Origin of the sequence: Streptomyces sp. NPDC006655 (assembly GCF_040703965.1) — a bacterium.
Taxonomy (GTDB): Bacteria; Actinomycetota; Actinomycetes; order Streptomycetales; family Streptomycetaceae; genus Streptomyces.
In genome coordinates, this window is sequence record NZ_JBEYJU010000042.1 from 17614 (window position 1) to 72496 (window position 54883).

Here is a 54883-nt window from a genome sequence, read left to right on the forward strand (position 1 = left end):
CCTTCAGGGCCACGGCGACTCCTCGGGGACGTCCACGACAGCGCCCCTTCAGGGCCACGGCGACTCCTCGGGGACGTCCACGACAGCGCCCCTTCAGGGCCACGGCGACTCCTCGGGGACGTCCACGACAGCGCCCCTTCGGGGCTACGGCGACTCCTCGGGGACGTCCACGACAGCGCCCCTTCAGGGCCACGGCGACTCCTCGGCAACGTCCACGACAGCGCCCCTTCAGGGGCGCGGGGAACTGCGCGACCAGCCACAGCCCACCCGCACGGACTCCACGACCCCAGACGCCCCCACCATCCCCACACCTCAAGCCGCCGACGAGACGACGCAACCCCCTCAGACCCCGCCCGCCGAAGGCGACGACGCCCACGACCGCGCCCGCCGCCTGCTCATCCCGGTGGCGGAACCCACCCCCACCCCGGCCCCCGCCACGGTCACCCCCGTCCTCCCCGGCCGCCCCACCCCCCAACGCCCCACCTCCGTACGCGCCCCCGGCGAAGACCTCGGCGCCCACGGCGGCACCCCCTGCCCCTGGTGCGCCACCCCCAACCGTCCCGACCGCCACTTCTGCACCCGCTGCGCCATGCCCATGGCCGGCCACCCCGACACCTCCTCGTCGGCCCCCCGCCCCTGGTGGCGCCGCATCCTCGACTTCCGCAACCGCGAGACCCCGTGGGCGGGCGACCGCCCCCGCCTGCGCCGCACCTTCGACCGCGTCCTCACCTGGATCGGCGTGGCCCTCCTCCTCAGTGTCGTCGCGGTCCTCGCGGTCAACACGCCGAAGGCGATCAGCGCCACCCGCGACCACTTCGCCAAGCGCGTCCAGGTCCCCCCGGACCGCGTCAGCGCGTCCCGTTCGTACGCGGGCCACAAGCCGGACCTGGCCTTCGACAAGCTGAACAACACCTGGTGGGGTCCGGGTGTGACGCAGTCCGGCCAGGGCGAGTGGATCGAGGCCCGCTTCGACGAGCCGACCCGGCTGCTGAACGTCATCTTCACCTCGGGCGAGTCGACCCACTTCGACCAGCTCAAGAAGTCGGCGCTGCCGCACCGGCTGAAGGCGACGATCAAGACGGCCGACGGAAAGACCGAGGACCGCGAGCTGGTCCTCGACCAGACGGCCGGCGGTCAGACCCGCGGCTTCCGCGCGGCGGACGTCGTCTCGGTCCGCTTCACGATCGAGTCGTCGTACCAGGCGTCGGCCGAGACCCAGGTCGCCATCGCCGAGATCGAGTTCTTCGGCCCGTCCAGCGCCGGCTCCTCCTGACGCGCCCGGCTCCTCACCCCGGCTGCTCACCCGGCTGCTCATCCCTGACTGCTCATCAGGGACCGGTACACCGCCGTGGACCTGGGGTTGCTGCGGCAGCCCCAGACTCCGTGCGGACAGTAGTCGGTGAGGGTCTGGTACACCGGCCGGGCGCTCGCGAACCAGTCCAACATGCCCCGCAGGTACGCGGGGTCGTCCCCGTTCTCGTACAGCCCCCACTCCGGGTACGAGACGGGCTTGCCGTGGGCCCGCGCGAAGTCGACCTGGGCCCGCAGCCCGTAGGGCTCCGTCACCTGCTCCGGGAAGGAGAGCCCGCGCGGGGCGTCGTAGGCGTCCATCCCGACGATGTCGACGTACCGGTCACCGGGGTAGCACCGGGTCCAGGGGACCGCGTCCCGGCCCCGGTCGGGCGTGAAGTCGAAGCGGAACCGCTGGCCCGGCACCGACCGCATCGCCGTGACGATCCGCACCCAGTACGCCTTCCAGGCGTCCGGGTCGGGGCCGCAGCGGTGGGTGTACGTCACCCCGTTCATCTCCCAGCCGAGGACGACGACGGTGTCCGGCGCGCCGACCGCCACCAGCCGCCGGGCCAGCGCCCGGAAGTGGCCGTCGTACGACCCGCCCGCCCCGACCAGCAGTTGGCGGCGGACCTCGGCGTCCGGCAGGTGCTCCTCCGTCCGCTCCAGCATGGGCACGTTGAGGACGAGCAGCCGGTCCGGTTCGGCCCGCCGCCAGCGCGCCCACAGCCGGACGAAGCCGGGGGCGCCCTCGATGTTCCGCCACACGTCACCGGGCAGGTAGGTGTGCCCGACGCGCGGTTCGTCGTGGCCCAGCCACGTGCCGAGCGCGCGCACCCGCCGTACGCCGTCGGCGCCGTAGCCGAGGTACGCCCCGAAGGGGCCGGGGGCGGGGGCGCGCGGGGTCTCCGGGCGGGAGACGGGGAGCAGCAGGAGGGCGACCAGCGCGGTGACCAGGACGAACCTCAGACGAACCATGGGGTGCAGTCTGTCCGTTGCGGCACGGCGGTGCGGGCGCTGCGGACATCTTCGAACTTTGTGCGAGACACCGGCCCGGTCTGAACGGACGCCCACCGTCCGCCCGTACCTCCGGGCACGTCAGCGTTCGACCGCAGATCGGAGTCCCCCGTGAACGCATCCGCAGCCATCGGCGTGACCGGCCTGGGCGTGATGGGCCGCAACCTGGCCCGGAACTTCGCCCGGCACGGCTACCCGGTCGCCGTCCACAACCGCACGCCGGCCCGGACCCGTGCGCTGCTCGACGAGTACGGCCACGAGGGCACGTTCGTCGGCGCCGGGAGCGCCGCGGAGTTCGTCGCCGCCCTCGAACGCCCCCGCCGCCTCATGATCATGGTGCAGGCGGGCGCGGCCACCGACGCCGTCATCGACGAGTTCGTCCCGCTCCTCGAACCCGGTGACATCGTCATCGACGGCGGCAACGCCCACTTCGCCGACACCCGCCGCCGCGAGGCCGCCCTGCGCGAGAAGGGGCTGCACTTCGTGGGCGTCGGGGTGTCCGGCGGCGAGGAGGGCGCGCTGCACGGGCCCGCGGTCATGCCGGGCGGGTCCGTCGAGTCGTACGCCGTCCTCGGGCCGATGTTCGAGGACATCAGCGCCAAGGTCGGCGGGGAGGCGTGCTGCACGCACGTCGGCGCCGACGGTGCCGGGCACTTCGTGAAGATGGTCCACAACGGCATCGAGTACGCCGACATGCAGCTCATCGCCGAGGCCTACGACCTGCTGCGGCAGGTCGGCGGATACGCGCCGGCCGAGATCGCGGACATCTTCCGCCAGTGGAACGGCGGCCGGCTCGGCTCCTACCTCATCGAGATCACGGCCGACGTCCTCGCCCACGTCGACGCCGCGACCGGGGCCCCCTTCGTCGACGTGGTCGCCGACGCGGCCGGGCAGAAGGGGACCGGGCGCTGGACCGTGCAGACCGCGCTGGACCTGGCCTCGCCGGTCACCGCCATCGCCCAGGCGACGTTCGCCCGCGCGGCCTCGGGGCGCCGTGAACTGCGGTCCGCCTACGCCGGGTTGCCGGGCGGCACCACGCCACCGCTCAGCGCGACCGAGGCCGACCGCTTCGCGTCCCGTGTCGAGCACGCCCTGTACGCGTCGAAGGTCATCGCCTACGACCAGGGCTGGACGATGATCCAGGACGCCGCCGCCGAGTACGGCTGGAAGATCGACCTCGGTGCGGTGGCGCGGATCTGGCGGGGCGGCTGCATCATCCGGGCGTCCTTCCTGGACCGGATCCGCGCGGCGTACCGGGCCGACCCCGACCTGGTCAGCCTGCTCGCGGAGGGGGAGTTCGCGAAGGAGATCGCGGACGCGCAGGTGCCGTGGCGCGAGACCGTCGCGTCCGCGACCCGCCGGGGCGTCCCGGTCCCGGCGTTCTCGGCGGCCCTCGCCCACTACGACACCCTCCGCGCGGACCGTCTCCCGGCGGCCCTCCTCCAGGGCCAGCGCGACTACTTCGGCGCACACGCCTACCGGCGGACGGACCGGGAGGGCACCTTCCACACCCTGTGGGCGACCGAGGGCCGCCCCGAAACGGAGGCCTGAGCAAAAAAGCGCCCCGTAAGGGGCGCGGGGAACTGCGCGACAAGCCACGACGGCGCCGCGGACGGCTGAGCACCGATGTCCCGCGACGGTCCGATGTGGCTGATCGCGCAGTTCCTCCCCCAGCCTCCGGCCGGGGGTGCCCCCAGAGCCCCTTACGGGGCGCTGTAGTTCGACCTCGTTCGGATGACCCGGGTCAGACGCGGACGCCGAACATGAACGGGCCGCCGATGGTGCTCATCGACTCGTAGCGGACGACCGTGCCGGTGCGCGGGGCGTGCAGGATCTGCCCGTTGCCCGCGTACAGGCCCACGTGGTGCAGGTCGTTGAAGAAGAAGACGAGGTCGCCGACCTGGAGCTGCGAGGCCGAGTAGATCTTGGTGCCGATGGTCGCCTGCGACTCGGAGGTGCGCGGGATGGAGACGCCGGCCTGCGCGTAGGCCCAGGACGTCAGGCCCGAGCAGTCGTAGGAGGACGGGCCGGTGGCGCCGTACACGTACGGCGTGCCGATCTTGGTCTTGGCGGCGGCGAAGGCGGCGGCGGCCCTGCCGGTGGCGGAGGTGTCGTCACCGAGGTCCACGCGCTCGCTGGAGGAGCGGCTGGCACGGTCCTGCTCGGCGGCGAGGGCGGTCTTCTCGGCGGCGGTGAGGCTGTTGAGCAGCTTCTGTGCCGCGGCGAGCTTGGCCTGAACTTCCTTCTTCTTCTGGCCGAGTTCGGTGCGGGTGGCGGCCAGGTCCTTCAGCTTGCCGGACGCCTCGGCGCGTTCCTGGGCCAGTTCGCGCTGCTTCGCCTGGATCTTCTTCAGCGTCTCGACCTGCTGGCTGCTCAACTGGTCCAGCGTGGACGCCTTGTCGAGGTAGCTGTCCGGGTCGGAGGAGAGGAAGAGCTGGAGGGACGGGTCGAGGCCGCCGCTGCGGTACTGGGCGGTGGCCATCGAGCCGATGCCGTCGCGCAGCGCGTTCAGCTCGTCCTGACCGCGTGCGACCGAGTCCTGCAGCGCGGATATCTGCTTCTGGAGCTTCTCCTGCTTCTCCTTGGCCCCGTTGAACTTCTCGGTGGCCTGCTCGGCCTCCTCGTAGAGCTTGTCCACACGGGACTTGACCTCGTTCTTGCTCGGCTTCTCGCTGGGTGCCGCGTTGGCCGCCTGGGCGGAGAGGGCCACGGCGGCAGCGGCGGCGGAGGTGAGCACGGTGACCCGAGCGCGGCTCGGCTGCTTGGGACGACGGTGGGACGCCACGGAGGCGAACTCCTTCCGAGCAGAGGTTCGGGGCAACAGACACTAATGACTCTCTTATGTTCAGTTCAAATCTTCGCTTGAAAATTCTTGGCCGAAACCGATCGGGGCGTCACCGCGGCGCCGGGGCACGCCGGTTGATCGCCCGGACGAACGGACGGCCCGGGTGTCCACAGGGTGTGGACACCCGGGCCACCTGGGCCGTGCCGGGCTACGGGTTCACGACGCTGCCGCCGAAGGTGACGTTCAGCTGGCCGCCGGAGGCGAAGGACCAGCCGAGGGCGCCCGCGTAGGAGGAGCAGCGGGAGCCGTTCGTTCCCGTCCAGAACTGGTTGGAGCTGTCGACGTCGCCGACGGTCTTGTCGTTCGAGCCGCTGACGGAGAACCGGCACGAGGTGTTGGTGCGGAACACCGAGGTGCCCTTGTCGAAGGAGAAGTTGCGCTCGGCGTTGTCGATGCCCACGTTGTTCGAGACGGCCATCGTGCCGGGGTTGCTGTTGTAGGTGAACCCGTGGTGCCCGTTGCCGTAGGCGATGTCGTGCCGCACCACGTGGTTGACGGCGATGGCGTCGCCGCCGAGCTTGTAGCCGTTGCGGTCGCCGTTCGCGTTCTGTGTGCCGTCGGTCAGGGTGCCGTTGCCGTAGGAGAGCGAGTACTCGATGGTGACCGGGCCGATCGCGCCGGTGTCGGTCTTGGTGTACAGGTCCCAGCCGTCGTCGATGTTGTTGTGCGAGACGTCGTACCGGAAGACGTTCCCGGTGCCGGTGGTCAGCTTCGACGCGAACCCGTCGGCGTTCTCGCCGCCGCTGTCCTCGTTGTCGTGCGACTCGGAACTGACGATCAGGTTGTTCGCGGGCCACGCGCTGCTGGGCGTGGTGGAGGAGATCCGGCCGAGCTGGAGGCCGGTGTCGCGGTTGTACGCGGTGACCGTCCGCTCGACGACGTTGCCGCTGCCGCCGACGTAGATCCCGTTGTCACCGGCGTGCTCGACCGTCAGGCCGTACAGATGCCAGTAGTTGGCGAAGAGCTGAACGCCCCGGTTGGACGAACTCTCGCTCTGCGCCGAGAAGTCGAACACCGGGGTCTCGCCGGGGTAGGCGGAGAGCGTGGTGCGGGCGCCGGCGGTCCCGTCAGAGCCGGCCGGGATGGTCACCGTGGCGGAGTAGTGGTACGTCCCGCCGCGCACGTAGATCGTGCCGCCGGCGGCGATCCGGCTGATCGCCGAGGTGAGCGTGGTCGGCGCGGACTGGGTACCGGCCGCGCTGTCGGTGCCGCTCGGCGATACGTACAGCACCGTGGACGCGGCCTGCGCGGGCGTGCCGGACAACGCCACGAGCGTGCCGGCGACCAGGCCGACGGCCGTGATGAGTGGTCTCACGTGCATCGCTGTCTCCGTTCGGTTGCGTTCCGAAGGGTGCGGTAAGCGCTTTCCACTGGAAGCTAGAAGCGTGTCGCGAGCGCGTCAAGATTCATGGATGTAAAGAAAATTCAGAGATGTGATCGACGACTGGTCGCGAGAGCCGTCGGCCGAGGCGGCCGTTGAGGTGGCACGGCGCTGCGCCCTTCGAGCAGCACACGGCGACCGGCGCACCGAGCCGGTCGGTCAACTCCCGCGCGGGCGCCCCGGGCTCACGCGGAACCAGGCGTTCCCCGGAAGCCGTCCCCCGGACGCCGTCCATGCAGGGCGCGGCTGTCCGCCGACTCCCCTGCTGGGCCCGGCATCAGGTCCCCTGTCATGTCATGCGCCAAGGGGCGAGTCCCTGGCCGGTTCCGGCGGGTATGCCGGGGATGTCCCGCCGGAACCGGTGCCGAGTGGGGGCTTCAGTCGATGCGGGCGCCGGTGCCGCTGACCCGGACGCGGGGGTCGCCCGCGCGCAGGGTGACCGTGAGTTCGCCGGGGCGCCCCAGGTCCTCGCCCTGGTGCAGGGTGAGGACCGCGTCCTCGGGAACCAGGCCGAACTCACGGGCGTACGCACCGAACGCGGCGGCCGCGGCGCCGGTCGCCGGGTCCTCGACGACCCCGCCGACCGGGAAGGGGTCCCGGACGTGGAAGACGGTGGCCGACGCCCGCCACACCAGCTGGACCGTGGTCAGGTCCAGGCGGTGCATCAGGGCTTCGAGGCGTGCGAAGTCGTAGGCGAGGTCGGCGAGGCGGGCCCGGGTCGCGGCCGCGAACACGAGATGGCGGGCGCCCGCGAACGCGACGCGCGGCGGGAAGGCGGGGTCGAGATCGGCGGCCGGCCAGCCGAGCGCGGCCAGCGCCTCCGTGAGGTCGGCGGCGGGGATCGCCTCGGTGTGCGGCTCGACGCTGGTGAGCGTGGCCCGGATCGCGCCGTCCTCCTCGGTCACCGTCACCGGGACCGTGCCGGCGCGGGTGGCGAACACCAGCTCGCCGGGGCCCGTCCGCTCGGCGAGTGCCACGGCGGTCGCGATGGTGGCGTGCCCGCAGAACGGCACCTCGGCCTTGGGGCTGAAGTAACGGATGCGGTAGGCCCGTTCCGCCCCGTCGGCCGGCCGGTCCGGGGGCGCGGTCAGGAACGCGGACTCCGAGTACCCGAGGTCGGCGGCGATGGCCAGCATGTCGCCGTCGTCCAGGCCGGTCGCGTCCAGGACGACCCCGGCGGGGTTGCCGCCGTCGGGGGTGCTGGAGAAGGCGGTGTAGCGCAGTACCTCGGGGCGTGGCGCGTTCGTCGTCATGACCGGGGCAACGTGGGGTCGCGTGACGGCTATTCCTGGGTGGGGGCGGCCGCCCCCACCCTCCCCTCCCCGAACCGTGCGATGGCCGCGAGGATCGTGTTCCGCATCGTGGGGCTGCCGGTGTGGCCCGAGTCGTCGATCACCTTGAGTTCCGCGTCGGGCCAGACCTTGGTCAGTTCCCACGCCGTCTTCAGCGGGCTGCCGATGTCCAGGCGGCCGTGGATCAGGACCCCGGGGATACCGGCCAACCGGTGGGCGTTCCGCAGCAGTTGGCCGTCCTCGAGCCAGGCGTCGTGGGAGAAGTAGTGCGCGCAGATGCGGACGAAGGCCACCAGGGCGTCGTCCGGCCGGTTGCTGTACGCACCGGGATTGCCCAGAGTCTCGTGGGCGACGACCGCGTCCTCCCAGGTGGCCCACGCGCGGACGGCCGCGGCCCGGACCGCGTCGTCAGGGCTGTTGAGCAGCCGGTCGTAGGCGGCGACGAGATCACCGTCGCGGTCGGCGGCCGGCAGGGCGTCGCGGAAGGCCTCCCAGGGGCCGGGGAGCAGACGGCCGACACCGCGGTAGAGCCAGTCCGTCTCCTCCGGCCGGGTCATGGTGACACCCGCGATGACGATCTCGGAGACCCGCTCGGGGTGGCGTTCGGCGTAGGCGAGGATCAGGGTGGAGCCCCAGGAGCCGCCGTAGAGGAGCCAGCGGTCGACGCCCAGGTGCTCGCGCAGCCGTTCCATGTCGGCGATCAAGTGGTCGGTGGTGTTGGCGGCGAGGCTGACCGCCGGGTCGGAGGCGTGCGGCAGGCTCTCGCCGCAGCCGCGCTGGTCGAAGAGGACGATCCGGTACACCTCGGGGTCGAACATCCGGCGACTGTGACGGCGCCCGCCGCCACCCGGTCCGCCGTGCACACACAGGGCGGCCTTGCCGTCGGGGTTGCCGCTGGTCTCCCAGTAGATCCGCTGCCCGTCACCGACCTCGAGGAGCCCACGGGCGTACGGTTCGACGGGCGGGTACTGCTCGGGCATGGTGCTCTCCCCTGCTGTCCGAGTGAGTGAACAGCCATGTCTACCAGCAGGGTTGAGTGAGGGGGCCAGGGGAGCCCAGCCGCGGGCGATGCCGGTCGGTCCCCCGGCGGTGGTGGTGGGCGCCGCCGCCCGGGGACACCGGGCCGGGCCAGAGCCGTGGTGACCGCCGTGGTCGACTCGCTGCGCCGGGAACCGCCGGCGGCGCGGTGAGCCGTCACGCCTGCGCGGGGAGCGCCTGTTCCGCCCAGATCGTCTTGCCGGTCGGGGTCTGGCGGCTGCCCCAGCGTTCCGAGAGCTGCGCGACCAGGAGCAGGCCCCGGCCGCCCTCGTCGTAGACCCGGGCGCGGCGCAGATGGGGGGCTGTGTTGCTGCCGTCGGAGACCTCGCAGATCAGGGACGCGTCACGGATCAGGCGGAGGGCGATGGGTCCTTCGCCGTAGCGGACCGCGTTGGTGACCAGTTCGCTGACGATCAGTTCCGTGGCGAAGGCCGCGTCCGTCAGCCCCCAGGCCTCCAGCTGTTCGCCCGCCATCTTGCGGGCCCCGGCGACCGCCGCCGGATGCTGCGGGAGCTGCCAGGTGCGGACCTTCGCGGTGTCCAGGGCGGACGTGCGGGCCAGAAGGAGCACGATGTCGTCGGCGGGGCGGTCGGTCAGGACCGTGCGCAGTACCTGGTCGCACAGGTCCTCCAGGGGCACGGCCGGCCCGCCGAGGGCCCCGCGGAGCAGGTTCAGGCCCACCTCGATGTCGTGGTCGGCGGTCTCGACCAGACCGTCGGTGTAGAGGGCGAGCAGGCTGCCCTCCGGCAGGTCCACCTCGACGGACTCGAAGGGAAGACCGCCGAGGCCGAGCGGGGGTCCGGCCGGGAGGTCGAGGAAGCGCACCCGGCCGTCGGGGGTGACCAGGGCCGGCGGCGGATGCCCGGCCCTGGCCATGGTGCAGCGGTGGTTCACCGGGTCGTAGACGGCGTAGAGACAGGTCGCACCGACCTCCCCCAGAGCCGCCCCCGGCTCACCCGCCCCCACCCCGCCGGCCCCGCCGGCTCCTTTCTGACGGCCGGGGAACACCGGGGTCTCCTCGGGGTCGAGGCGGATGACCAGGTCGTCCAGCTGGGTCAGGAGTTCGTCGGGGGCCAGGTCCACGTCCGCGAGGGTCCGTACCGCCGTACGCAGGCGCCCCATCGTCGCGGACGCGCCGACGCCGTGGCCGACCACGTCGCCGACCACCAGCGCGACCCGGGCGCCGGACAACGGGATCACGTCGAACCAGTCGCCGCCGACGTCCGCGCCCGAGCCCGTGGGCAGATAGCGGTACGCCACCTCGGTGGCCGCCAGACTCGGCGGCGGACCCGGCAGCAGACTCCGCTGGAGCGCGAGGGCGGTACGGCGCTCGCGGGTGTAGCGGCGGGCGTTGTCCACGCTCACCGCGGCCCGCGCGACGATCTCCTCCGCGAGTCGCTGGTCGTCCTCGGTGAACGACTCGGGCGTGCGGTGCCGCAGGAAGTGGACCAGGCCCAGGGTGACGCCCCGGGCGCGCAGCGGCACCAACAGCACCGAGTGGATCATGTGCCGGGCGACGGCGTCGGCGCGGGCCTGGGAGGCGGCGATCCACTCCCGCATGCCGGGGTCGCCGGGGCTGTGGCGGGTGGCCCGGCCGCCGGTCAGGGCCCACATCGGGGGCGAGTCCACCAGGTAGTGCACCGGGTCGCCCCGGGCGGCCACCGACTCCGGGCAGCCCGGCAGGACCGACCGCTGCGCGGTACGGCGTACGGTCAGGGACCGGCCCGGCGGCAGCGGTTCCGGCTCGTCGCCCAGGGCGACGGACTCCAGCAGGTCGACGGTGACGTAGTCGGCGAACTGGCCGACGGCCACCTCGGCCAGTTCCTCGGCGGTCCGCACCACGTCCAGGGTGCTGCCGATGCGCATGCTCGCGTCGTTGAGGACGGCCAGGTGGCGGCGGGCCCAGTACTGCTCGGTGGTGTCGAAGACGACCGCGGACAGGCCCTGCACCGCGCCGGTCTCGTCCCTCAACGGGGAGAAGAACATCGACCAGGCGTGCTCGCGGGTCTCGCCGGGCGCCTGGCCGTGCTGCTCGTGGAAGACCGTCCGGCCGGTGCGCAGCACCTCCCGCTGCAACCGGTCGTACTCGTCGAAGGGCGGCCCGGGCTCGATCTCCCGCAGGGTCAGGCCGCGCATCTCCGCGACGGGCAGGCCCATGATGCGGGTCATGACCTCGTTGGCGGTGACGAGCCGGGCGTCCCGGTCGTAGATCGCCACCGGCATCGGCAGCTGGGCCAGCGTGAGGTCCCACAGGGCTGCCGCGCCCGCCTCGCCGCGTCCGCTCACGGTCGTCCGCGCCGCGCCGGTGACCAGCCAGAGCGGCCGGCCGGGCCCGGCGGTCAGCGGGATGCCCTGGAGGCGTACGACGACCCGGTCGCCGTTGCGGTGCCGCAGCGCCACCTCGGTGGACCAGCGGTGCCCGGCGGCGAGGTGGCGGCGCGCGGACGGGGGCAGGCGCCCGGCGAGCAGGGACCGGGCCGGTCGGCCGACGACCTCGGTGGCTTCGTACCCGAGCAGGTGCCGGGCGCCCGCACTCCACACGAGGACCGCCCCGCCGGCGTCGACCACGACCGCCAGGTCCTCCGGTACGCGTGCGTCCATGGTGCCTCCGGGGTGTCCGGGTGTCCGGGTACCCGCACCCGTTCCAAGGATCCCGCCGTGTCCTTTTCCGCTCAACCGACCGTGGGCGGCCCCCCTGCCCCTTTGGTGGTCAGGAGGTCGCGGCGGGGGTCTGCCTGATGCCGTCCACGACCGTGCGTTCGAGGATCGCGGTGGTGTAGACGACGGTGCCGGGCGTGATCAGGCCGTCGGCGCCGCTGTTCTGGCGCACCTGGACGGAGCGCTCGCCGAGGAAGACATGGCTCCTGCTGTCGAAGATCCACTCCTCGCGCTGTCCGCTGGTCTCGTCGAGCCGGGCCACCGCCACACCGTGCCGGCCCACCGCGTCCGTCGCGTCGTCGACCACGACGACACCGGGGATCTTCGCGGCGGCCTTGAAAAGCGCCGGGTACAGCCCCGCCGGCGGATAGCTCCCGCCGAGGAGGTCGCCGATGGTGGTGAACGCCTCCTGGTCGGGGGAGTTCCCCTGGCCCTTCGTCTCCTTGTAGATCTTGGCGAGCAGCTTGTCGGGGTCGGTGGTGAGCTTGGCGAGGTAGTCGTACGACGGGCTGTTCAGGGACGGCTTCGGGGTCTGGCCCCGGACGTCGGGGCGGTCCAGGGTCTCGCCCTCCGGGTTGTCGTCGACGGCCGGGTCGATCAGCCAGCCCTTGGAGCCGTCCGGGGACATCCAGGTCTGCCGGGTGTGCAGGGGATGGACGGCCAGGAAGGACTTGTCGCCGACGTGCCTGACGTAGGACTCGGCGGACCTGGACCTGAGGTAGACGTACTGGCCGGGCCGGACGTCCGGGTGGGAGGTCCGGGCGGCCGCCAGCGAGATCTGGTCGAGCAGCTGGGGCACGCCCTTGCTGCTGGCCGCCCCGATGGTGGTGGTGAGGGCCGGGCCGGCGTCCCGCACGCCGTTGCCCCCGTTGCCGGAGAGGGTCACTCCCGCGACGACCGCCGCCGTCAGTGCGGCCGCCGTCAGAGGCAGGGCGACGGCCGGGCGGGGGAACCGGCGGCGCCGGGGCGCCGGGGCCGGGGTCCGCTCCGGCTGCCGCGTGTCGTGGATCTGGGCCATCAGTCGCTCCTTGTGGAACCGGTGGCGGCCCGGCGGCAGGTCCCGCGCGGTGGCGGACAGCAGCTCGGCGCTGCGGTCCCCCTGCGCCGGGTGGTGACGGGAGGTGTTCGCGGTCATCGTCTTCCTTCCTGTGCGGGCCGGATCACGTGGGTGTGATCACCTCTTGTCTGTCGGGAGCGGCGGTCGCCTTCCCGGATTCCGCGGACTTTCCTCGGTGGTGGGCCGGCCGACGGGGGAGCGGCGGGCGCGGGGTCGGCGAGGTCGCGCAGCTTTCTTCGGGCGCGGGAGAGCCGGGAGGCCACGGTGCCGACGGGGATGCCGAGCGCCTCCGCCGCCGCCTCGTAGTCCAGGCCCTCGCCCAGGCAGAGCGTGACGACCTCGCGCTCCGGTCTCCGGAGGCGGCCGAGGGCGGTGAGGGCGGCGGCGAGGCGGTGCCGGTCGTCGACGCGGGCGGCCACCTCGTCCGCGTGGTCGGGCACCGACAGCTGCGCCGCCGCCGCGGCGTTCGCGGCGGCCCGGTACCGGCGGTTGCTGCGGTACTGGTTGCGGGCGGTGTTGGTGGCGATGCCCAGCAGCCAGGGACGTAGCGAACCGCCCTCGGGGTCGACGCGGTCGCGCAGCCGCCACGCCTCCAGGAAGGTCGCGGCCATCACGTCCTCGGCCACCGACCAGTCGGCGGTCAGCCGGAAGGCGTGGTTGTAGACGGCGCGCGCGTAGCTGTCGAACAGCTCCGCGAACGCGCTCGGCTCCCCGGCCCGTACCCGGGTACGCATATGTGTGCTCACGTCACTGAGCTGTCCGGCACGCCCCACCGCCTTCCCGTGATCCGGGCCACACCCGAACCTCTCCCCCCGCCGACACCTCGGCCGCCGCCCAGCCTCGACGCGCCGAGTCCGCGACACGACTCGCCAGACTTACGGCCCAGGCCTCCCGAGTCTGCGACACGGCTCGCCGGACCTACGGCCGGCCTTCCGGGGCAGCGACACGGCTCGCCGGACCTACGGGGCCTTCCGGGGCAGCGACACGGCTCGCCGGCCCTACGGCTCAGGCCTCCCGGGGCAGCAACAATTCACCCGACCCACGCCCCGTCCCGAGGCCGCCCTTGTGCAGCTGTCGGCGTGCCGTGCCCGCGTATCCCGTGGGCCGGCCCCGGCACCCGCTCTCACGGCCAGGTCTCCTCCGGGTCGGCAGGACGGCGGGGCCGGCCGGAGTGGTCCGCCGCCCCCGTGATGGCGCCGATGATCTCTTCCTGGGAGGTGGTCCCCACCTTGAAGAGGCCGTTGTTGTGGCCGAGACGCAGTACGGCGACCCGGTCCGCGACCGCCTTGATGTCCCCCATGTTGTGGCTGATGAGCAGCACCCCGGTACCCCGGTCGCGGAGGTCGTCGATCAGGTCGAGGAGCTGGTTGGCCTGTTCGAGGCCGAGGGAGGCGGTGGGTTCGTCGAGGAGCAGCAGACGGGGCTCGCTGAGGAAGGACCGGGTGATCGCGACGACCTGCCGCTGCCCGCCGGTGAGGGTGGCGAGCGGGGCCCGTACGTCGGGGATGTGCAGGGGCAGGATCCGCAGGACCTCGCGGGCGCGGCGCTCCATCTCGGCCTCGTCCAGGACGCCGCGGCGGTGGATCTCCCGGCCGAGGAAGAGGTTGCCGACGACGTCGAGGTTCCCGCACATCGAGAGGTCCTGGTAGACGGTCGCGATGCCGAGGGCGCGGGCGTCGTGCGGGCGCTTGATCTGGACGGGGCGGCCCTCCCACTCGATGGCGCCCTTGTCCGGGGTCACGACCCCGGAGATCACCTTGACCAGCGTGGACTTCCCGGCGGCGTTGCCTCCCATCAGCGCGACCACCTCTCCGGCCCTGATCTCCAGGTCGACGTCCACCAACGCCTCGACGGCAGCGAACCGCTTGCAGACGCCGTGCAGCGCCAGCAGGGGCTGAACCACGGGGCCACCACCTCCCTCACCCGTGCGACGGGCTCATCGGGTGAGTCCGGCCTTGCCGCAGGCGGACCGGAGTTTAGGCGTACATGTCTGATCGACGCGGTATATACCGTCCTTCACCAGCGTGTCCTTGATCGCGCCGCCTGTCGTGCCGGTGGCCACGGAGCCGACGGGCTCGCCGCGGCCCAGGGCGACGGCCATCCGGCCGGCGGCCGCGGCCTCGGCCCCCTGGGCGGGCCGGTCACAGGCGACGACCGGAATGCCGGCAGGTGCGCGGCCTCCACCGACGAACGCGGCACCTTGGGGTCGATGGCGGCCACGACCAGGACGTTCACGCCCGGGGTGATCAGGGCCTGGAGTTGTGGCTGCTGGACGTCGGCGTCAGGGGTGGCCGCCACGACCGGCGCCGGGCAGTGCGGGCCCAGCCGCTTCAGCTCCTGCTCGATGAGCGGCCGGTCGAACTGCCCGGACCGCGAGGCCCCGCCGCCCGGCAGCCGGACGCCGACGCTGAGCCGGTCGCCCCCGCTCCCGCCGTCGTCGCCACAGGCGGCACTGCGCACCAGTCCGGCCCCGATCGCGACCGCCAGGCAGTCACGGGCGAGGGATCCGCGCCGCGCACCCGCAGGCCGGATGCCGCGACCCATGACCGGTTCCTTGGGTGGGAGACGCCGCCTGGTCCGCGACTCCCTCGACGCCGGCCGCGCCCGCCTGGACCGACTCCCCAAGCCAGCCCACCCCGAACACCACTTCATCATCGACCCTGACAAGTGGGACTTCTACGAGATGGACGCTTACCGTCTCCTCGGAGACGTCGAGCGCGCCGCCGCCCACGCTCGATCGGTCATCCGCATCAGCACCGGGCCGGACGGCACCGAGATCTCACCGATGCGCGCCGCAGAAGCCCGCCTCACCCTCGGAGTCGCCGCCGCCCGCATGGGCGAGATCGAAGAAGCCATCGGCATGGGCACCACAGCCCTCGAAACCGACCGCAAATCCCGCCCGTCCCTGCTTTTAGTCGCGGACGAACTGGACAAGGAACTCAGGTCCCGCTACCCGCGTGAGACCGCCACACGCGACTTCCACGAGCAGGTTATGACCATCAAGCGAGGCGCTGCCAACCCTGAGCTGTCTTTCTGAGCAAGCTCCCTTTATACAGTAGAGAAAGGCATCCAGATGCGGGCCTCCCAGGGGAATACTCCGCTCACACAAGAGTGACTTAGAATCTCCCACGCGGAGGAGAAATAAGTACACACGCAAGATATTCCCTGCCATACGGATACGGCAGGGAATAGTGGTGGTTATGCTTCAGCCAGCTTTCTCAGGTATCTCAGTGTCGGCTACCACCGCGCCGGTCGAAGCGTCGACCGTGACGTCAGTTTTCCCGGTTCCGATAATCCAGACAGGTCTCCATGAATCGGACACCTTCTGCGCCAGTAGGAGTGCCGCCTCAGTCGCCCGACCGGTTTTCTTCGTTGCGATACTTCGGGCCTTCGCCTCGCCTACCGTAACCTTGGGAAGTTTCGGATCTTCAACCGACCTAGCTGTAAATCCAATGACACGAGCAGTTGTTGTGATGGTGAGAGTCAGCCGCATCGGCATCATCACGCCACCCATATATCGCCGATAGGTGACGGTATAGGCACGAGTTGGGCCATCCCCTATGGAGCGGATCGCTCGCTTGCTTCCAACCACGTCCTCCGGGAACCAGTGGCGAGCGAACTTGTCAGCTGCTTCGGCAACCTCACTCTCGTTGAGTTTGCCCTCGTCTCCCCGCGTATTCGAAGACCAAGCCCTCTCCAAGGTCTTGTCAGGCCACCAGCCAGACACGCTGCCGCGATTGGTCCGGACACTGATTCGCAAGTGGTCACCCTGCTTCTCAGTTTCGGACTGACGTACCTCGGTTTCGCTACCAAAGATTCCTTTGGCGGTGGAAGTGATCCACTCGTTTGCAAGGGCAGAGGATTCCACAAGGCTGTGAGTCCGATCGTCCTGCGCGACAACGTCCACAGGCTTGATCCGATCGTGGAAAACCCCGGCTACGCCCAGGGCACCGATCATCGCTACGGCAACGCCCCAGACGAGGTCGCGAACAGGTTTAGCCGTTGCCTGCCTCCGCCCATACAGCCAGGCGGCACCAGCAGCTGCCCCGAACACGGCGCCGGTCCCGTTGGCCACGAAATCAGTAGCACTGCACGCGCGTCCGAGATTGCCCACAGCCTGGGTCAGTTCCACCGCCGCACTCAGGATGACGAACGCAACCGCGACGGTCACCGGCCGCCTGAACAGTAGGACAGCCAGGAATGCGCCAGGAGCAAAAAGAGCGATGTTTAACAGGGAACTCGCCGACGTCAGCAGATGAATGGGGGCCCCGGTATCACACTGTCCCGGCTTCAGGCCGGCATTGCCGGCGAGCAGGGTCACAGCAATAATGCCAGACAGGTAGACCGCCAGCGCGGTTCGCAGCGGCCAGGGCTTGCCACGAGCTTTCGCCACCAGTGCTGTCGGAAGGCCTAGCAGGACGGCAATTGCCAGGAAGGAGGCAACCAAACCTGGAATGGCCGCGATGGACGCTTCAATCACGTGATGACCTTACGGGCGCAGCACCCAGGGAGTGAGGTTCGCTCCCCGGGCGTCGCACCATAGCGGTTAACCCCAATACCGGCAACTTAGGGGCAATCCGGTCGTTGTTGTTGGCGTGGCAAGAGCGGGTCAGTCGAAGTCATCTGGTGAGCGGTTGTTCGCGCGGGTGTGCCGTCCGGTTGCCACACCGGGCACTCAGGGCGCCTTCTACCGCGACTGGCGGCTGACCGCGATCGACGGCACCACATTCGACCTGCCCGACACGAAGGCGAACGTGGAGGCGTTCGGCCGTCCGCCCCGCTCCGGGCGTGGTGAACAGGACGTCGGCTACCCGCAGTTGCGCATGGTCGGCCCGGTGGAGTGCGGTACCCACGCCGTCTTCGATGCCGCGAACGGAGGTCTGCGGACCGGAGAGCAGGCTCTGGCCCGGGCGGTCCTGGTGTCCCTGCGCCCGGGAATGCTGCTGCTGGCCGACCGCGGCTTCTACGGCGTGGACCTGTGGCGCACCGCCGCGGCCACCGGGGCGGACCTGCTGTGGCGAGTCCGCAAAGACCTCGTGCTGCCGATGGTCGAGCAGTTGCCGGACGGCTCCTACCTCACCGAGATCTTCGATCGGAGCGACATCCACCACACCCGTCATGGAGTGCCAGTACACGCAGTGGAATACACCATCGCCGGCCACGAGGGCGTCTACCGGCTCATCACCACGATCCTCGACCCGGACACGGCCCCGGCCGCGGAACTGGCCGCCCTCTACGCCCAGCGATGGGAGTTCGAGTCCACCCTCGACGAGATCAAGACCCACCTCGGCGGGCCGCACCTGGTACCGCGTTCGCAGCACCCTGACGGGGCCGAGCAGGAACTCTACGGCTTCCTGCTCGTCCACCACGCGATCCGGCACCTGATGCACCAGGCCGCACGACAAGCCGACCGGGACCCCGACCGGATCTCCTTCACCCGCTCACTGCGCGTCGTGCGCCGCCAGGTCACCGACCAGGCGGCATTTTCCCCCCGGCCGACTCGCCCGCGCGGTCAAAGCCACCCACGCTGAACTCCTCGAACGCCTCCTGCCACGGCGACGCCGCCGGGCCAACCCCCGCGTCATCAAACGCAAAGTCGCCAGCTGGCCCCTCAAACGCGCCGCCCACCGCGTTGCAGACCGCCCAAGTGTCCCGGCCGTCAACATCGTTGGTGCCACCAAACCCAAACGGGTCAAGCGAACACCAAAACCATAAGTTACCGGTATTGCGGTTAACCCCGCTGTTTCGGTTGAGATGAGGCGGCTTCGCTGATCACCAACTGTTGGGTGGCCGAGGCGATTTCGTCGCCTGGGCATGGCGGAGTTCCGGCGCGGTGGCCGGGTTCTCCAAGGTCTTTCGGATCGCGGGTGGGCGGGGGACGGCCGGTCAGTCAACTGGTCGGGGCAGTGCGGCGAGGCGGTGGAAAGCCGTGGCCAGTTCGTGTCTCCAGGGCCAAGTAGCCGAGATCCGCAGGCGAAGGCGGCGTCCGCCGCGGGTGAGGCGGGCGGCGACGTGTAGCAGCCGGTAGCGAAGCTTCTTGGGTTCGGCGGCGGCGAGTTCGCCGTCGAGTAGAAGGACGCGGGCCCAGGCGAGGAGATCGATCGCCGTGAGGCTGAGTTCGAGCCAGGTGGCGTTGACGCCGAAGTGGCGGGAAGGGAAGCGGCCGAAGCCGGTGTCCTTGCCGCACCGGATGTGGTCTTCGACGGTGGCGTGTTGGCGGTGGCGGACCTCCAGGAACTGCGCGGAGCCGCCGCTGGAGTAGGGGGTATCGGTAAGGAATACCTGGTGCCGCAGGCCCTCGTCGTGATCGAACAGGGACAACTGAGCGCCCGGGTACGGTCGTTCGCGCCGCACGATGATGCGGGTACCGGCCGGGTAGCCGGCAAGGTCGGCCATGCCGGTCAGCTCGGCGACCTCGGCGCCGTCTCGCATTGTCCCGTTCTGGTCCAGGGCCGGATGCCAGACCTGCTCAGGGAGGGTCCGGATCGCGCGGCGGATGGGCTCGGTGACCGCGTATCCGACCGAGAAGCGCAGGTCCAACCCGTGCGCGCGCAAGGTCCGGATGTGGGCCAGGAAGGCTTTCGCGGATCCGGCGCTGTCGGCCCGGACCAAGATCTCAGTGCCGTGCCGGTGAGCGTCGGGGATCTGCGCGAGGGCGTCGTCCAGCACCGCAATGTGATCGACGGCGGTGTTGGCTCCAGAGTTGCCGGCGCAGTCGGCCGGACATGGCCTCGCCGGTGTTCGCGAGGAAACACAGCAGCGGATGGAAGCCGAAGCCGCCCTTGTAGGTGGGCGCGGCCGCCTCCTTCTCGGAGTGGCAGGTGATCAGCGTGGCGTCGAGGTCCAGGACCAGGGCGGAAAGTTCTCGTCCACCGGCCCGGACAGCGGGTACGCCCTCGCCGGTCTCGGCGGCCTGCAGCCAGGCGACTTCCCGGGCCGAAGCGCGGGCCGCTCGCAGCGACGCGAGTGCGGCCTCGTCGGTGTCAGCGAGCAACCGCCAGGCCGTGGGCGTGGAGGCGACTGGGCCGAACACCCCTGCCTGGTCCCGCAGTACGGCCAGATCCGCGATCGTCTGACCGCCGTCGGCGAGCATCACGGCGAGATCGGTGACGGTCCGGCCTGGATCATGTCCGGTGCCGCGCGGTCGCAGGGGCCTGAGCGCAGTGGAGTAGGCGGTGGTCAGACCGGTGGCCTCGGCGAGATCCGCCAGCAAACGCGCCCCGGCGTGGCCGACCACCCCCGAACCGTCAGTGGAGACGTGGAGCTTGGGACGAGAACCGATAGCCTGCACGCAGAAAGTGCCTTCCGCTTGGACCCACAGAACCCCTCGACAAGGTTCATCGTCCCAGCTCAGAAGGCACTTTCGTGCTTCCACCTCACTTCCGGTCCCGCGCGGCGGCTGGTCGGGCCGTTCGCTCTGACGTACTACGGCGGGATGCGCCCTGCGGCGTGTGAGCGGGAACCGTGACCCGGGCTGGGCCGGCGCCTGGCGCTGTCTCGCTGTGCAGTGGCGCATACGTGCTGGCCTCCGTCGGACTGCTGGACGGGCGTCGGGCGACTGCGCACTGGATGAGCTCCGTCGACTTCACCACCGCTTCCCGGGCGTCGCGTACGACTCTGACGTGCTCTACGTCGAGGACGGCGCCGTCCCTCACGTCGGTCGGCACCGCCGTCGGCATCGACTTCTTGTCTCCACCTCGTCCGCCAGGAGGGCGGTCGCGGCTCCGTGACCGCGGCGAACTCACAGACAGGCCCCGGCGGAGTCCGCCTGCCGGAGAATCGCTCTGGCTCACGGGGCATACTTTCGCATAACATTCGTTGCGTAACATCTGTTTCGTGAAAGGGGATGGGGTGTGCCAAAGCAGATCGACCACGAGCAGCGCCGCTCGGAGATCTCCCAGGCTGTGTGGCAGGTGGTCGGCGAGAACGGCCTGGAGGGGCTGACCCTGCGCGCGGTCGCCGCTGCCGCCGGCTGCACCACGGGCATGGTCACCCACTATTTCCGCGACAAGAAGGCGCTCCTCGCCCATGCCCGCCAGGTCATGCACCGCCGCATGGCCGCCCGAATCGACGCGATGCCCATGCGGGGCACCGCCCGTGAGGGCCTGTACGCAGTGGCCGAGCAGGCGCTGCCGCTGGACGAAGAGCGGCGGCTGGAGGCGGTGGTGTGGTCGTACTTCCAGCTCGCCACCCGTATCGACCCGGAGCTGCTGCACGAACACACCGCCAGCCACGCCTCCTGGATCCGGCGCCTGACCGTAATGGTCCGCGCCGCCTTGCCCGGCCGGCCCGAGCCCGCCGACCTGGAGGGGCGGGTGCGCGTCCTGGTCGCCTGCCTGGACGGGCTGGCCCTGAACGCCGTGACCGATCCGGGCGCCTATCCGCCAGAGCTCCAGCGGCGCGTCCTGGCGATCCAGCTGGATCTGATCCTCGAAGGGAATCTCACTCCGTGACCATCCACGAACTGTCGATCACCGCAGCCCGGGCCGATGACCCCAGAATCGTGCGGCTGGTCCGCGCTCTCGACGCCGACCTCGCTGCCCGTTACCCGGACGAGCCCTGCACAGGCGGCGCTCACCTGAACCGTGGGCTCCGGTTCCTGCTCGCCGAGGCCGACGGCCGCCCGGTCGGCTGCTGTGCCGTCCAGCCCTTCCCGTCCCCGGACATGGCAGCGGAACTCAAGCGCATGTACGTCGCGCCCGAGGTGCGTGGCTGCGGTGTCGCCAGGCGTCTGCTGGACGAGGCGGAACGCACCGCCATCGCGCTCGGCCACAGCGAGATGCGCCTGGAGACGGGCGTCCACCAGCCCGAGGCCATCGCGCTGTACACCCGCGCCGGCTACCACCCGATCCCCAACTACCCGCCGTATGAACACAAGGCCCTCAGCCGCTGCTACGCCAAGCACCTGCCGCTGCCCGGGGCCCGGGCGGATCAGGCGGAGGAACTCGCGGCCTTCCTCACAGGCCAGGGACTCCCACCGCAGGACGCACCAGCTCCCGGCACCCGGTACTGGATCACCAAGGATGCCGCGGGACCGGCCGTGGCGGTCAGCCTGGAACCTCAGGAACGCTGTGTCCTGCTGCACAGCGTCGCTGTCCGTCCGGATCTGCGCGGCTGCGGAGCCGCCCGCCGGCTGGTGGAGCACGCCCTCGCGGCTGCGGCCGCCCAAGGAGCACCTACGGTCTACGTCCTCTCCACGGGTGCCGAATCCTTCTGGGCGCGGCTCGGCTTCCGCCCGGTGCCGGTCGCCGAAGCAGCTGACGCCCTGCCCCACGCCCCGCAGATCCGCCGCTCCCGCGCCGCAGGAACCCTCGCCGACGAAGCCGCCTGGCGGCGCGACCTCACCGTCGCCGGGGCCGGGACCAGCCACCTCGCCGCGCACTCCGAAGCGACCACGGGGCCGCACCGCCCCGCCGCCGGCGCCTCGTCCACGGCCACTGGGCGATGAGACAGGCCGCGTCCGGACCGTCACTACCGCGTTCCTTCTGGTGGCTGTGGGGCAGCGTCCTGATCAGCCGCCTCGGCTCCTTCACGGCCACCTTCCTCGTGCTGTATCTGACGGCGGGGCGCGGATACTCGGCGAGCTTCGCCGGGCTGGTCGCGGCGCTGTTCGGAGCCGGTGGCGTGGTCGGTTCGCTGACGGGCGGGGTCCTGGCCGACCGGGTGGGGCGACGGGCCACACTGCTCGTCGCGCAGGTGACGGCAGCCGGCCTGACCACCGCCCTGGGCTTCGCGGACCGTCCCGTGCTCATCGTGGTGTTCGCGTGCGCGACCGGCGCGGCGAGCAGCGCCTCCCGCCCCGTGGTGCAGACCGTCATGGCCGACGTGGTGCCCGCCGCGCAACGTGTACGGGCGTTCTCTCTGTACTACTGGGCCATCAACCTCGGCTTCGCCGTCGCCGCGGCGACGGCCGGATACCTTTCCGTCCACGGCTACCGATGGCTGTTCGTCGTGGAGGCTGCGACGGGGCTGCTGTCCGCGCTGGTGATCCTCATCATGCTTCCGGAGACGAGGGCCGACTCTGGCGATGTGGGGGAGCGTGTCACTGAGCAAAGGGCCGTCGGGCTGCGGGCCGTACTGCGCGACGGGCCGTTCATGGCGGCCGTGGGCCTGTCTTTCCTTCTGATCGTGGTGTTTCAGCAGGCGGCCGTCGGACTGCCGATCGCCATGGGCCGCGATGGTCTCACCGGCACCCAGTACGGCCTGGTGATCAGCGTGAACGGCATCCTCATCGTGGCCCTACAGCTGCCCCTCGGCCGCGTGCTCGAACACCCTGACCCGGGCCGCTTGCTGGTGTTGGCCTCGCTGCTGTGCGGATGCGGCTTCGGTCTGAACGCACTCGCCGGGAGCGCGCCCGTCTACGCGATCGCCGTGCTGGTGTGGACGCTGGGCGAGATCGTGCACTCGCCCCTGAACATGGGACTGATCGCCCGGCTCTCCCCGCCCCATGCCACAGGCCGCTACCAGGGCGTCCACTCACTGGCCTGGGCCACCGCCACCATCGCCGCCCCGCTGACCGGCGGCAGCGTCATCGACCGCTTCGGCCCCGACACCCTCTGGGCCGTCTGCGCCGCACTCGGTGTCTGCGCCGCCGTCGGCTACGGAGCACTGCTCCTGAGCCCGCCCGGCCCGTACCGGCAACCGGGCCCTCGAATCACGGTGGCCGTGTGGCAGAGAAGGAGGCGCGCCGCCCGTCCTGACCAGTACTGCCCCGAGCCGCCGCATGCCGCTCATCGCGCTCCGGGGAGGCCCAAGACCTGATCGGTCGTCCGTGTGGTGGGCGCGGGCCAGCGACAGCTCGCACACTCGGACAGAGGGCATCAGTATCGCGACACAACACAAGCAACCGTGGTCAAAACCGATCAAGCGGCATGTCGTTCAGCGAGGCCGACGGCACCGCACCACTTCAGACCTATAGTCGTCATGGTCCAACAGTTCGTCGATGCAAAGCCTTCCGGCCGAGGACCTCCTCTTCATAGGGGGTGTCGGTGAGGAACAGCTGGTGACGCAGACTCTCGTCCGGTCGAACAGAGACAGTTGGGCGCCCGGGTGAGGGCGTTCGCGCCGCACGATCACACGGGTGCCGGCCGGGCAGCCGGTCAGGTCCACCATGCCGGTCAGTTCGGTGACCTGGCCGGAGAGTGCCGTCCTGGTTCGATGCCGGGTACCACAACCGGTCGGGGACAGCCCGGATCGCGGCGGCGAACCGGCTCGGTGATCTGGGAGCCGACCGAGAAGAATGTACGGATCCCGCGTTCGCGCAGGTGGGGATATGGGCGAGGAAAGCCTTCGTTCTCCTGTCGCCTCGGCGAGATCCACCAGCAGCCGTGTTCCGACATGTCCGATGCCCCCGTTCCGTCAGCGGAGACGCCAAGTAACGCGAACCGATAGCCTGCACGCAGAAAGTGCCTTCCACTCGGACTGACAGAACCCCTTGGCAAGGTTTATCGTCCCAGCTCAGAAGGCACTTTCCCGTTCCCGGCCAGCAGTTGACTTCGCCTCAATCGAAACGCCGAGGTTAACAGACGTCGACGGGCGGTGTGTAGTAATCGCCGGTGCTGGCTTTCATGTATCCAACGATGCTGCAGTCCGGGACGATAGCCTTGCTCTTGCCTCCCCAACTGTGCGACACCGTCTGCCCTGACTTGATTGTCTTCGACGTGTCCAGGAAAAGATTGAGCGACGTGGTCATGCCAACTGAATGGATACCCTGCTGCCACCAGTCTTTTTGTACGTAGTGGCGGAGTAGTGCAGGCTGCAGTTGGCAGAGACGTCGCAGCCGTCCTGGGCGGTCACACTCAAGACCCCGTTCGACACTTGCGTGCTCTTCGTCCCGAACGCGAATGCACTCGTCCCAGTCATGATCAGTGCGCCCGTCATGACCGCAACCGCCATTTTTTGGCCCAACATATTCGTTCCCCCCTCGTGGTCATTGATCGGTTAATGAGTCCACATCCATCACGAGGTTGTCTCGAAGCATCCTCACAGGGTGGCTTGATCAACTCGGTTTGAGGTATGCACAGAGCCACTCTGTGCCGGAAATGACACGGGCCGCCCATAGCGGCCAAGTTTGCACTGCATTAAGTAGGGTTGACCGGCCGCTGCGAAGGCGACGTTATAGGCGCAAGTGCAGCAAACGTCGAAATTCGACCGTGGTACATCCAGGAGATCGTTGACTCCAGCGGTTCAGGCACCACAGATCGGCTTGAGGGCTGGCGCTGGCGCGCATGCCCTCAATACGTGGACCCGGCCGCAGTCTGCGGCTTATCAGGCCCGACCACGTCTGGGCCCCTTCCCTTAACGAGGAAGAGGCCCCGCTGCTGCATGCGCTCCATCCTCGGCCGAGGACAGCTCATACCCACTCGCACCGCTGAGGCGTCCGTGAGGCGCCTCCAGAGCTTGGCAGCGGCCGTACGACGGGGAAGCCGACAGATGGCGCAGTCGGAGGACCCGTGGTCTCTGTCAACGTGCACCGGGTCGATGATGAAGATCAGGTGGCCTCTGATCTAGGCGTTCTTTGGTTCGGCCTGCTGAACCACCTCGAAGGACCACAGAGTCGAACCCGACGCTGCCGGCTTCGGCTTCTCGCCACCTTCCGCACCGCCGCCCTGGTGCGCCGCCTTCATGGGGCCCTCCATCCACGCCTGGAACGACTCCTCGTCGCGCCACCGCGTGTAGACGAGGTAGTTGTCAGTGCCTTCAACCGGACGGAGAAGCTCGAACCACTCGAACCCGTCCGAGTTCTCCACGGCGTGGGCCCGCGAGGCGAACCGCTTCTCCAGCGTCTCCCGCTGCTCGGCCGGCACGGTCAGTACGTTGATCTTGACTACGCTCATGGGTCCATCCTGCCGCAGGGCTGATCAAGAGAGCGTGAACGGCCGGGACCGGTTTGCCCCACCTCGCGACGGCCGACCGTGTTCCTGGACGAAGCTCTAGCCAGAAAGCGCCTGCGGGGCGCGGCGCCTGTGTGCGGAGGCCAGGCGGTGGCCGTCCACGGGCCCGGCGGCGAAGTCCAGGAAGGCGGCGGGATCCGCGTCCACGGGCACGTCGGCGGCGATCTCGTCGTCCCGGCCCGGCCAGGAGTCGTAGCGGTGGGCGCGGACTCCGGCCCGCCAGACCTCCGACTCCAGCCGGTCGCCGTCGTACTGGAAGGCGGCCAGCACCGGAGCGTCCAGAGCGGCGCCGAGCGGCCCTGAGGGTTCCCCTTAGGGGATGTCACAGGTCTGCGGCAATGGCGGCCTCGGGCCGCCGAGCCCGCACGCGACCCTTCCGGACCGGGTACGTTCGAGGACGTGGCTGGATTCAGGATCGGACGCGGCGGCCGGGACACCCGTGCCCCGCAAGCGCGACCGCAACAACCCGCGTACGGGCAGCAGGCGCCGCCCCAGGGCTACGGGGGGCAGCCGGGGCCGTCGTACGGACACCCGTCGGCCCCGCGGCCCCCGCAGCCGTCGTACCCGCAGCACGGTGGCGGGTCCGGCTGGCCGCAGGCGCGCGGCGGCCACCCGGGGCAGCCCGGTCCCGGGCAGGCGGGCGGCGACGGCCCGGAGTACTTCGGCGACGACAACGGGTACGGCGGACACGGGGGCTACGGCGGCGGCCAGGGCGCCGGTGCCCGTGACCCGTACGCGGCGAACCAGCCGGGTCACACCCAGGCCTTCTCGATCGACGAGGCCGAGGGCTACACCCAGGGCGCGACCTACCACGCCGGTTCGGCCGCGCAGTCCGGCCCGATCGGCCCGCGGCTGCACTGGAAGGACCTGCTGAGGGGGATCGTGCTGGCCCCGAACCGGACGTTCCTCCAGATGCGGGACTACGCGATGTGGGCCCCCGCCCTGATCGTGACCTTCCTCTACGGCCTGCTCGCGGTCTTCGGCTTCGACGGCGCCCGTGCGGACGCGATCAACGCCACGCTCTCCAACGCGGTCCCGATCGTCCTGGTGACGGCGGTCGCGATGGTGCTCTCGTCCTTCGTCCTCGGTGTGGTGACCCACACCCTCGCCCGCCAGTTGGGCGGCGACGGTGCCTGGCAGCCGACGGTGGGCCTGTCCATGCTGATCATGTCGGTCACGGACGCCCCGCGCCTCCTGTTCGCCATGTTCTTCGGCGGTGACGCGGGCTTCGTGCAGATCCTCGGCTGGGCCACGTGGGTCGCCGCGGGCGCCCTGCTCACGCTGATGGTCGGCAAGTCCCACGACCTGCCGTGGCCGAAAGCACTGGGCGCGTCGGCGATCCAGCTGATCGCACTGCTGTCGATCGTCAAGCTGGGCACGTTCTAGCGATCGTCGCGCCACTCCGCGACATCCCGGCTCAACGGCCGCCCACGCACAGCGCTCGGCTGGGAGACCCCGGCCGAGCGCCTGCGCGAACCCCTCGCTACCTGTTCAGGCGAGGCTTGCGCGGCGCCTTCCCCCAGGGGCCGGCAGGCCGCTCCCGCCTGGCCCTCGACACGAATTCCGCACGCGTCAGAACCGCCCGTGGCGGTGGGCGCAGGACCGACTCCGCGTCCCACGGGCCCACATGCGTCCAGCCGAACCCCAGGACCACCTCGTCGAAGACCGGTGCGAAGTCCGCACCGACCAGGTCCGGCATCTGATGGCCGAGCCCTCGAACACGGGCGACGAAGTCCCCGGGCAACGGCACGTGGTGCACCTCCAGGTAGTGCGCGAAGTCCGCGCGCCATACCCACATGCCGTCGGTGACGAGGGACGAACAGCCGGACGTGTGCCGGTGAGCTTCACCCGTGAGGACGTCGACCCCTGCCTCCATGAAGTGCGTGAGGCGATGACCTACGTCCAGATACTCCACGATTTCCGCTTCGTCCGATTCGCCGGACGCCTGCACCTGGGCCGCCAGCGGTCCCGCGGCCACCACACCGGAGTGACCGAAGTCGTCGAAGAAGCCCAGCAGCCTCAGCACGCGGCAACCTTCCTCAGTCGGCCACGTGATCGCGACCAGCCCTGCGCCAGCTTCCCGGCAGCCCGGGTCAGAGGGCTTCCTTGTTCTCCTTGGGGGCGGCCCCCGACCGGTGTACGGGCGGCAGCACGGACCACGGGAAGTTGATCCAGTCGTCGGTGCGCTTCCACACGTACTCGCACTTCACGAGGGAGTGGGACTTCTCGTAGATGACGGCGGAGCGGACCTCGGCGACCGTGTCGAGGCAGAAGTCCCGGACGAGCTTCAGCGTCTTGCCGGTGTCGGCGACGTCGTCCGTGATGAGGACCTTCTTGTCGCTGAAGTCGATGAGGTTGGGGACGGGCGCCAGCATGACGGGCATCTCGAGGGTGGTGCCGACGCCCGTGTAGAACTCGACGTTCACCAGGTGCAAATTCTTGCAGTCCAGGGCGTAGGCGAGACCGCCGGCGACGAAGACACCGCCGCGGGCGATGCTCAGCACTATGTCGGGCTCGAACCCGTCGTCGGCGATGGTCTGCGCGAGCTCGCGCACGGCGACGCCGAACCGCTCGTAGGTCAGGTTCTCCCGTACGGGACCACCGCTGCTCATGTCCGGTTCCTCACACCTGCGTCCGATGGAAGTTGAGGTAGGAGCGGGAGGCGGTGGGTCCGCGCTGCCCCTGGTAGCGGGAGCCGTAGCGCTCGCTGCCGTAGGAGTGCTCGGCGGGGGAGGAGAGCCGGAACATGCACAGCTGCCCGATCTTCATGCCGGGCCAGAGCTTGATGGGGAGGGTGGCGAGATTGGACAGCTCGAGGGTGACGTGGCCGCTGAACCCCGGGTCGATGAACCCGGCGGTGGAGTGCGTCACGAGCCCGAGCCGCCCGAGCGAGGACTTGCCCTCCAGGCGGGAGGCGAGGTCGTCGGGGAGGGTGATGACCTCGTACGTCGAGGCCAGCACGAACTCGCCGGGGTGGAGGATGAAGGGTTCGTCGCCCTCGGGCTCCACGAGCCGGGTGAGGTCCGGCTGCTCGACGGAGGGGTCGATGTGGGGGTACCGGTGGTTCTCGAACACCCGGAAGAAACGGTCAAGCCGGACGTCGATGCTGGACGGCTGCACCATGGTTTCGTCGTAGGGATCGATCCGCACCCGCCCGGCGTCGATCTCGGCCCGGATGTCCTTGTCTGAGAGAAGCACGCCCCGAGGATACGCAAGGCGCGCGGACCCACGACAATCGTGACGAGTCCACGCGCCGGTGTGGCTGCGGTTTCCCTCTCCTCCTCGCTACCGCTTCTCAAGAGCGACCGGTACGACGCTGCGCAGCCGGGCGCACTTGGGGCACCGGACGAGCCGGCCGGGGCCGAGCCGCTCGGCCTGCTGCATCGGGAACGAAGTGGTGCTGAACACGTGCCCTTCGGCACAGCGGACGACGGTGCGTTCCATCAAGTCCCTTGAGTCCCTTCCCCAGGAGCCGCGTCGGGCCAACTGCCGTGACGACGGAAAGCCACATTACGGGATCAAAGGGATGGCTCTCCAGGCGGCACTCCGACCTCGTTGGGACCCTCTCCCGCGCCCCACCGTACGCCCCAACTCCGTTCCCCCGCAGCCGTATCCCATGCCTCCGAACACGCACGGACCCCGCGGTCCGAGCGCCTGGGGTCCGTCATGAGGTACAGTGAGCGAGCGTTCGGACACCGACTCCGGTCGGTTTCTACGCGGGTGTAGTTTAATGGTAGAACATCAGCTTCCCAAGCTGAGAGCGCGAGTTCGATTCTCGTCACCCGCTCCAGATTGAAACCCCAGGTCAGCGGCCTGGGGTTTGTTTGTTGTCTAGTCCAATTCGGGGGCTGTGTGCCCTCCGCGTGCCCTAAGTGCAGGTCAATCCCACCGTCGGGGCCCTTTCTGTCGTCAAGGTCGGCGTAGCGGTGCCGCATCGTCTCGAATCGTGAGACGCATTTCGTGTGGCTTGGGTCACTGTCGCCCGGCGTGCCGTGAAGTCGCTTACGCAAAGCCTCAGTTCACGGGAGCTGTGCACCTACCCGGCGCGCGATGCCTGATCGGAGCCGCAGGCCGGCAAGATCGCCCGCCGTGCCGCCTGCGGCATCCCGGACGATGTGGGGCACGTGGAGAAGTGGCAGCTGGCCCTGGACATGCTCGATGAGACCCGCTCCTGGGGACTCGAGGTGCCGCTGGCCGTCGCGGACGCCGGATACGGCGACGCCGCCGCCTTCCGGCACGGACTGCAGGCCCGCGGCCTGAATTACGTGGTGGGGATCTCCACCACGCTCTGCGCCCAGCCCGCTGACGCGGTGCCGGTCGCCGAGCCGTACTCCGGGATGGGACGCCCGCCGGTGGCGAAGTATCCCGACAAGCCGCGGTCCGTGAAGGAGCTGGTCGTCGCAGCGGGGCGGAAAGCGGCCAGGCCGGTGCAGTGGCGGGAGGGCTCCCGGCCCGGCACCGGCCGCTCGGGCCGCAAGCGGATGTACTCCCGCTTCGTGGCCCTGCGCATCCGGCCTGCCGGACGCGAGGTCCGACAGATGGCCGACGGGCCGGAACTGCCCGTGTGCTGGCTGCTGGCCGAATGGCTCGCCGACGAGAGCGAGCCGGTGCAGTACTGGCTGTCCGACCTGCCCTCCCGCATGCCCCTGACCACACTGGTCCGCCTCGCCAAACTCCGCTGGCGTATCGAGCACTACCGGGAGATGAAACAGGCCCTGGGACTCGCCCACTTCGAGGGCCGCACCTGGAACGGCTGGCATCACCACGTCACCCTCGTCTCCGTCGCGCACGCCTTTTGCACCCTGCAGCGACTGGCCCGAGCCCCAAAAGACGCGGGGCTGGCCTGAGCCTCTACCAAGTCGTCCGTCCGCGAGCTACAGACACTCCTCGCTCACTGGACCGGCGCCTGCCCCAACTGCCATCGCGACATACCAACACCAATACGAACCTGACCAAGCCCTACTAGCGGGTGGGGGTGCCGAGGACCTTCCCGAGCGTGATGGCTACGTCGAAGTCCCGATCCCATGTGAGTGCGACGAGGTCGTCGAACTCCGCCTCAGGGCGGAGCAGATTGAGGACGTCGGCTTCGAATACTGAGCCCGGTTCTGCGAGGTCGAGCGCCTCGTCGCGGAAGCAGCGGTACGTGTTGCGTGACCGGAACATGACCGAGTACCCACCGTCTACGAGCTCTCCCACGGAGACATCCCACTTCGCTTCAAGTGCCTGCAGTGTGCCGGCGACGTCGTCGGCGTTGAGCGGCTCGGTCAACAGATCCACTCCCACCGCTTCTCGGGCCGAATCCAACGGAAGCGTCTCGTCCCAGAGCACCGAGAGGTGGCGCTCGAAACCGATGTCCTCGCGAACTGTTTTGTCGAACTCAAGATAGTCGGTGTCCAGCTTTATGCGCATCCAGCGGGTAATCCAGAGGACCGGGGCGCTGATCAGATTCGCCCGCAACGAGCCATTGCCTTCACCGTAGACAGATTCACGGATGCTCGTCAGCAGCTCTTCGCAGTGGTAGTCCTTGCAGAACCGGAACAAGTGAGCCGACCGCCGTGGCAGACCGTCCCAGCGCGAAGACTGAGGGAGGGGGAAATCAGCCAGAATCGCCTCCAGTTCGCGTTGGAGTCCCGACTTGGCGGCCGACATCACGAGAGCGTCGTCGTTCTCGTCCCACCGCCCGGCGCCCTCATAGTCGAACTTCGCCTTGCACGAGGAATATATGACGGCTTGAGCACATGTATTGAACAGCTCCGTGCTCACCCGGTACGCAACCTCGCAGTGATAGTTGAGGTTGAATCGGTCGAGCTCTCCGTCGGCGACCCGCTCGAAGACATGCTTCGCCGACAGGACGTCTCTGGCGGCACGACCGAGGATCCGCTCGACCTCCCCGGACGAGCTGTCGGCGGACGCTTCGTTGGGGCGCAGATCATCGGAGATCTCCTCGATTGCCGAGTCGAGCCGCTGAAGGGTTACCCGAAGCATGCCGCGTACGGTGTCGATTCGGAGCCTCTGCGCCTCATCTTGGAGCAGCATCTGTTCAATGATCAGGTCGAGGTCGGCCAGGAAGGGGTAGCGGTCGCGCACAAGCGCGTGTCGGCGCCCTCGGGCGTTCTGCTTCGTGAACATCTCGGTTATGACGAGGCCGAGCGCAAAGATATCCGCCGGCTTGCCGATACCGAGGGCGTTGTTCCTCACCATCTGCTCGGGAGCAAGGTAGTTCCGGTTCACCAAGAGGTCCCCGCGATTCGTGAGCAAGGAGTCCTTGAAATGTGCGATGCCGAAGTCGGCCAGGACGAGCCGACGCGCATCAGGGTCGACGAGGACATTCTCAGGTTTGATGTCGCGATGCACTATGCCGTCGCCGTGCACGTACGCGAGCGCATCACAGAGCTGGCGCGCGTAGTCGAGAAGCACCTCAGCATCGATTTCGTCGTTGATCACGTTTCGCAGCGTCATAGGGTAGAAGTCCATGACGTAGTAGAAGAAGTTCGCGTCCTCTGAGCGCGCGTGGATACTCACGACGTTCGGGTGGCTCGATGTCTGCCCGTACTCGATCTCCTGCTTGAAACGCTTGTTGCGAGCGGAGTCCGCGTCGCGGTCCTTCTTAATCCGTTTGACCGCGAACACCTGACCATCGGGCTTACGGCGGGCCTTCCACACCACGGCTGATCCGCCCTGTCCCGGAGCTGAATCGCGCTCGTAAGTGACTCCGTCGATGATGAACGGTTCGTTCTTCGGCATGAACCCACCCTACTGACCCTCGGGGCGGTGACGTCGGCCAATTGCTGCCAGGACCAGAGCGTTCTCCGGCGGGGCGAGGTAGATGCCCGCCACGTCGCGGACCTTGGTCACGAACTGCGGGTCGGTCGACAGCTTCCAGGTCTCCACGATGTGCGGCTTGAGGCCGAATGCCCGCCAGATCCGCGAGACCGCCGACTGCGACACGCCCCCCAACTTCTGCCGCTGTTGGACAGGATCCCGGCCGTGGCCGTAGTCGTCGGCCGACCGTGCAGGCGGCCGGACATGCTCTTCGCCGACCGCGGCTACGGCCACGACAAGTACCGCCGACTCCTGCGGCAGCGTGGCATCCGGCCCGCGATCGTCGAGCGTGGCCAGCCGCACGCCACTGGCCTGGGCACTTTCCGCTGGGTCGCCGAGCGGACCCAACCGCCTGGCTGCCCGGCTTCCGCCGCTTACGGATCCGATGGGACGATGCGACGACATCCACGAAGCCTTCCTCGGCCTCGCTGTCTGCCCGATTGCCGACCGGAACGTTCAGAGGCTTTGTTAGGGCCAGCTAGGGCCGGACTGATCGAAATCCTCAGCCTTACCGAGGGTGGGGTGGCGCACCTGCCGTTCCTGCGGCGTCAGGACAAGAGCGTCTGGCAGCCGCTGGGCGCTCAGCAAGCCTCGTAGGACTTCTCGACCGGGATGTCGCGTGCATTCAGATCGATGCGACCATGAGTACCTGCACCGTACCCTGGTGGGACTCCCCGATGCGGAAAACGCCTTTCCCCCGTTTGTGCCTTCTGGCAGGCTGTGCCGCGTGACAGGCGAAGGTGATGCTGGCAAGCACGACGAGGCGTGGGCGATGGATATCCTCGACCAGCTGAATCGAGGCACACGGAAGGCGCATGAGCGTCGCGACGCGCTTGCGGCAGCGGTTGACGAAATGGCTGAAGGATTCACGCAGTTGGGCCTCAAGCCTTGGGCAATGGGGCGAAGGAGCCCAGCGCGAGAGGACATGAAGGCCCCCGACGTCCTGCTCGGTGACCGCGCCGAACCAGCCGCGAAGATTCTCAGATATGAATCAGCGGTCAACATCCTCAGCGCCGCCGATCAGCTTCGGGGTTTCGCCGTCCTGCTTCGCGCGGAGGCATCGTTGATGGGCGCGGTCTCGGTCGCGCGCGGCATCTTCGAGGCGTGCCTATGGGCCACAGCGGTGATCGACCCGACCATCACCACTGACGAGCGTCTGCAACGCGCCCTGACGCGTCGCCTCGCACGGCTCTCGGCAGGTATCCGTCTCAAGAACATGCTCGGCGATGGCGTCATTGACGCCGATCAGGTCATCGACAACGACGACGACATCGACGACGCCCATGGGACCAACCGCGATCCTGCGAAGGACATCGCCGACATCGAGATCTACGCCAAGGACCGGGGCTGGCCCGTGAAGAAGCGCCCGCGCGCCTCCGAGATCACCCCCCTTTCGATTGACTGGCTCAGCGAGAACCTTGAGCGCCGAATCGGCATCGAGGGGTACGCCTGGACGAGCGGGTCGTCGATGGCGCACGGCGAGCATGCCGCCGACACGGCGTCGTGGATTGAGCTGTCCCAAGACCTTGGCACGGCTCCGGCGTGGTTGATCCAATTGTGGTCGACCGGCGCTTGGGCGGGGCCGCGTCTCTTCCTTGCAACGCTCGCCGGCTACACAGGGAAGATGAGCCTGGGGCGCGAGTATCAGCGATTCGAGAAGCTGTTCTGGAGCGAGGAGAGCAAGAGCTAAAATGTGTGTTTGATTCTGGCTTTTCTGTTTCGCGGAGATATCAAGGAGTCAGGTCGATCACCCAGTGAAGTGATGCGCCGGAAACACCGCTTCTGCGGCAATCGGCAGAGGCGCGGCGGGTCCACCTCCAATTGGTCCCCCTGCTGCGCTGCCGCGTCCCACGCGGCCACCAATGGATATCGGTCGACGGCCGTGACTCCCTCTTCCCCGCGATCTTCCTCACGACAAGACCAACGAGCAGCCATGCCGACAGTCGCACAATCAGCAACATCTGGTAGGGCCTCGCAACGGCGGCGACGGGGCTCCCCCGATCAATCGGTTCGGAGCCCCGGTCTGCTACGCGTGCACCGCGTCTGGAAGTACACGGCGAAGCGCACTGCCCACGGCCGGGCCGGCTTCTGATACCTGGCGCAGGTCGGCGCTCTTCAGGTAGCGGTAGCTCTGCGGCGGGTGGAAGGCTCCCGTCGCACGCAGCGCACTGAGGGGCACCGGCTCGTCGAAGACCACGGGGTCCTCCAAAGTCAGGCCGCTCGCTTGGGCGGCGCCGTCCATGTAGGCGTCGTACTCGCGTCGAGTGATCCCTGTCTGAGCGCGATGCGCCGACCAGACCTCCTTGGGAGACGCCACGTGGACCGAGGCGATGCGCGCCATACCCACCAGCGCCATGGTGGGCGCGGTCGCGTAGAGCAGGACTGGCGTTCCGGGAGGCGCAGCGACGCGTTGGCGGCGGACCTCCACCGTCTTGCTGCCGGCCAGGATCGCGATGGCGAAGCGCGGGTGGACGGACAGCAGCATCGCGCGTTCCGGATCGTTCACGTCTTTCGGTACCCCTCTTTGTAGACCGCCTGGAACAGCTCGTTGCTGATCTTTGACAGCGAGATCAACGAGTTTGATGACCAAGGTAGTCCCAGCTCCCCGGTCAGCGAGGTCAATCGCCTCAGCGCCACCGGCCGAGGGAAGATCTCGGTGTCCGAGAACCTCAGAGCCATGGCGTGACCTGAGGTATCAGCGGCTTCCTGAACCTCAGCTCGACCATATACGCCCAGGTGTTCGAATTTCGAGAACAGGGCATCGGGTGTGTCGATGAGCACCTCGTCCAGCCTGGAACTGCCCACGATCATCTGGCTTTCGACCCCTGCAGGCCCCTCACTGACGTACCAGAGGAGGCGGGCGGGAACGCTCTCGCCTCGATGTCCCGACGAGCGGTAGTAGACGTGCTCCCTACTGATGCCCAGGACGTCGCTGCGGGGAAGGAGCATGGCCGGGACGTTGAACAGTTCGGTCGACCACCGCGGTTTGATCGGCACCATGAACGACGGCAACCCGGAGTCGGTAACCTTCGCCGGCCACCAGGCGCGTTCCACCACAGCGGCTACCTCGGCGGGCATGCCCTCATGTAGAGCAGCTGCTTCTACGGTCAGTTCGCGAGCGAGCCCGCCGGCTACTGCCTCCACCTCAGCAGCCGTACCGCATACGTTCACCAGGAGCGCTACGAGCCTGCCGTCGTGCTCGAAGAATCCGTCATCCCCACCGGCTGCCTTGGCTACCGCCGAGGGATGCGGGTCGGTGATTCGAATGATCTCCGCGCCGCAGTCACGCCCAAGGCGCTTGAGCAGAAAGAGGAGTTGCCTAGCCAGAGTCTCTTCGAGCGGGTGGTCCGCAGTGCGTAGCACAGGGACCACCAGGGTCCGCCCGTCCAGCGCCCATGCATAGAGGGCTACAGGGTGGCCCTCGCCGTCCCGCAGCAGTTCGCGGCGCCATACGACCGTATCGGCGGCCAGGGAGCGCAAGCGTTCGGCGAAGGCTGATCCGGTGTCCTCGCCGGTCTGATCGAAGAATGCGACTAGCTCGTCCTCGGCGCCCGGGGATACCTACATGGACCGGAAGTCCGTGCCCATCAGGTCGGCCGGGCGGTATACCTGGGCCTGCCGAAGCTCGTCCACATGCAGCGTCACCGTGGCGGGCGATACGACGCGAACCCTGGCAACCTCCCAAGCCACGTCCGCCAGGCGGGACAGGAGAGGGTTCCGAGTGGCTAGCACGCGGAGGCCGGCACACGAGGTCTCGGCCACGTAATGCGCGCAGCGACGGAGCGCCCCGTCGTCAGGCAGGTCCGGGAGTGACTTCTTGGTCGCGCTGAGCAGCTCAGCCGTTCGTTCGGTCACAGCCTCAGGGGCAGGAGTGAGCTGACGCAGTCCAGGCAATGCCGCCCGCTGATGCTGGCGCTCGGTGGTGTCGGCGATATCGCGGATCTCATGGACCAGTTGGGGTGTGTAGGCAAGCTCAACGAGATCCGTCATCCAGCCCGCTTCCAGTGCCCGGGATTCCTCTACATCGGTTGTGTAGGCGAGTCCGCGGAGATCAGCGAACACCCCGTGGTCGACCGCCACCACCAGCAGGGCATCACTTTCCACCTCAGTGAAGAGATGGGGGTGCCCCAGATCCAACCACCATCCGTCGAGGATCTCTCCATCCCGGCCGCGTCCCTGTATCTCGCCGTGCGGGACGAACCCCAGGCTCGTCCACATGTCACTCAGCTCGTAGTCCCGACGGCACTTGGCCTTGATACCGAGCCGTTGTGGATACCTCTTCTTGATCTCCTCCACCAGTTGCCGTGCGATGCTCCTGCCGCGCTGCTCCTCAGCCACGCACAGGTGGGCAAGGCGTATGTGCGCGCTCCTTTTCGGGAGCCCGAACAGTGCGTAGCCGATCACCTGGTCCGCTTCAACGGCTACGAGCAGTCCACCGTCTTCCGCTGCCTTGGTGTACGCGGGAGGCTTCAAGAGCCCCAACGTCTTGGTGTAGCGGTTGCCCAGCATGATGGCCTTGTCGATCAGCTCATTCTGCGCAGGCGCAACCGACAGCAACTTGATCGCCACTACTCCCCCCTCCAGAAGGGCCGACCGAGACCAGCCTTAACTCCCCTGTCAGTACATACAGGGAAAGCTGATCTCAACGGAAGCCCTCCCTCAAGGGGGCATGAGGGGCGCACGGTGCTGTAGGGGCAGTCCCAACACGGCTTCGGGCGTAGCGAAACCCAGTCGGTTTTCGCTTCGCCCGCCCGGGCCTTCACGCTTCTGCGGCCGGCCATTCCTCGGTCTGCGCCTGACGGAGTTGCAGCCGCACCTCAGCATCGATGCCCCGAGCGAGCTTCCGCTGGTGCTTAGCCGTGGAGTGCTGGTAGATCAGCTGGGCGCGCTCCGAGGACTGGCCGGCGCGGACCATGAGGTCCTTCAGCTTGGCGCCGGTGTCGGCGGCCAGGGTGTTGCCGGTGTGGCGGAGGTCGTAGAAGCGGAAGTTCTCCGGCATCCCGACCTTGGTCCTGGCCTTGCGCCACTTGCGGCCGAAGGTCGAACGGCGGAACGGGGCGCCCTTCTCGCCGACGAAGAGGAGACCGTCCGGGCCCTTCTCGGCGAACCACTGGAGGTGCCGGCGCAGCTCCGGGAGCAGGAACTCGGGGAGGTGGACGGTGCGCTTGCCCGCCCTGGTCTTGGGGTCGCCGGTGACGCGCCTGCCGTTGGTCAGCTCGGGGGAGGCGAGCGTGATCCGCAGGGAGCATTCGTCGAGATCGACACTGCGACGGCGCAATTCGGCCAGCTCCTCCGGGCGGAGGGAGGCGAAGGCGCCGAGCAGGACCATCAGGCGCCAGCGTGGCCCCATGGCGTCGGCGAGGTCGAAGACCTGCTCGATGGTGGCGGTGGGGCGCTCGTCTGCCTCCTCCTTGCCGGCGCCCTTGATGCGGCACGGGTTGCTGCGGAGGAGGTCGTCGTCGACCGCCGTCTGCAGGATCGCCTTCAGGAGCCGGTATGACTTGGCGACCGTGGTCGCGCCGGTGGCCTTCAGCCGTTCGGCTCGCCACGTGCGGACCGCGGGCGGGGTGACGTCGTCCAGGTCCATGCCGCCGAAGGTCGGCAGGACGTGGAGGCGGAGCAGGCCGTCGTAGCGGTCAACGGTGGTGGGGGCCAGACCGCGCTCCTCCATCCAACGGAGCGCGTACTTCTCGAAGTTCACCGCGCCGGCGTCGGGGTCGCGCCAGACGCTGCGCTCGATGTCGGCGCGAACGAGGTTGAGCCACTCCTGGGCGTCCGTCTTGGTGTCGAACGTCTCCGGCGCGGTGTACCGCTGTCCGTTCGGGCCGATGTAGCGGGCCTGCCACCTGCCGGACGGAAGCTTGCGCGTCGTGCCGAACTCGCGTCGCCGCTGCGGCTTGCGACCTGCCATCAAGCCGCCTTCCCGTAGCGGACACGGACACGGCGGACCGGCTCGACGGTGCGCGCCTCGACGTACTCGGCGATCGCACTCTCGGGGATGCGGACCGGGCGGCCGATCTTGACGTAGCGGATACGGCGTTCGGCGATGAGGCGGCGGACGAAGCGCTCGCCTGTGCCGAGAAGCTCGCCGGCCTCGGCGGCGGTGAGGAGGCGGTCAGCCATGGGCGGTCACCTCCGGTGCGGTGCGGTGCAAGTCGTTGAGGGCAGGAGGCATTGCGAGGTCGTGCAAGGGCGGTGGGTCCTTTGCTCGGCGAGGCGCGCGGTTCGGGGCAGGCAGGGTCCGGTCCTAGGCGGCGTGACTGCCTTGGAGGAGGGCGAGCGGCGAGACACGGAGGGCCTGGGCGAGGGCGACGAGGTCGTCGATGTCGCGGGCGCGTTCGATGCGGGACAGCATCGTGTTGGACATCGGGCGGCCTAGGGCGGTGACGCGGGCGGCCAGCTCGCGTTGGGCGAGACCGCGTTCGGTGCGGAGGATTTCGATGGTGCGGGCGGTCCGTATTCCGGCCGGACCGATTTCCAGGGATCGTGCTGCCATGGCTCCAATTGATAACCCTCATTCGCCGGTTTGGTAAACCGGCGATCGTCGGCTATGTTGCGCCCGGTCGTGCGACCGGGAGTTGCTGCTGGGCGGAGTTTCTGGTTGTCCGGTGGGCGATGACTGAGATCGCCAGTCAGGTGCTCTGACGTGGGATGATGTGTTGTAGCTTGCGCTTCGGTGAAGGTCAACAGCTTCCCGATGTGATCCTTCTGGCTCGACCTCGTGGGCAACTTTTTTGTCAACGGCCAATCCGGGATTACCATTTTTGGTGCGCCTCGGAGTGCCTCATAGTTCGTGTTCGCCGTCAGCTGTCTGATTCCTCGACGGAATGCTGGACTTCTCCGGCGTTGATGTGGCTGTCTTGGCTAGGCGAAGCCACCAGCCCCCTGCCTGGCGCAGGGCCTCTGCCCCGTCGGGGCGAGGCTGCATCGCCCCCTCTCCCTCCCCGCGCACCGCCCCACAAGGGTCCGTGCGCCCGCCCGCCCTGATCTAGGAGCCGCCGCCCCATGAGCTACGACGCCCGCGAATGGGTGTGGGACCACAGCCGCAGCAAGGGCACCGCCCGCATGGTGCTCGCGCTGATCGCCGACCGCTGCCTCGACGGGCGCTGCATCGCCTACGCCTCCGTGCCCACCCTCATGAAGCGGGCCAACGCATCCCGTACCGCCGTGCGTGACGCCCTGGACAAGCTGGCCGCCAGCGGCGAGCTGGTGCAGCTAGCCGATCGCAAAGGACCGCGCGGAGAGACGTACTACCACCTCCCGAACGCCACCCGATTCCTCGCCGAACAGGCCGCCGGAGGCGACCAGGACCCAGTCCTGACGGGGGACCGGAATCCGATCCTGGAGGGGGCGGATTCCGACTCTGCCAGCCCGCTTGAAGGGGGACCGGAATCCGGCCCAGGGGCACACAATCCGGCCCTGCGGGGGGACGGATTCCGACCCGGAGCAGGACCGGAATCCGTCCCCCAGAACGGTAGAGAACCGAAGGTGAACGGTAAGAGCAGCAGCTCTGCCCCGCTCATCACCGCCGACCAGTGGCAGATCGACGACGACGCTCGGGCGTGGCTCCAGCACCACGGTCACCGCGACCGCCTCGGCGAGCCGGCCCTGCAAGCCGCCCACGAAAAGTGGCGCACCTACCGAGCCACATACCCGCCTCGCACCGCAGCCGCCTGGGCCGCCGACTGGCGCACCTGGATCGCCCGCGAGCACACCCCCACCCCAGGCCGCCCGCACCTCTACGCCTTGCCCGGACCCACCGCGACCCCCGGCATGACGCGCTCCGAGGCCCACATGGCTGCCCTGCTCGCCGCCCTCGACAACCGAACCGGAACGGAGTGATCCGCCCTTGGACCGACGCGAAGTCGCCGCCGTCCTCGCCTACACCGGGCGCCTGGACCCCCGCACCATCCGCACTGGCACGGGCGAGGTCGGTGACCAGATCGCCCAGTGGCAGGAGCTGCTCGGCGACGTGCCCTTCGCCACCGAACACGGCTGGGACGTCCGCGAGGCGATCCGTGCCCACGTCCTCGACTCGCCCTACCCGATCCTGCCCGTGGACGTCGCCCGCAGATGGCGGGCCCACCGACGCGACCGCCTCGACCGGCACACCGACCCCACTCCGGCGGCCGACCCGGACGATCCGGTCGCCTGGCGAGCCGAGTTGCTCCATGGGCGGCACGCCGTCGCCGCAGGACTGGCTGCCCCTTCCACGCACCGGCAGATCAACCGGGGTGTCCCGTCCCGCCATGTCGAGGATCGCCTGCGCGAGGTCGGGTCGTGCATCCCGCCGGCCGTTCGTTCCGAGCTGGCCCACTACCGTCCGACCCGAGCCGCCCGCGAGGCAGCGGTCGACCACGGCGCACCCGACGCTCTCGGCGTCCGGTGCGAGTGGTGCCACGCAGACGCAGGCGCCCCCTGCCGCCAACGGCGAGTGGGACCGGACGGCGCTGCCAGGAGCAACACCGTACGTGCGACACCGCACCCGTCGCGTATCGACCTGGCTGGGGCCAGGACGGACGGCCAACTACTTGACCCGCCGCCTCTCCCTTCGCCGTAGCTGCGTAGCGCTGCGACCGCAGGGTCCCTGACCAGCTCGTACGCGTTGGACGAGGAGGCGTCGGCCAGCATCTTGGGGACCGTGCCTCAGCGGCCGAGCGTGCGACGGCCGGGGACCGAGCGTCGGTCCCCCGACGGTCCCCGTGGGCGTCTCTTGGCGGACCGTCGAAATGCGCGGGGACCGTCGCGACGCCGACTGGCGACCGACGGGGACCGGTCCCCGTGAAAGTGCAGCTCAGAGGGTGCTTCAGGTCGGTCCCCGCGAGCGTCCCGACGACGGGGACCGACATGTCGGGGACCGGGACCGTGCAGTGGAACGGGACGGTCCCCGTGACGACGTGTCAGGGGGCCGTCCCCGATGAACGTCGACTCCCGGTCCCCGAAACGTTTGGGGACCGAGAACCGCATCACCGCGGGGACTGGTCACGCTGCTCTCCGTACGGCCACCGCTCGCTACTCGGCCGCCACGCCTAAACGGCCCATTCCGAATCGCATCCCACGACAACCGAGCTGCTCGGCCGCCGCACCCAGCTGCCATCAGCGTCCGTCCCAGAAGCCCAGCTCCCATACCGAATACGTCCCGGAGGACCGCACATGCATGACCGACAACAGGAGCACCCCGCCGTCAGCCAGGAGGCGACCACAACACCGTCCTCGGCCGCAGCAAGTTGTCCGGTAAGGAGTCCTTACCGGGCCTCCGCCCCAGGGGAGACGGAGGCAGCCGGCGCCGAGGGGGCGCCGGGGGTGTTCGGCCCGGGGGTGCCGAACGAGACACGGGGCTTCAAACCGCCGTCGAACAAGCGTCAGCGCCCCGCACCGCGTCGCCGCCTGCGTGACAAGAAGCTGCGCGAGCGCCGCGTACACCCCCGTTACAACGACGACGAGTTCGCCCTCGTCCAGAACGCCGCCGCCTTGAGCCGCATGTCACCCGGCGGCTACGTCGCCGAGTGCGCGCTCGCTGCTGTCCGCGCCGAGGACCCCACCGCCGCCGTCGCCGACTACCGCGCCTTGGTAGAGGTCCTGATGGCCGCCAACGGACAGCTCGGCAAGATCGGAAGCAACCTCAATCAGCTCAGCCGCCACCTGCACCAGGACGGGGCCTGGCCCCACCCCGACACCGTCCAACGACTCCTTGAGCGCGTCGAGGCGTCCATCGCCGACCTGGATACCGCCGTCGCCCAGATCACAGAGGGACGCTGAGCTCTGATCCCGAAGATCATCCTCGGCAAGGGGCCACACGCCGTACGCCGGACGATCGGCTACCTCTTCGGCAAGGGCAGGGCCAATGAGCACATCGACCCGCACCTGGTGGCTTCCTGGAACGACTTCGCCCCTGACCCCGGCCGCAGCCCCCATCGCGACCCGAAGAAAGTGGAGAACCAGCTCGCCGCACAGCTTGACCAGCCCGTGCAGATGCTTGGCGACAAGGCCCCGAGGCACACCGTGTGGCACTGCCCCGTCCGCGCCGCCCCCGAGGACCCGATCCTCACTGACGCCCAGTGGGCGGACATCGCCCGTCGGATCGTGGGCGCCGCCGGCATCGCCCCCGAAGGGGACGAGGAAGCGTGCCGCTGGGTGGCCGTCCGCCACGCCGACGATCACATCCACATCGCCGCCACCCTTGTGCGCCAGGACGGCCGGCGTCCCCGCCGCGATCACGACCAGCGTGCAGTTCAGCGCGAATGCCGCCGGATCGAAGTCGACTATGGGCTGCGGCAATTGAAGCCAGGCGACGGAACTGCCGCCAAGCGGCCCACCAGCAAGGAGCACTTCAAGGCCAAGCGCCTGGGGCAGGACACCGCGTCCCGTGACGTCCTGCGCCAGCGAGTCCGCCGCGCCGTCGCCGCCGCGGCCGACGAGGCCGAGTTCTTCGCCCTGCTGGAGGCGACGGGTGTGGCCGTGCGTCTCAAGCCCGGCCAGTCCGGCGACGCGCTCGGCTGCAACTTCGCCCTGCCCGGCGACACCAACGACAAGGGTGAGCCGGTGTTCTACTCGGGCTCCACGCTCGCCCCCGACCTCTCCCTCCCCAGGATCCGGAAGCGCCTCGCCACCACCAGCCCCGAACCGGTCCGCATCCGGCCGGGCAACCCGTGGCACCAGGCCACCGCTGCCGTCGAGCGCATTCCCCGCCACCTCACGAACGGGGACGATCGCACGGCACAAGGACAGCTTGTCGCGCTCGGTGCCGCCCTGGATCTACTGCCCGCCACCGCACCGGCCGTGCTCAAGGCCGAACTGGAACAGGCCGCAGCCGCCTTCGAGCGTGCCACCCGCTCCCGGATCGCCGCCGACCTCGACAGCGCCCGCGTCCTGCGTCGCAGTGTCCAGGTGATCTGGCGCGACCGGCCCCAGGACAGGGACGGCGCAGGGTTCGCGATGCTCCTGGACGTCACGCTCACCGCCGTGGCCTTCGCGATGCACTGGCACCGCACCCGTCGGCACGCCCAGCAGGAGGCAGCGGCGGAGCAGGCCCTTCTTCATCTCCGGGGCGCGTATGCGCTGGTCGCCGAGCCGGTCCTGACGGGCCTCGCACGGCGCTCGCCCGGGCTGCAGACCAGGCGTCGCTTCGCACACCACCTCCGGGAGGCGATACCGGAACACGCCGAGCGCATCCTCGACGACCCCGCCTGGGACGCACTCGCCACTGTGCTCGCCGAGGCGGAGGCTGCGGGGCACAACGCGGCCACCGTCATCGACCAGGCGCTCGGCGAGCGCGCCCTCGACGACGCACGCAGCCCGGCACGCGCACTGACCTGGCGCGTCCGCCGACTCGGCGAGCGCCACGCGCCCGGTCCACGAGCCGAAGCAGTCAAGGCGCGCACTGGCACGCCACGCCCCGCTCGTCCCACCCCTCCCGTCCCACCTTCGCTGCAGCCGACACGGCGGCGCTGATCAAGCGGGAGCGGACAGCTTCGGAGCGAGCAGATCCAGCGCCTCCTCCCAGCGGAAGCGGTCCGCCCCGCCCCCGGCCTTCGGACGGTGCGGCTCGTACGAACCGATCAGCACGCCCATCTCACGCAGTCCGTCCAGGCTGCGGCCGTACGCGGGGTGGGCGGCCTGAGCCGAGTTCACGTACGGCAGGACGGCTGCTGGGATACCCATGCCGTACGCCTCGCAGAGGATGCCCAGGGCCAGGGTGTCGGAGATGCCGTTGGCCCATTTGTTGATCGTGTTGAAGGTGGCCGGCGCGACGGCGATGGCGTCCGCCGGCGGGAGGGGGCGGGCCTCGCCGGGTGTGCGCCAGGCCGAGCGGATCGGGTAGCCGGTCTGGGCCTGGATCGCCTCGGCGTTGAGGAGGCCGAGTCCCTGAGGTGTGGCGACGACGCCGACGTCCCAGTGCCGTTCCTGTGCTGCGGTGATCAGTTTGCCGACGTCTCCGGCGATGCCGCAGCCGCAGACGACGACGTAGAGGAAGGGCTTCTTCTGCGGGGCGGTCGGTTCGGTCACGTATGGGCTCCAGGACGGTGAGTGTCTCGATGCACTGCCAGTTGGTTCGCGAGTTCCCGAGGCCCGATCTTGCTGAGGGCCCAGAGGCTACTGATTCGCCGGGATCGGTGCCAGAGCGGGTCGTTCGTATTCACAGGGGTGTGGAAGAACAGCACGGGGATGCCTGCGGCGTCGAAAGGACGCGCGTCGAGGTAACGCAGACCGCCGGTGCCGCACAGGTAGCCGGTGCTGCCGGTGGCTGCGGCCAGGTCGGCAAGGCGGTCGGACCGGCCTGGGCGGGCCGAGATCTGGCTGCTGTCGATCACTTCGCCTGACCAGCCGAGTGCGGTGAGCAGGGCCGTCGTCGACATCTTCGCGAGGTCGGCTACGTGGTCGGAGACATCGAACGCGTCCGAGACCGCGCCAAGTACCTCGGACACCGCATCCCAGTGGGCGCTGCGACCGTAAAACTGGCGCACGAGCAGTTCGACTCTCCGTCGAGCCCGACGCTGATCGACCAACCGTGCCTGTCGGATCAGCGTTGGGCGTCCATGAGGAAGGTGAACAGGGAGGGTGAGCCACTGTTGCCGCGCAGGGTCGTCCAGGGCGGCCAGCCGGGCTCGATGTTGGTAGTCGCGCCGGGCGAACTGCACGTCGTCCAGGACGATCCAGCGGTCGGCGGCGAAGAGCTTCGCCAACGTGGACAGCCGTGGGAACAGGTTCGGCTGATGGATCGCGCAGACCCCTCCCGGCGGCGGGCCGGCGCAGGGTGGCTCAGTCGCTGATGAGGCGGCTGTCGAAGCCGGCGCCCAGGAGGCGCTCGTAGGCGTCATGAACATCCCCTGGTACGTCCTGCTCGACGGCGAAGCCGAGCTTCGGGTACTCGATCACCCGCTGCAGGTCACCGACGAGCATGTCGACAACGAGCTTCTCGTCGCCGATGGACTTGATGTAGTCGTCCAGTTCCAGTGGCTCGGAGGCGCACACGACCTCCACCTCGGGCCACAGCTTTCGGCAGGTCGCGTAGGAGCGGCGCTCCATGTACGGCTTGGAGATCAGCAGCAGTGAGTCGACCGTGACGCCGGCCGCGGTCAGCAGCTCACGGGAGAGGGTGATGTTCTGGCCGGTGTTCGCTGCCTTCGCCTCGACCAGGATCGCCTCGTCCGGCACGCCCAGGCTCAGCGCGTGCTCGCGGTAGTGGACGGCTTCGCCGCGCGGGAAGCGGGCTCGGGTGGTGGGGCTGTTGCCGCCGCTGAAGACGAGGACCGGGAAGAGACCGGCGCCGTAGAGGTCCGCGGCCGTGGTGGCCACTCCGAGGTCGTGGCTGCCGAGGCCGATCGCCGCCGAGCAGGGCCGCGGCTCGTGTCCCATCTGGTGGTAGTTCCAGATCAGCGTCGCGTCGTGGAGCTGCTCGTCGGTGATCTGGCGTTGCTCGTGCTCCGGCACTGGCACTCCCTGGCTCATCCTTGCTGGCCCTTTCGGATGCCCTCGATGCTGCGCAGCTGGTGGCTCAGCCCATACTGTTGGGCCACCTGTGCCGCCTGGTCGAGGACGGACAGCCCATCATTCCGGGTCGCTGCATCCGACAGAAGGATGTGCCCGTACGCGGTGTCCACCCGCACCCGCTGCATAGGGGAGTCGACCGTGCCGGTGGTGCGTGCGATGTCGATGCAGTGCAGGGCCTGGGTCAGGTTGCCTGCGCCGCGATGGGCCAGGGCCAGTTTCTGGTGGGCGACCGACCAGTCCTCCGGCTCGCCGAGTTCCTCGAACTCGCGGGTGGCGGCTGTCATGACCGTGGTGGCGTAGACGTTGTTGCCCTCCTTGCTCAGGGCCGTCCCGATCCACAGGCGTGCCCGGGCCCGGTCACGCCTGCTGAGGCGCTCGTCTGCGGCGAGTTGCTCGTACCAGCGGGCGGACGCGTCGAGCTGACCCGACATCTCCTGTACGACGGCGAGGGACAGCTCGATCTGGGCCAGACGACGGGGGATGTCGAGTTCGGAGAACATGCCGCGCGCGGTCAGGTAGGACTGGCGTGCGGATAGTGGACCGACGATCGCCCCTTGGTCACGCTGCACATCACCGAGGAGCACGAGGGAACGGCCGTACAAGTAGAGGCCCTTGTCATCGAGTTCGTGCGGGTCGTGGCCGCCCAGCCAGCGGTTCAGCAGGGTCGAGGCGAAGGGGAAGTCCTGGCGGCTGACGCAGACCACGGCGCGTTCTATGTCCTCGGTCCAGGTCTCGTAGTCCGCCGGCCGTGCGGCCTTCCGCTCAGGGAACAGCAGCGCTTCGAAGCGAGCATGGGCGCCGGTGTCCGCGCGGGACAGCGCGGTGTCGAGAATGGCCTGTGTATCCGGCCGGGGCTGGGTCTGCGTGCCGAGGCTTTCCCACTTGGCCACGGTGCGCAGTGCGACACCGAGGTGCTCGGCGAAGGCGCGGGTGCTCATGCGCAGGGCGGCGCGCAAGGCACTCGCCTCCCGACCAGTCCACTGCTGCACGCTGACCACGGACGACCTCCCTCTGTCACGTATGGAAGCACTCTCAGTGATGGCCCGGGGCGCGAAGTGCAACGGAAGTGCAACAGCAGGTCATTTCGAGGCCGTACGCAGCGGCCGACGCTGTGGTCATGGACGACGAACTCATCACCGAACGCCGCCCCGTCGCCTTCCCGCAGGTCTTCGGCTACCTGCGGCACATCACCGGTGGCCTGCCTCGCCATGCGGCACTCGTAGACTGCCTCACCGAATACTGCCGTCGGCACGAACTGACCCTCGGCGGCGTCTTCACCGACCGCGACACCACGGTGGCCATCCGCTCAGCCGCTTTCGTCGGGCTGGTCGATGCTCTCCAACTGCCCGACATTTTCGGCGCGGTGGTCCCCGCCCTCAGCCATCTCGGCCCCAAAGGCGTCGGTGTCGAGCGAAGGCGGCAGATAACAGCTACAGGCACCCGCCTGCTCGTGGTTCGATCCTTCACGTCGACGAGGGGTTCCGAAACATCCCCGGGCACAGGCGCCGGCGTCCGGCCACGGGGGACCACATGACGTCCGTTCGTGACGCACTGCGACGTGCGCCCATGGTCGAAGATGCGCCCGGACTGCGTCTGCTGAAGGTCGGCGACGGCTGGGATCTGGTGCGAACCTCCGCCGAGGTCGGCCTCCTGGTCCTCGCCCACCTGCGGGCGACCGGCGCCCCGATCGGTCCGGTGCTCTACGACAGGACCAACGGCCGTCTGTACTACGCCATCGCTACGGGCACCGCAGGACACTGGCACGAACTGCCGGTACGGCACCTCTCTGCCAACTCATGGCTCGTCGCTCCCGGTCTGGAGATCCTCGACGGTTGGTTCGGCGGCTGGTGCGAGCTACCCGACGACGACACCCTGACCGATGCCGCCGCCCTGCGCACCGCCCTCCTGCACCCGTACGTCATCGCAGCCGCCGAAGAGGGACACTCCGGTGCCTTCCACTAGCGGCCGGCACCCGGCAGCACCCCCGGCCTTCCACCTCGACAGCGAGGGGACACCCGTGACGACCCACCCCGTCTCACCGAACACCGTCCTCGCCAACGCCCTTCTCCGCACCGAGGACGTCCTGACCCCACGCATCCTGGCCAGCCCATCCACGCGGATCGTGCTGGTCGTCGGCACCCAGATCAACGGCACCCCACACATCGGCACCTCACTGGTCCAGTCACTCACCTTCGCCATGGCAGCACGGCTACGCGACCGCTTCGGCATCCCCGTCGAGGTCGTCTTCAGCGCCCTCGACAAAGCCCCGTACGAGTTGGCCACCGACCCGGCCAGCGGCCACACCTACCAGCGCGCCTACGCCCAGACCCTCGGTGCGGAGGCGCTTACCGATCTCGTGGCCGCCCTCTACCAACCCCTGTTCACCGCCCTGTCCCGGCGCCTGGGTATCCCGCATCGAGTGGAGACCTACAGCCAACAGCAGGCCGGCGAGCGCTTCCGCCGCACCTGGCTGCGGCTGCTCCCTCGCCTCGACGCCGCCCGCTGGTGGCTGGCTCCGTCCACCGGCACACCCCACATACGGGTCCCCTGCCCGCACCCCGGCTGCGGCTGGGCCGAGAAGCACGCCGAACGAACCCGCGTCCACCTCACCGACCGCGAGGCGGCCGACATCGAGGCCGTCTGTCTCCACCACGGCCCTTACCGCACCACCATCACACCCATCACCGGTGGCTACCTCGACCTGGCCACCCTCTACCGCAACCTTGTCAAAGAACTCGCCCTCACCAACGAAAAGGCCGACGGAACCCTGCACGTCATGGTCAAAGGCGGCGACTGGGTCTTCGGCTCCCTACTCGTTGACGAGGCGCTCCAAGCCGTCGGCCTCACCCGCGCCCAGCTCCCCGCCCGTCTCTTCTGCCCGCAGGTCGTCACCGACACCGGCGCGAAACTCTCCAAATCCCTCATCCGCGAAGGCCGTGCCCCCTTGCCCGAGGGCGCCGCCGACTGGATGCTCGACACCCGGCAGTGGCCTGGCACCGTGGCCGAGTACGCCGACCAGCTCCTGGCCATCACCGAGACACTGCTGTCCGACCCCCGTCACTTCTTCCGCTCTTACACGGCCGCCGAGATCAACCGCATGATGACCGCCCAAGACCCCCGGAGCCTTCCCGCCCCATGAGTAGCACCTCCCGCGTCCGCGAACTCAACCTCTACCGCCAGTACTTCGAGCTCGTCGCAGCGGGCACCAAGACCATCGAGGTCCGGGTCAGGTATCCCCACTTGGTCGGTCTTTCGGCCGGCGACGTCATCTGCTTCCGCATCAAGGGAACGGACGAGATGTGCGAGGTCGAGGTAAAGCGGGTCACCGAATACCCCGACTTCGAGGCTCTCCTTGACGGTGAAGGTGCCTCCACCGTCAACCCCACGGCCACCCGCGACGAGCAACTCGCCAACATTCGGGCCATCTACCCACCCGAGAAAGAGGCCCTCGGCGCTCTCGCAATCGAGATCCAACTTCTCGGCTGATAAATCGGCGTCGACTGAGGATTTGCTCAGCTACGGCGAAAAATCGGAGTGTACGCGACCGCTGAGTTCCACGCCCAAACGGTCAGGTTGCGGGTCATCGCCACGACCGGACTGTCTCGGCCATGCGCAGCTCTCGCAGAGTGAGGCTACGGGGCTGGCTATCTGTTGCTTCTTTTTCGACCTGCGAACCCATTGAGATCCGGGCTCACATCATTGATCTCGACATACGCCGAGTATAGGCGCGGAATGAGAAAAATGAATATCACGAGGACGTAGGAGCTAATTGCTGCGGAAAGGGCTGCCCAGAATCCGTACAGATGGCCTTCTTTGGTTACGCTGACATTCATTCCGATGACTAGCGAGGCCACGTCAAATGCGCAAAGGAGGGAACCTGTAAGGAGGTGGGCAGCCGTCTCGTCGAGCATTCCCTTTTCTACTTCGTAGCGGCTCGCCTCGGAAGTTCCGACCCACTCTTTGATCTTGAGTCTCAGAGTAGACAGATGGGTAAAAGCACTCAGCATTCCGCCAGCCAGTAGCGCGACGCCAGTCAGTAGCGCCCCGGGAGTGGAAAGGTGCCCCTTCTTTATCCACATGAGCAGGAAGATAGTTATTGGAATGAAGGGGGCCATCCGTGCAAAGAAATCAGGTCGGGGAGGCGTGTATCTGCCGTCTGTCAAACCCTTCCAGTGACCGCGCAGGACTGGGATGAAGTTGAACCGACTAAACAACTCACGCCTCCCCCTCTGTTAGGAGACGGGCCAGTCGATGCCTACCTTCGCGGCAGGCTGGAGCCCCAGTGCCGTCTCTCTTACCGCAGCATAGAACCTGGGTGTGACAGGCGACTGGTCCTCTGACAGGCGGTATGTGAACACGTCCGCCATCTGTGTGGGCTTCACGCGCTTGACCTGGCCATCAGGGTCTTCGATCTGCACCCATCCATCGTCAAGCTCCATGTCCACAATCTGTGGACCTACGATTGCCGCCAACTGTCGAGCGCCCTGCTCGTTGGTGATGCCGGCTTCTTTGATACCTTCCGCTCGTTTACTGCCCCGATACCAACCCTGCACAATTTTGACGGCCTGTTCCATTCGTCCTGAAACGGCAAGGGAAGCAGTTATTTCCACATCCTTGACGGCGCGCGTTCTGCCAGCAGTAATAGCATGGCGCACCAGCACTAGAGTCTGGGCTTGTCCTTCACGAATCATCTCCGCGAGGCGATTTTCATCAGCTAGGGGGGATACAGATATCCGCCACCAGGCACCTTCGTTATTTCCTTCTGTAGCCTCATCGCGGGATTTCTTGGTCATCCACCGGATGAGTTGCGATACAGGGCAGGATCGGCCAATTGACTCTACGGCCAGGATGCCGGTGTCACCTTCCTCCGGGAAGGCTAGAATTACACGAAAGAGGTTGCTGGCAGCCTTGTCCTTGATGTCGGTGTCGCTTCCTGTGGCGTCCCCAATCGCCATCTCGTGGCTGCCAAACTTTCCAGCCCAAACCCTGGCTCGGATGGTGTTGTCGACCGTGTAGACCTCATCGACGCGTAGCGCCGGCTTGCCAAACGTTCCTCCTTCCTCAACCTCGGCCTGACCGTCATCTGTGGGATCACCAACTGCCGTGCCAATGGAAAGAATCTTCAGGAGGGACTCGGCTATCTCCTGGTACGACTCTCCGTTGCAGTCGGAGAGGTCCAGCGGGGTTCGCTTGAAACCTCGAAAGACCTGGAAGGCGAAAAGGCGGTAGCCGTAGGAGGTCATGTCCGTTCCTGTGATCGCAGTACTGCTTACTCGAAGCTGAATGGCCGTCAGTCAGGTTACGCCCCAAATGATGGCGCCCTTCAGGGAGGTGCGACACTGAGTGCCGCATGTTTGGGTGGAATCCTGCATTCCTAGCATCGGAAGATCAATAGAGGTCCGTTCGTGTCACAGAGTGTCAATCTCCGCGCGTATACCTTTCGCGCTCTGTGAGGAACGTCTCGCGATGTGGATGGGTACGGTGATGTGTTGCGTTGCGCGCTCAGGCTGCCTTGACGGCGGTGATCATTCGTCGTGCCCGTGGAGAGGGTGTCCTGGCGGCAGAGGCTGTGGGCACTGGCGGTCACGAGCTTCCGCATGGTCGGGGAACACGGCACCACAGAGACCACCCGCACGGCCTAATCCACGCCCGCAGCCGTCGTCGTCAAAGACGGCACGGAGGGTTCGACTCAGGCACCGGTTCGGGCTCCCGGACAGCACACGATCCCGTAGTCCTGCGGCTAGGAGCGACGATGAGCACCCCGGAACCCTGCCCGACCCCAATGGCCCATGAGTCCTCCCACGGCGACTCGGCGGAAACACCCGCCTGCTGCCCATCGCCCGGTGGGCGGACCGGGCTCACACTCGTGCCCGCCTCGGCCCTGCCGTGCAACGCGTTCGCCGGTGTCGGCCTCTCCTGCGATTGCGACGGTCACGAGTCCGAAGCCCATCACTCGGATTCGTCGCCGATCGCCCTCTCGGACCGGCCCGGGAGCCGCATCGAGCTCAACAGCAGACTGGTCTGCTGGGATGCAGAACCAGGCCACCCCACGGAATTCGAGGTCGTGGTGGACCTTGGAGCGGAACTGCTGGAGTTTCAGACCCCGGCCGCCGTCCGCGAGGCACGGACCCAGTTGTCACACTTGACCTCCAGACTCGACCGACTGGTCGACCAACTGACCGTCCTGCAGAACGAACAACTCCGTCATGCCGTAGCCGACCCGGAGACTGAACTGGGTCGGTTGCTGGCCGAGCACGGCATCCGCGTACTGGTGGCAGACGGCCCGAACGCCGACGCCCTGGACGAACCGCTCCTGGCCGAACTCGGAAAGGACGCTCACGACACTCTTCTCCTGCCGCCAGGTGCTCGATTGCCCGACATCCTCGAACACGTCCGTGCGGCCATCCCTCAGCGCGAGGCCAACCGTGCGGCGGGGCGCCCCGCTTGGGCCGAGAACACAGCCGCCACCACGTCTGTTCCGCACGGTAGTGGCGTACAGCTGACGACCAGGTGGCGTCGGCAACCGCGATGAGTTTCAGGCTCTCACCAGTGAGAACTGAAGACCGCCGATGCACGAAGCAGGGCATCAGTCGATCTGTGTGCTCGTGCAATGGCACATCTCCGACCAGGGCTCGCCTACCGAGGCCGGCAGCCCATCACTGCCGAGAAAGCTCTCCCTGGCCGCTGCGTCGACGGCGTGCCCATAGCGTGCCCTTAAGAACGGACAACCACGGTCATCAGCGGTACGATCCCGGGCCCTCTAGCACCGTCGAGAGCCGCATAACCCCAGGCCAGAAGCTATCCGCCTCCCCAAGCGCCGTCGCTTCCCAAGCTGAGAGCGCGAGTTCGATTCTCGTCACCCGCTCCATGATGAAACCCCAGGTCGGCGGCCTGGGGTTTGTTTGTTGTCTAGTCCAATTTGGGGGGCGTGCCCTCCGCGTGCCACGAGTTGAGACCAGGACGCCACCTCAGGGGCATTCGGCGGCCACTTTGGGTAACTCGAACCTCGGGAGTCCCAAACGGCGAGACGCATTTCGAGTGATCTGCGTCGCCATCAAGAACTGCGTCTGCGAAGTCGCTCACGCAAAGCCGCCGTTCACGGCAGCTACGTGCAGAACCACGGCGCGCGACGCCCGGCCCGGAGCCGAGGCGGCCGTTCTCAGCTCGCAGGAGACCGCGCTTGGCAGTGCTCGGCTTCGGCCTCTCCGTACTCGCCGAGTTCGCGACTCTGGTACGGCAGTTGGCCTCGGCGCACCTGTGCGGGATGAGTGAAACCTGTCGCCGCACTGGGTGGCCCTACCCGACGGGGCCGGTCACATGGGGAGCGAGAACAGCCGCACCGGCCCTGAGGGCCGGCGGGCGTCGTCACGCAGGGGTGTCACCATGGTCCGCAGTGGCATGGTCACCAGGCGGCCTTCGGGTTGTTCGACGGGTACGGCCTTGTCGATCGTGTGCCATCCAAGGTGCGGGTGTCCTGCGCCACGAGCGGAGGCCGGCAGAACAGGAGCGCGCTGAGGGCAGCAGCTCGCGGAACTTCGGCCGCTGGAGCGGATGGAGGCGGCCCACCGGTCGCTGGTTCAGCGTCGCTTTCCGGCCTCGGGGGTGGTGACGTCCTGGCTGGCGCGGCGCATGGCCTCGTACAGCGCAGCGTCTTCCGGCGGGTCCGGCAGCTGTCCGCGGGCCGGGGCCTGGAAGGACTGGATCATCCATGCCACCAGGCGGCGCCAGGCGTCCGGGGCGGCGTCGCCGGTGACGCTGAGGACTCCGGCGTTGGCCATCAGCAGCAGCACGAGGTCACGGCTGGTGAAGTCCTCGCGCAGTTGCCCGCTGTGCTTGGCGCGGCCGATGAGTTCGAGGAAGCCCTCGTACGCCCGGGCGTGGTACTGCTCCAGTTCCGGGACGCCGGGGAAACTCATGGTCAGGACGTCGGCGAAGCCGCGGTCAGCGGCCTGCATCGCGCAGACCTCCTGGATGTAGCCGGTGAAGCCGTTCCACGGGTCGGGGTCGGCCAGGGCTGCGTCGGTGGCCTGGGCGTACGCCTTCATGCGGTCGGCGAAGACCGCGGCGACGAGATCTTCCTTGCGAGGGAAGTGGCGGAAGAGGGTGGCGATCCCCACCCCGGTCTCCCGCGCGACCGAGGCCATTGACGCGTTCAGCCCGTCGCGCCCGAAGACCGTGCGCGCGGCGGCAATGATCCGCCCCCGGTTGCGCTCCGCGTCACTGCGCCTGGACTGACCTGCGGAAACGGCCGTGCCAGCGGCGGCGTCGGTGTGGGGGTCTCGGGGGCTCATACCGATCAGACTAGCAAATCGGAATGCCTTATCCAGTTCCCGTGTTACGGTGGACAGTGAAACGGATAGGGCCTTCCGGGAAGAAAACGGATAGCCCTTTCCGACTCTGCTTCCGCGAAAGGCCCACTCATGCCCACCATCGCCATCGTCGGCGCCGGCCCCCAGCTCGGCCTCGCCATTGCCCGCACCTACGGCACTCACGGCTACGACGTCGCACTGATCGCCCGCAACCGGACCAAGCTCGAAGATCTGGCCGGGGAGCTGGCCGCCGAGGGCATCAGCGCCGCCGCGTTCCCCGCCGACGTCCTTGACCGCGCAGCGCTCACTCAGGCACTCAAGGGCGCGGCTGCACGCTTCGGCGGCATCGACGTCTTGGAGTACTCCCCGGTCGGCGGCCTCCAGACCGTCATGACCACCCCGGCCGCCACCGAACCGGCCGACGTGCAGCACGAGATGGACTTCCAGCTGTACGGAGCGATCGCCGCCACCCGGGCGGTGCTGCCCGCCATGCGTGAGGTCGGTGCGGGCACCCTGCTGTTCACCACCGGCGCCGGCTCCGTCGACCCCGTGCCGCAGGTCGCCAACGTCAACGCCGCCGCCGCGGCGCTGCGCAACTGGGTGATCAACCTGCACAAGGAGCTGGACGGCACTGGCGTCCAGGCCGCGCACGTCGCCATCAACGTGTCGATCGGCACGCCGGCGGTCCCCGGATTCCCGACCGCCCAGCCCGAGGAGATCTCCCCCGTCTACTGGGACCTGCACACCACCGAGCGCGACCAGGCCGAACTCGTCTTCAGCCTCTGACGCC

50 protein-coding genes, 1 tRNA gene and 5 pseudogenes are annotated in these 54883 nt (G+C 68.5%); 21 read left to right on the forward strand and 35 right to left on the reverse strand.

The window, feature by feature from the left end:
• The coding region (locus AB0958_RS23970) for a zinc ribbon domain-containing protein (protein WP_366892510.1) at positions 1-1273 on the forward strand (1273 nt) is incomplete at its 5' end.
• A gap of 38 nt (positions 1274-1311) precedes the next feature.
• Here the strand turns inward: AB0958_RS23970 and AB0958_RS23975 are convergent.
• Positions 1312-2268, reverse strand: a complete 957-nt coding sequence (locus tag AB0958_RS23975; RefSeq protein WP_366892511.1) for a glycosyl hydrolase — start codon at positions 2266-2268, stop codon at positions 1312-1314.
• Positions 2269-2418: 150 nt separating this feature from the next.
• Between AB0958_RS23975 and gndA the strand changes: the two genes are divergently transcribed.
• The gene (gene gndA / locus AB0958_RS23980) at positions 2419-3858 is read left to right on the forward strand and encodes an NADP-dependent phosphogluconate dehydrogenase (RefSeq protein WP_366892512.1); all 1440 of its coding nucleotides are present in this window, start codon (positions 2419-2421) and stop codon (positions 3856-3858) included.
• Between the two features lie 193 nt (positions 3859-4051).
• Here gndA and AB0958_RS23985 read toward each other — a convergent pair whose 3' ends face one another.
• The 9 genes from AB0958_RS23985 to AB0958_RS24025 all read right to left on the reverse strand — a co-directional run bounded on the left by AB0958_RS23985 (position 4052) and on the right by AB0958_RS24025 (position 15122).
• The gene (locus tag AB0958_RS23985; protein ID WP_366892513.1) at positions 4052-5092 is read right to left on the reverse strand and encodes an NlpC/P60 family protein; all 1041 of its coding nucleotides are present in this window, start codon (positions 5090-5092) and stop codon (positions 4052-4054) included.
• Positions 5093-5300: 208 nt separating this feature from the next.
• Positions 5301-6473 carry a right-handed parallel beta-helix repeat-containing protein gene (locus tag AB0958_RS23990; RefSeq protein WP_366892514.1) on the reverse strand — a complete coding sequence of 391 codons (1173 nt, stop codon included), beginning with the start codon at positions 6471-6473 and terminating at the stop codon, positions 5301-5303.
• A 437-nt stretch (positions 6474-6910) separates the two neighbouring features.
• Complete coding sequence (locus AB0958_RS23995) at positions 6911-7786, reverse strand: PhzF family phenazine biosynthesis isomerase (protein ID WP_366892515.1); 876 nt, start codon at positions 7784-7786, stop codon at positions 6911-6913.
• A 29-nt stretch (positions 7787-7815) separates the two neighbouring features.
• Positions 7816-8805: a prolyl aminopeptidase gene (gene pip / locus AB0958_RS24000; protein WP_366892516.1), complete on the reverse strand. Its 990-nt coding sequence runs from the start codon at positions 8803-8805 to the stop codon at positions 7816-7818.
• A 214-nt stretch (positions 8806-9019) separates the two neighbouring features.
• Positions 9020-11464 carry a SpoIIE family protein phosphatase gene (locus AB0958_RS24005; protein ID WP_366892517.1) on the reverse strand — a complete coding sequence of 815 codons (2445 nt, stop codon included), beginning with the start codon at positions 11462-11464 and terminating at the stop codon, positions 9020-9022.
• A gap of 109 nt (positions 11465-11573) precedes the next feature.
• Positions 11574-12656 carry a CU044_5270 family protein gene (locus AB0958_RS24010; RefSeq protein ID WP_366892518.1) on the reverse strand — a complete coding sequence of 361 codons (1083 nt, stop codon included), beginning with the start codon at positions 12654-12656 and terminating at the stop codon, positions 11574-11576.
• Positions 12653-13312 (reverse strand): sigma-70 family RNA polymerase sigma factor, encoded by a 660-nt coding sequence (locus tag AB0958_RS24015; RefSeq protein WP_366892556.1) that lies wholly within the window; start codon positions 13310-13312, stop codon positions 12653-12655. Before AB0958_RS24015 ends, AB0958_RS24010 begins: the two co-directional genes overlap by 4 nt.
• A gap of 389 nt (positions 13313-13701) precedes the next feature.
• The gene (locus AB0958_RS24020; protein ID WP_366892519.1) at positions 13702-14481 is read right to left on the reverse strand and encodes an ATP-binding cassette domain-containing protein; all 780 of its coding nucleotides are present in this window, start codon (positions 14479-14481) and stop codon (positions 13702-13704) included.
• 113 nt (positions 14482-14594) lie between these two features.
• Positions 14595-15122: a hypothetical protein gene (locus AB0958_RS24025; RefSeq protein ID WP_366892520.1), complete on the reverse strand. Its 528-nt coding sequence runs from the start codon at positions 15120-15122 to the stop codon at positions 14595-14597.
• Here AB0958_RS24025 and AB0958_RS24030 point away from each other — a divergent pair.
• Complete coding sequence (locus AB0958_RS24030; protein ID WP_366892521.1) at positions 15121-15615, forward strand: hypothetical protein; 495 nt, start codon at positions 15121-15123, stop codon at positions 15613-15615. The two genes, AB0958_RS24025 and AB0958_RS24030, sit on opposite strands and share 2 nt — an antisense overlap.
• A 168-nt stretch (positions 15616-15783) precedes the next feature.
• Here AB0958_RS24030 and AB0958_RS24035 read toward each other — a convergent pair whose 3' ends face one another.
• On the reverse strand, positions 15784-17058 hold the full coding sequence (locus AB0958_RS24035; RefSeq protein WP_366892522.1) for a VanZ family protein: 1275 nt from the start codon (positions 17056-17058) through the stop codon (positions 15784-15786).
• A gap of 115 nt (positions 17059-17173) precedes the next feature.
• Between AB0958_RS24035 and AB0958_RS24040 the strand changes: the two genes are divergently transcribed.
• The gene (locus tag AB0958_RS24040) at positions 17174-18109 is read left to right on the forward strand and encodes an IS4 family transposase (protein ID WP_366892523.1); all 936 of its coding nucleotides are present in this window, start codon (positions 17174-17176) and stop codon (positions 18107-18109) included.
• A 355-nt stretch (positions 18110-18464) separates the two neighbouring features.
• Here the strand turns inward: AB0958_RS24040 and AB0958_RS24045 are convergent.
• A pseudogene (locus AB0958_RS24045) lies at positions 18465-19899 on the reverse strand (IS1380 family transposase).
• A gap of 532 nt (positions 19900-20431) precedes the next feature.
• On the opposite strand from AB0958_RS24045, the gene AB0958_RS24050 reads away from it, so the two are divergent.
• The 3 genes from AB0958_RS24050 to AB0958_RS24060 are packed head-to-tail and all read left to right on the forward strand — an operon-like array spanning position 20432 to position 23339.
• On the forward strand, positions 20432-21031 hold the full coding sequence (locus tag AB0958_RS24050; RefSeq protein WP_366892524.1) for a TetR family transcriptional regulator C-terminal domain-containing protein: 600 nt from the start codon (positions 20432-20434) through the stop codon (positions 21029-21031).
• Positions 21028-22026, forward strand: a complete 999-nt coding sequence (locus AB0958_RS24055; RefSeq protein ID WP_366892525.1) for a GNAT family N-acetyltransferase — start codon at positions 21028-21030, stop codon at positions 22024-22026. Before AB0958_RS24050 ends, AB0958_RS24055 begins: the two co-directional genes overlap by 4 nt.
• A complete protein-coding gene (locus tag AB0958_RS24060; RefSeq protein WP_366892526.1) occupies positions 22023-23339 on the forward strand; it encodes an MFS transporter in 1317 nt (438 codons plus the stop codon). Before AB0958_RS24055 ends, AB0958_RS24060 begins: the two co-directional genes overlap by 4 nt.
• 1745 nt (positions 23340-25084) lie before the next feature.
• Here AB0958_RS24060 and AB0958_RS24065 read toward each other — a convergent pair.
• Together AB0958_RS24065 and AB0958_RS24070 are read right to left on the reverse strand one after the other, a co-directional pair.
• The gene (locus AB0958_RS24065; RefSeq protein ID WP_366892527.1) at positions 25085-25414 is read right to left on the reverse strand and encodes an antibiotic biosynthesis monooxygenase; all 330 of its coding nucleotides are present in this window, start codon (positions 25412-25414) and stop codon (positions 25085-25087) included.
• 96 nt (positions 25415-25510) lie between these two features.
• On the reverse strand, positions 25511-25741 hold the full coding sequence (locus AB0958_RS24070; protein ID WP_366892528.1) for a hypothetical protein: 231 nt from the start codon (positions 25739-25741) through the stop codon (positions 25511-25513).
• Between the two features lie 129 nt (positions 25742-25870).
• On the opposite strand from AB0958_RS24070, the gene AB0958_RS24075 reads away from it, so the two are divergent.
• Positions 25871-26857, forward strand: coding sequence for a YIP1 family protein (locus AB0958_RS24075; protein WP_366892529.1), 987 nt, complete (start codon positions 25871-25873; stop codon positions 26855-26857).
• A 97-nt stretch (positions 26858-26954) separates the two neighbouring features.
• On the opposite strand, the gene AB0958_RS24080 is transcribed toward AB0958_RS24075, so the two are convergent.
• From AB0958_RS24080 to AB0958_RS24095, 4 genes are all read right to left on the reverse strand, one after another.
• Complete coding sequence (locus tag AB0958_RS24080; protein WP_366892530.1) at positions 26955-27497, reverse strand: hypothetical protein; 543 nt, start codon at positions 27495-27497, stop codon at positions 26955-26957.
• A 67-nt stretch (positions 27498-27564) separates the two neighbouring features.
• Positions 27565-28083, reverse strand: coding sequence for a phosphoribosyltransferase (locus tag AB0958_RS24085; protein ID WP_366892531.1), 519 nt, complete (start codon positions 28081-28083; stop codon positions 27565-27567).
• 10 nt (positions 28084-28093) lie between these two features.
• Entirely contained in the window at positions 28094-28669 is a 576-nt protein-coding gene (dcd, locus tag AB0958_RS24090) for a dCTP deaminase (RefSeq protein ID WP_123975552.1), read from the reverse strand.
• Between the two features lie 87 nt (positions 28670-28756).
• A complete protein-coding gene (locus AB0958_RS24095; protein ID WP_358972071.1) occupies positions 28757-28915 on the reverse strand; it encodes a hypothetical protein in 159 nt (52 codons plus the stop codon).
• Positions 28916-29187: 272 nt separating this feature from the next.
• On the opposite strand from AB0958_RS24095, the gene AB0958_RS24100 reads away from it, so the two are divergent.
• A tRNA-Gly gene (locus AB0958_RS24100) sits at positions 29188-29261 on the forward strand.
• A gap of 286 nt (positions 29262-29547) precedes the next feature.
• Positions 29548-30318, forward strand: a pseudogene (locus AB0958_RS24105) (transposase); the annotation flags it as partial.
• A 115-nt stretch (positions 30319-30433) separates the two neighbouring features.
• On the opposite strand, the gene AB0958_RS24110 reads toward AB0958_RS24105, so the two are convergent.
• A complete protein-coding gene (locus AB0958_RS24110; RefSeq protein ID WP_366892532.1) occupies positions 30434-32215 on the reverse strand; it encodes a serine/threonine-protein kinase in 1782 nt (593 codons plus the stop codon).
• A 48-nt stretch (positions 32216-32263) separates the two neighbouring features.
• A pseudogene (locus tag AB0958_RS24115) lies at positions 32264-32422 on the reverse strand (IS630 family transposase); the annotation flags it as partial.
• Positions 32423-32425: 3 nt separating this feature from the next.
• Between AB0958_RS24115 and AB0958_RS24120 the strand changes: the two are divergent.
• Together AB0958_RS24120 and AB0958_RS24125 are read left to right on the forward strand one after the other, a co-directional pair.
• Positions 32426-32765 (forward strand): annotated as a pseudogene (locus AB0958_RS24120) (transposase); the annotation flags it as partial.
• Positions 32766-32957: 192 nt separating this feature from the next.
• Positions 32958-33983 carry a hypothetical protein gene (locus AB0958_RS24125; protein ID WP_366892533.1) on the forward strand — a complete coding sequence of 342 codons (1026 nt, stop codon included), beginning with the start codon at positions 32958-32960 and terminating at the stop codon, positions 33981-33983.
• Between the two features lie 336 nt (positions 33984-34319).
• Here the strand turns inward: AB0958_RS24125 and AB0958_RS24130 are convergent, their stop codons facing one another.
• The 6 genes from AB0958_RS24130 to AB0958_RS24155 form a co-directional block, all read right to left on the reverse strand.
• Entirely contained in the window at positions 34320-34799 is a 480-nt protein-coding gene (locus AB0958_RS24130) for an ASCH domain-containing protein (protein WP_366892534.1), read from the reverse strand.
• On the reverse strand, positions 34796-35773 hold the full coding sequence (locus AB0958_RS24135; RefSeq protein WP_366892535.1) for a hypothetical protein: 978 nt from the start codon (positions 35771-35773) through the stop codon (positions 34796-34798). Before AB0958_RS24135 ends, AB0958_RS24130 begins: the two co-directional genes overlap by 4 nt.
• Before the next feature lie 81 nt (positions 35774-35854).
• Positions 35855-36862, reverse strand: a complete 1008-nt coding sequence (locus tag AB0958_RS24140) for a GNAT family N-acetyltransferase (protein WP_366892536.1) — start codon at positions 36860-36862, stop codon at positions 35855-35857.
• A gap of 190 nt (positions 36863-37052) precedes the next feature.
• Complete coding sequence (locus AB0958_RS24145; protein ID WP_366892537.1) at positions 37053-38204, reverse strand: site-specific integrase; 1152 nt, start codon at positions 38202-38204, stop codon at positions 37053-37055.
• Positions 38204-38416: a helix-turn-helix domain-containing protein gene (locus AB0958_RS24150; protein WP_366892538.1), complete on the reverse strand. Its 213-nt coding sequence runs from the start codon at positions 38414-38416 to the stop codon at positions 38204-38206. The genes AB0958_RS24145 and AB0958_RS24150 overlap by 1 nt, the downstream gene beginning before the upstream one ends.
• A 124-nt stretch (positions 38417-38540) precedes the next feature.
• Positions 38541-38789, reverse strand: coding sequence for a helix-turn-helix transcriptional regulator (locus tag AB0958_RS24155; RefSeq protein WP_366892539.1), 249 nt, complete (start codon positions 38787-38789; stop codon positions 38541-38543).
• Between the two features lie 509 nt (positions 38790-39298).
• Here AB0958_RS24155 and AB0958_RS24160 point away from each other — a divergent pair.
• The 4 genes from AB0958_RS24160 (at position 39299) to AB0958_RS24175 (ending at position 43744) form a co-directional block, all read left to right on the forward strand.
• The gene (locus AB0958_RS24160) at positions 39299-40135 is read left to right on the forward strand and encodes a helix-turn-helix domain-containing protein (RefSeq protein ID WP_366892540.1); all 837 of its coding nucleotides are present in this window, start codon (positions 39299-39301) and stop codon (positions 40133-40135) included.
• A 7-nt stretch (positions 40136-40142) separates the two neighbouring features.
• Complete coding sequence (locus AB0958_RS24165; protein WP_366892541.1) at positions 40143-40853, forward strand: hypothetical protein; 711 nt, start codon at positions 40143-40145, stop codon at positions 40851-40853.
• 758 nt (positions 40854-41611) lie between these two features.
• Positions 41612-42052, forward strand: a complete 441-nt coding sequence (mobC, locus tag AB0958_RS24170; RefSeq protein ID WP_366892542.1) for a plasmid mobilization relaxosome protein MobC — start codon at positions 41612-41614, stop codon at positions 42050-42052.
• A 3-nt stretch (positions 42053-42055) separates the two neighbouring features.
• The gene (locus AB0958_RS24175; RefSeq protein WP_366892557.1) at positions 42056-43744 is read left to right on the forward strand and encodes a mobilization protein; all 1689 of its coding nucleotides are present in this window, start codon (positions 42056-42058) and stop codon (positions 43742-43744) included.
• Here AB0958_RS24175 and AB0958_RS24180 read toward each other — a convergent pair whose 3' ends face one another.
• The 4 genes from AB0958_RS24180 to AB0958_RS24195 are packed head-to-tail and all read right to left on the reverse strand — an operon-like array spanning position 43745 to position 46782.
• Positions 43745-44299 carry a flavoprotein gene (locus tag AB0958_RS24180; RefSeq protein ID WP_366892543.1) on the reverse strand — a complete coding sequence of 185 codons (555 nt, stop codon included), beginning with the start codon at positions 44297-44299 and terminating at the stop codon, positions 43745-43747. It abuts the gene before it with no gap.
• Positions 44296-45117, reverse strand: a complete 822-nt coding sequence (locus AB0958_RS24185; RefSeq protein WP_366892544.1) for a WbqC family protein — start codon at positions 45115-45117, stop codon at positions 44296-44298. Before AB0958_RS24185 ends, AB0958_RS24180 begins: the two co-directional genes overlap by 4 nt.
• The gene (locus tag AB0958_RS24190; protein ID WP_358972080.1) at positions 45053-45742 is read right to left on the reverse strand and encodes a YdcF family protein; all 690 of its coding nucleotides are present in this window, start codon (positions 45740-45742) and stop codon (positions 45053-45055) included. The genes AB0958_RS24185 and AB0958_RS24190 overlap by 65 nt, the downstream gene beginning before the upstream one ends.
• Complete coding sequence (locus tag AB0958_RS24195; protein ID WP_358972083.1) at positions 45739-46782, reverse strand: hypothetical protein; 1044 nt, start codon at positions 46780-46782, stop codon at positions 45739-45741. Before AB0958_RS24195 ends, AB0958_RS24190 begins: the two co-directional genes overlap by 4 nt.
• 119 nt (positions 46783-46901) lie before the next feature.
• On the opposite strand from AB0958_RS24195, the gene AB0958_RS24200 reads away from it, so the two are divergent.
• Genes AB0958_RS24200 through AB0958_RS24215 form a run of 4 tightly spaced genes read left to right on the forward strand, consistent with a single transcriptional unit; the run spans position 46902 to position 49270 of the window.
• The gene (locus AB0958_RS24200; RefSeq protein WP_366892545.1) at positions 46902-47318 is read left to right on the forward strand and encodes a hypothetical protein; all 417 of its coding nucleotides are present in this window, start codon (positions 46902-46904) and stop codon (positions 47316-47318) included.
• A gap of 32 nt (positions 47319-47350) precedes the next feature.
• A complete protein-coding gene (locus tag AB0958_RS24205; protein ID WP_358972088.1) occupies positions 47351-47746 on the forward strand; it encodes a hypothetical protein in 396 nt (131 codons plus the stop codon).
• Between the two features lie 55 nt (positions 47747-47801).
• Complete coding sequence (locus AB0958_RS24210; protein WP_366892546.1) at positions 47802-48923, forward strand: hypothetical protein; 1122 nt, start codon at positions 47802-47804, stop codon at positions 48921-48923.
• Positions 48920-49270, forward strand: a complete 351-nt coding sequence (locus AB0958_RS24215; protein ID WP_358972093.1) for an ASCH domain-containing protein — start codon at positions 48920-48922, stop codon at positions 49268-49270. Before AB0958_RS24210 ends, AB0958_RS24215 begins: the two co-directional genes overlap by 4 nt.
• 158 nt (positions 49271-49428) lie before the next feature.
• On the opposite strand, the gene AB0958_RS24220 is transcribed toward AB0958_RS24215, so the two are convergent.
• From AB0958_RS24220 to AB0958_RS24240, 5 genes and pseudogenes are all read right to left on the reverse strand, one after another.
• Positions 49429-49899, reverse strand: a complete 471-nt coding sequence (locus tag AB0958_RS24220; RefSeq protein WP_366892547.1) for a hypothetical protein — start codon at positions 49897-49899, stop codon at positions 49429-49431.
• 117 nt (positions 49900-50016) lie between these two features.
• Positions 50017-51027: a hypothetical protein gene (locus tag AB0958_RS24225; protein WP_358972098.1), complete on the reverse strand. Its 1011-nt coding sequence runs from the start codon at positions 51025-51027 to the stop codon at positions 50017-50019.
• Positions 51028-51920: 893 nt separating this feature from the next.
• A complete protein-coding gene (locus AB0958_RS24230) occupies positions 51921-52175 on the reverse strand; it encodes a hypothetical protein (RefSeq protein WP_366892548.1) in 255 nt (84 codons plus the stop codon).
• Between the two features lie 922 nt (positions 52176-53097).
• Positions 53098-53294: pseudogene (locus AB0958_RS24235) on the reverse strand (GNAT family N-acetyltransferase); the annotation flags it as partial.
• A 67-nt stretch (positions 53295-53361) separates the two neighbouring features.
• Complete coding sequence (locus tag AB0958_RS24240; protein ID WP_366892549.1) at positions 53362-54075, reverse strand: helix-turn-helix domain-containing protein; 714 nt, start codon at positions 54073-54075, stop codon at positions 53362-53364.
• Between the two features lie 129 nt (positions 54076-54204).
• Here AB0958_RS24240 and AB0958_RS24245 point away from each other — a divergent pair, with 129 nt between their 5' ends.
• Positions 54205-54879, forward strand: coding sequence for an SDR family NAD(P)-dependent oxidoreductase (locus AB0958_RS24245; protein ID WP_366892550.1), 675 nt, complete (start codon positions 54205-54207; stop codon positions 54877-54879).
• The last annotated feature ends 4 nt before the right edge of the window (positions 54880-54883 follow it).

What these genes read in the sequence shown, in the direction of transcription:
- AB0958_RS23975 (WP_366892511.1), bottom strand. Translation starts at nt 2,268, where the DNA reads ATGGTTCGTCTGAGGTTCGTCCTGGTCACCGCGCTGGTCGCCCTCCTG.
- AB0958_RS23990 (WP_366892514.1), bottom strand. Translation starts at nt 6,473, where the DNA reads ATGCACGTGAGACCACTCATCACGGCCGTCGGCCTGGTCGCCGGCACG.
- AB0958_RS23995 (WP_366892515.1), bottom strand. Translation starts at nt 7,786, where the DNA reads ATGACGACGAACGCGCCACGCCCCGAGGTACTGCGCTACACCGCCTTC.
- pip (WP_366892516.1), bottom strand. Translation starts at nt 8,805, where the DNA reads ATGCCCGAGCAGTACCCGCCCGTCGAACCGTACGCCCGTGGGCTCCTC.
- AB0958_RS24005 (WP_366892517.1), bottom strand. Translation starts at nt 11,464, where the DNA reads ATGGACGCACGCGTACCGGAGGACCTGGCGGTCGTGGTCGACGCCGGC.
- AB0958_RS24010 (WP_366892518.1), bottom strand. Translation starts at nt 12,656, where the DNA reads ATGACCGCGAACACCTCCCGTCACCACCCGGCGCAGGGGGACCGCAGC.
- AB0958_RS24015 (WP_366892556.1), bottom strand. Translation starts at nt 13,312, where the DNA reads ATGCGTACCCGGGTACGGGCCGGGGAGCCGAGCGCGTTCGCGGAGCTG.
- AB0958_RS24030 (WP_366892521.1), top strand. Translation starts at nt 15,121, where the DNA reads ATGACCGGTTCCTTGGGTGGGAGACGCCGCCTGGTCCGCGACTCCCTC.
- AB0958_RS24025 (WP_366892520.1), bottom strand. Translation starts at nt 15,122, where the DNA reads ATGGGTCGCGGCATCCGGCCTGCGGGTGCGCGGCGCGGATCCCTCGCC.
- AB0958_RS24060 (WP_366892526.1), top strand. Translation starts at nt 22,023, where the DNA reads ATGAGACAGGCCGCGTCCGGACCGTCACTACCGCGTTCCTTCTGGTGG.
- AB0958_RS24065 (WP_366892527.1), bottom strand. Translation starts at nt 25,414, where the DNA reads ATGAGCGTAGTCAAGATCAACGTACTGACCGTGCCGGCCGAGCAGCGG.
- AB0958_RS24085 (WP_366892531.1), bottom strand. Translation starts at nt 28,083, where the DNA reads ATGAGCAGCGGTGGTCCCGTACGGGAGAACCTGACCTACGAGCGGTTC.
- AB0958_RS24095 (WP_358972071.1), bottom strand. Translation starts at nt 28,915, where the DNA reads ATGGAACGCACCGTCGTCCGCTGTGCCGAAGGGCACGTGTTCAGCACC.
- AB0958_RS24110 (WP_366892532.1), bottom strand. Translation starts at nt 32,215, where the DNA reads ATGCCGAAGAACGAACCGTTCATCATCGACGGAGTCACTTACGAGCGC.
- AB0958_RS24145 (WP_366892537.1), bottom strand. Translation starts at nt 38,204, where the DNA reads ATGGCAGGTCGCAAGCCGCAGCGGCGACGCGAGTTCGGCACGACGCGC.
- AB0958_RS24150 (WP_366892538.1), bottom strand. Translation starts at nt 38,416, where the DNA reads ATGGCTGACCGCCTCCTCACCGCCGCCGAGGCCGGCGAGCTTCTCGGC.
- AB0958_RS24155 (WP_366892539.1), bottom strand. Translation starts at nt 38,789, where the DNA reads ATGGCAGCACGATCCCTGGAAATCGGTCCGGCCGGAATACGGACCGCC.
- AB0958_RS24160 (WP_366892540.1), top strand. Translation starts at nt 39,299, where the DNA reads ATGAGCTACGACGCCCGCGAATGGGTGTGGGACCACAGCCGCAGCAAG.
- AB0958_RS24185 (WP_366892544.1), bottom strand. Translation starts at nt 45,117, where the DNA reads ATGTTCATGACGCCTACGAGCGCCTCCTGGGCGCCGGCTTCGACAGCC.
- AB0958_RS24190 (WP_358972080.1), bottom strand. Translation starts at nt 45,742, where the DNA reads ATGAGCCAGGGAGTGCCAGTGCCGGAGCACGAGCAACGCCAGATCACC.
- AB0958_RS24200 (WP_366892545.1), top strand. Translation starts at nt 46,902, where the DNA reads ATGGACGACGAACTCATCACCGAACGCCGCCCCGTCGCCTTCCCGCAG.
- AB0958_RS24205 (WP_358972088.1), top strand. Translation starts at nt 47,351, where the DNA reads ATGGTCGAAGATGCGCCCGGACTGCGTCTGCTGAAGGTCGGCGACGGC.
- AB0958_RS24215 (WP_358972093.1), top strand. Translation starts at nt 48,920, where the DNA reads ATGAGTAGCACCTCCCGCGTCCGCGAACTCAACCTCTACCGCCAGTAC.
- AB0958_RS24220 (WP_366892547.1), bottom strand. Translation starts at nt 49,899, where the DNA reads ATGGCCCCCTTCATTCCAATAACTATCTTCCTGCTCATGTGGATAAAG.
- AB0958_RS24225 (WP_358972098.1), bottom strand. Translation starts at nt 51,027, where the DNA reads ATGACCTCCTACGGCTACCGCCTTTTCGCCTTCCAGGTCTTTCGAGGT.
- AB0958_RS24240 (WP_366892549.1), bottom strand. Translation starts at nt 54,075, where the DNA reads ATGAGCCCCCGAGACCCCCACACCGACGCCGCCGCTGGCACGGCCGTT.
- AB0958_RS24245 (WP_366892550.1), top strand. Translation starts at nt 54,205, where the DNA reads ATGCCCACCATCGCCATCGTCGGCGCCGGCCCCCAGCTCGGCCTCGCC.